At 59.3% G+C, this 41,865-nt stretch carries 34 protein-coding genes and 2 pseudogenes; 19 read left to right on the forward strand and 17 right to left on the reverse strand.

Features of this window, described 5'->3' with window-relative positions; all coding sequences use genetic code 11:
* Positions 1-1,128 precede the first annotated feature (1,128 nt).
* The 6 genes from JQ586_RS36175 to JQ586_RS36200 all read right to left on the reverse strand — a co-directional run bounded on the left by JQ586_RS36175 (position 1,129) and on the right by JQ586_RS36200 (position 6,917).
* A complete protein-coding gene (locus JQ586_RS36175; protein WP_212399425.1) occupies positions 1,129-1,413 on the reverse strand; it encodes a BrnA antitoxin family protein in 285 nt (94 codons plus the stop codon).
* On the reverse strand, positions 1,394-1,654 hold the full coding sequence (locus JQ586_RS36180; RefSeq protein ID WP_212399426.1) for a BrnT family toxin: 261 nt from the start codon (positions 1,652-1,654) through the stop codon (positions 1,394-1,396). The genes JQ586_RS36175 and JQ586_RS36180 overlap by 20 nt, the downstream gene beginning before the upstream one ends.
* Positions 1,587-2,429: a DUF6602 domain-containing protein gene (locus tag JQ586_RS36185; RefSeq protein ID WP_212399427.1), complete on the reverse strand. Its 843-nt coding sequence runs from the start codon at positions 2,427-2,429 to the stop codon at positions 1,587-1,589. The genes JQ586_RS36180 and JQ586_RS36185 overlap by 68 nt, the downstream gene beginning before the upstream one ends.
* A gap of 46 nt (positions 2,430-2,475) precedes the next feature.
* Positions 2,476-2,718 (reverse strand): hypothetical protein, encoded by a 243-nt coding sequence (locus tag JQ586_RS36190; RefSeq protein ID WP_212399428.1) that lies wholly within the window; start codon positions 2,716-2,718, stop codon positions 2,476-2,478.
* A gap of 567 nt (positions 2,719-3,285) precedes the next feature.
* Complete coding sequence (locus JQ586_RS36195) at positions 3,286-6,528, reverse strand: adenylate/guanylate cyclase domain-containing protein (protein ID WP_212399429.1); 3,243 nt, start codon at positions 6,526-6,528, stop codon at positions 3,286-3,288.
* Between the two features lie 101 nt (positions 6,529-6,629).
* Positions 6,630-6,917 (reverse strand): hypothetical protein, encoded by a 288-nt coding sequence (locus tag JQ586_RS36200; protein ID WP_212399430.1) that lies wholly within the window; start codon positions 6,915-6,917, stop codon positions 6,630-6,632.
* Positions 6,918-7,174: 257 nt separating this feature from the next.
* Between JQ586_RS36200 and JQ586_RS36205 the strand changes: the two genes are divergently transcribed.
* Entirely contained in the window at positions 7,175-8,461 is a 1,287-nt protein-coding gene (locus JQ586_RS36205; RefSeq protein ID WP_212399431.1) for a TAXI family TRAP transporter solute-binding subunit, read from the forward strand.
* A gap of 1,152 nt (positions 8,462-9,613) precedes the next feature.
* On the opposite strand, the gene JQ586_RS36210 is transcribed toward JQ586_RS36205, so the two are convergent.
* Positions 9,614-9,847 (reverse strand): hypothetical protein, encoded by a 234-nt coding sequence (locus JQ586_RS36210; RefSeq protein WP_212399432.1) that lies wholly within the window; start codon positions 9,845-9,847, stop codon positions 9,614-9,616.
* Positions 9,848-10,118: 271 nt separating this feature from the next.
* Between JQ586_RS36210 and JQ586_RS36215 the strand changes: the two genes are divergently transcribed.
* Both JQ586_RS36215 and JQ586_RS36220 read left to right on the forward strand, forming a co-directional pair.
* Positions 10,119-10,274, forward strand: coding sequence for a hypothetical protein (locus JQ586_RS36215; protein ID WP_212399433.1), 156 nt, complete (start codon positions 10,119-10,121; stop codon positions 10,272-10,274).
* A gap of 1,680 nt (positions 10,275-11,954) precedes the next feature.
* Positions 11,955-12,773: pseudogene (locus JQ586_RS36220) on the forward strand (Crp/Fnr family transcriptional regulator).
* A gap of 281 nt (positions 12,774-13,054) precedes the next feature.
* On the opposite strand, the gene JQ586_RS36225 reads toward JQ586_RS36220, so the two are convergent.
* The 4 genes and pseudogenes from JQ586_RS36225 to JQ586_RS36240 all read right to left on the reverse strand — a co-directional run bounded on the left by JQ586_RS36225 (position 13,055) and on the right by JQ586_RS36240 (position 17,361).
* On the reverse strand, positions 13,055-14,263 hold the full coding sequence (locus tag JQ586_RS36225) for a mandelate racemase/muconate lactonizing enzyme family protein (protein ID WP_212399434.1): 1,209 nt from the start codon (positions 14,261-14,263) through the stop codon (positions 13,055-13,057).
* Positions 14,264-14,484: 221 nt separating this feature from the next.
* A pseudogene (locus JQ586_RS36230) lies at positions 14,485-14,826 on the reverse strand (chromate transporter); the annotation flags it as partial.
* Positions 14,827-14,839: 13 nt separating this feature from the next.
* On the reverse strand, positions 14,840-15,877 hold the full coding sequence (locus JQ586_RS36235; protein ID WP_212399435.1) for a hypothetical protein: 1,038 nt from the start codon (positions 15,875-15,877) through the stop codon (positions 14,840-14,842).
* A 29-nt stretch (positions 15,878-15,906) separates the two neighbouring features.
* Positions 15,907-17,361: a multicopper oxidase family protein gene (locus JQ586_RS36240; RefSeq protein ID WP_212399436.1), complete on the reverse strand. Its 1,455-nt coding sequence runs from the start codon at positions 17,359-17,361 to the stop codon at positions 15,907-15,909.
* A 383-nt stretch (positions 17,362-17,744) separates the two neighbouring features.
* Between JQ586_RS36240 and JQ586_RS36245 the strand changes: the two genes are divergently transcribed.
* Positions 17,745-17,894: a hypothetical protein gene (locus JQ586_RS36245; protein ID WP_212399437.1), complete on the forward strand. Its 150-nt coding sequence runs from the start codon at positions 17,745-17,747 to the stop codon at positions 17,892-17,894.
* Positions 17,895-18,613: 719 nt separating this feature from the next.
* Here the strand turns inward: JQ586_RS36245 and JQ586_RS36250 are convergent.
* The gene (locus JQ586_RS36250) at positions 18,614-18,754 is read right to left on the reverse strand and encodes a hypothetical protein (protein WP_212399438.1); all 141 of its coding nucleotides are present in this window, start codon (positions 18,752-18,754) and stop codon (positions 18,614-18,616) included.
* Between the two features lie 888 nt (positions 18,755-19,642).
* Here JQ586_RS36250 and JQ586_RS36255 point away from each other — a divergent pair.
* Positions 19,643-20,782, forward strand: coding sequence for a GSU2403 family nucleotidyltransferase fold protein (locus tag JQ586_RS36255; protein ID WP_212399439.1), 1,140 nt, complete (start codon positions 19,643-19,645; stop codon positions 20,780-20,782).
* A 477-nt stretch (positions 20,783-21,259) separates the two neighbouring features.
* Here the strand turns inward: JQ586_RS36255 and JQ586_RS40880 are convergent, their stop codons facing one another.
* Positions 21,260-21,700, reverse strand: coding sequence for a hypothetical protein (locus JQ586_RS40880; protein ID WP_249148589.1), 441 nt, complete (start codon positions 21,698-21,700; stop codon positions 21,260-21,262).
* Between the two features lie 214 nt (positions 21,701-21,914).
* On the opposite strand from JQ586_RS40880, the gene JQ586_RS36265 reads away from it, so the two are divergent.
* From JQ586_RS36265 to JQ586_RS36320, 12 genes are all read left to right on the forward strand, one after another.
* A complete protein-coding gene (locus JQ586_RS36265; protein WP_212399440.1) occupies positions 21,915-23,426 on the forward strand; it encodes a glucan biosynthesis protein G in 1,512 nt (503 codons plus the stop codon).
* The gene (mdoH, locus tag JQ586_RS36270) at positions 23,414-25,555 is read left to right on the forward strand and encodes a glucans biosynthesis glucosyltransferase MdoH (protein WP_212399441.1); all 2,142 of its coding nucleotides are present in this window, start codon (positions 23,414-23,416) and stop codon (positions 25,553-25,555) included. The genes JQ586_RS36265 and mdoH overlap by 13 nt, the downstream gene beginning before the upstream one ends.
* Positions 25,556-25,703: 148 nt before the next feature.
* Entirely contained in the window at positions 25,704-25,844 is a 141-nt protein-coding gene (locus JQ586_RS36275) for a hypothetical protein (RefSeq protein WP_212399442.1), read from the forward strand.
* Positions 25,845-26,101: 257 nt separating this feature from the next.
* The gene (locus tag JQ586_RS36280; protein ID WP_212399443.1) at positions 26,102-26,338 is read left to right on the forward strand and encodes a hypothetical protein; all 237 of its coding nucleotides are present in this window, start codon (positions 26,102-26,104) and stop codon (positions 26,336-26,338) included.
* 15 nt (positions 26,339-26,353) lie between these two features.
* Positions 26,354-26,599: a hypothetical protein gene (locus tag JQ586_RS36285; protein WP_212399444.1), complete on the forward strand. Its 246-nt coding sequence runs from the start codon at positions 26,354-26,356 to the stop codon at positions 26,597-26,599.
* A 588-nt stretch (positions 26,600-27,187) separates the two neighbouring features.
* Positions 27,188-29,089: an ABC transporter ATP-binding protein/permease gene (locus JQ586_RS36290; RefSeq protein WP_249148597.1), complete on the forward strand. Its 1,902-nt coding sequence runs from the start codon at positions 27,188-27,190 to the stop codon at positions 29,087-29,089.
* Between the two features lie 208 nt (positions 29,090-29,297).
* Positions 29,298-30,302, forward strand: a complete 1,005-nt coding sequence (locus tag JQ586_RS36295; protein ID WP_249148590.1) for an STAS domain-containing protein — start codon at positions 29,298-29,300, stop codon at positions 30,300-30,302.
* Positions 30,303-30,304: 2 nt separating this feature from the next.
* Positions 30,305-30,697, forward strand: coding sequence for an STAS domain-containing protein (locus JQ586_RS36300; protein WP_212399446.1), 393 nt, complete (start codon positions 30,305-30,307; stop codon positions 30,695-30,697).
* The gene (locus JQ586_RS36305; protein WP_249148591.1) at positions 30,687-31,082 is read left to right on the forward strand and encodes an anti-sigma regulatory factor; all 396 of its coding nucleotides are present in this window, start codon (positions 30,687-30,689) and stop codon (positions 31,080-31,082) included. The genes JQ586_RS36300 and JQ586_RS36305 overlap by 11 nt, the downstream gene beginning before the upstream one ends.
* Before the next feature lie 3 nt (positions 31,083-31,085).
* Positions 31,086-32,072: an ATP-binding SpoIIE family protein phosphatase gene (locus JQ586_RS36310; RefSeq protein WP_212399447.1), complete on the forward strand. Its 987-nt coding sequence runs from the start codon at positions 31,086-31,088 to the stop codon at positions 32,070-32,072.
* A 5-nt stretch (positions 32,073-32,077) separates the two neighbouring features.
* Positions 32,078-33,844, forward strand: a complete 1,767-nt coding sequence (locus JQ586_RS36315) for an ATP-binding protein (RefSeq protein WP_249148593.1) — start codon at positions 32,078-32,080, stop codon at positions 33,842-33,844.
* Positions 33,841-35,439 carry a response regulator gene (locus JQ586_RS36320; RefSeq protein WP_212399449.1) on the forward strand — a complete coding sequence of 533 codons (1,599 nt, stop codon included), beginning with the start codon at positions 33,841-33,843 and terminating at the stop codon, positions 35,437-35,439. The genes JQ586_RS36315 and JQ586_RS36320 overlap by 4 nt, the downstream gene beginning before the upstream one ends.
* Positions 35,440-35,849: 410 nt before the next feature.
* Here the strand turns inward: JQ586_RS36320 and JQ586_RS36325 are convergent, their stop codons facing one another.
* From JQ586_RS36325 to JQ586_RS36335, 3 genes are all read right to left on the reverse strand, one after another.
* A complete protein-coding gene (locus JQ586_RS36325; protein ID WP_212399450.1) occupies positions 35,850-36,509 on the reverse strand; it encodes a cupin domain-containing protein in 660 nt (219 codons plus the stop codon).
* Between the two features lie 581 nt (positions 36,510-37,090).
* Positions 37,091-37,615: a Cache 3/Cache 2 fusion domain-containing protein gene (locus JQ586_RS36330; RefSeq protein ID WP_212399451.1), complete on the reverse strand. Its 525-nt coding sequence runs from the start codon at positions 37,613-37,615 to the stop codon at positions 37,091-37,093.
* Positions 37,616-37,893: 278 nt separating this feature from the next.
* Positions 37,894-38,922: an ABC transporter substrate-binding protein gene (locus JQ586_RS36335; RefSeq protein ID WP_212399397.1), complete on the reverse strand. Its 1,029-nt coding sequence runs from the start codon at positions 38,920-38,922 to the stop codon at positions 37,894-37,896.
* Positions 38,923-39,307: 385 nt separating this feature from the next.
* Here JQ586_RS36335 and JQ586_RS36340 point away from each other — a divergent pair, with 385 nt between their 5' ends.
* Entirely contained in the window at positions 39,308-39,661 is a 354-nt protein-coding gene (locus JQ586_RS36340) for a hypothetical protein (protein ID WP_249148594.1), read from the forward strand.
* Between the two features lie 1,091 nt (positions 39,662-40,752).
* Here the strand turns inward: JQ586_RS36340 and JQ586_RS36345 are convergent.
* Positions 40,753-40,974: a hypothetical protein gene (locus tag JQ586_RS36345; protein ID WP_212399452.1), complete on the reverse strand. Its 222-nt coding sequence runs from the start codon at positions 40,972-40,974 to the stop codon at positions 40,753-40,755.
* 570 nt (positions 40,975-41,544) lie between these two features.
* Between JQ586_RS36345 and JQ586_RS36350 the strand changes: the two genes are divergently transcribed.
* Positions 41,545-41,727 (forward strand): hypothetical protein, encoded by a 183-nt coding sequence (locus JQ586_RS36350; protein ID WP_212399453.1) that lies wholly within the window; start codon positions 41,545-41,547, stop codon positions 41,725-41,727.
* The last annotated feature ends 138 nt before the right edge of the window (positions 41,728-41,865 follow it).

Raw genomic sequence — 41,865 nt, forward strand, 5'->3', positions numbered from 1 at the left:
GAAAAATCAGAGACGGTGAGGATGACGTGGGCCATTCCGTTGATTTGGATCATCATTCAAAATCCTTTGCCTGGCAGAAAGACCGTCTAGTAGGTTGGCGCTCGGGAACCTTTTGAGTGCACCTCGGTGATCAAATCAAGACCTTGTCTCAGTCCAGGAGTGTGCGGCAAGGTCCGCCTTGGGTCAAAACGCGACCTCGTTGGATGCTAATGCTTGTCCGCGACGCAATCGAAAGCGGAAATCTGGATGACGAGTGAAGATGTCGATTTGGGGCCGTAAGGCGACATGACGCTAGTGAATGCGATCAAGGCGCGCTTCTGCGGCTGAACGCTTTCATCTCTCTCGTGCTCAACGCGTGAAGAGCGAGGAGCTTGGCCCGATTGAACCGGATCTATGGAGACTCACTGCCGAAGAGTTTCTTGCCCGCAGCAGTGCAGGACATCGCATCCCTGCAGGGATCGCTCACCTCCGCCATGTGTGACTTTATGCAGGCCCTGATACCGCCGCTGCTCGGTACAACGCCGGCACACAGCTTCGTAACATCGGTCTTGCACACTTTTCCTGTCACACCTACCCCAGGCACGCGGGCCTCGCAGGTCTCCGATAGCTCGGTCAAATGGGATTTGATGCAGGCCGTGATCCGGCCTTCGCCGGGCTGAACGCCGGGGCACAGTTTCTTGAGATCGCTGCCGCAGGGGTCGCCCGCCGGTTGTGCCATCGAGACGATTGATACTGGCGCACGTTCCCATCCCTGGCGCTGGGAACTACGGCGGCGGAGCAGGCCGATGGGCGTGCAAATTGGCTCAGGTGGTTATCAATCACAGGCAGCAGCAGAGTTCGCTGGCCAACGCGCACTTGATGAATTTTTGGAGGAGCTCGCCAGAGTTGAGAGACGGAAGTGAGTTCAAGCGTTCTACGAGTTAAGCTCCTGCTGGAGCGTCCGGTCTATCGCTTCAATGGTGAACGGCTTCCGAAGCGGTCCGCTTTTTGCTAGCTGCAAATGGACCCGGTGAGTCTCCCCCAAGGAACGGGTCTGCGTCCTGGCTCGGCGCGCCATCTCCCGGCGGTGCCCCGGCCTTTTTTGGGCGCGCACTTAGCGCGCGCAGTAGTATGTGATTGGAGAGCTTTTTAGCCGGCCTTTCGCTTCTTGATGGCCTTGGCGAGCGTTTCATCGATTCTGCTCTGCCAGCCAGGTCCCCCCGCTCTGAAGTGCTTGATCACGTATGGGCTAAGCCGCAGCGTCACCTGTTCCTTTGTCGGGGCCTTGTTGGGTCCCCGACCTCTGCGTATTTTCGGAAATACTTCATCGAACGGCTTGGCCTCGGCGAAGTCCTCTTTGGTCCAGATCGGGCTGTCGCTGACGTCGCGCATGTCCTTCGCGGTGTAGGGCTTTTTAGCGGCGGGTTTCTTCATAGAGTTCCCTTTCGTCTTTGCGGGCCGGACGCATGTTGATCACGCTCACGGCCTCTTGGCCGTAGACGGCGAAGACGACTGCAATCACGCCCCGGATGTTGATGCCAATCGCCATCCAGCGATTCCCTTTGGCCTTGCGGACCAACGCAGTATCGAAGAACCGCTCGTTGAGATCAGCAAAATCCATCCCATGCTTGTCGAGATTGGCGAGGCGTTTGCGTTCGTCCCAGATGATCTTCACGAATTATTCCGTAACTACAAAATAATCGAAAGTCAAGGTTTGCGCGCGGTATTGTTGCACCGTCGTCGTCAGGCAGGTAGGCGTTCAGGTCGATGGGATGGATCGTGTAGTTGCGCTGCCCCTTGAGCAGAGACGTGTAAAAGCGCATCAGCCCGTCCTTGCCCCAGCCATAGAGCTCAGATGCCGGTTTGTGGGCGACCCGTCCGGCAAACCAATCATCCTTTAGAATGCAGACGCCGTGGATGAAGGTTTCGGGGTTCCCGAGAATCGCTGAGAGGCGCTGCTTGAAGTCGGCAAAGGTCTTTCCGAAGCCATCCTGTGCAAAGGCTAGGACATAGTTGCGCGGAGGGACGTCGCGCGTCTTTGGAACAGGCTCCTTGGGGACGACCCGGTCACCCTCTACGACAAGGTTGGGAACGATGTAGTGTCGCTGCTCTCCAAGCTTGCGAATTGTTCGGATCGCTGCCAGCGATTTTTCAAACTCAGCTTTGTTGAGGAGCGACTTCACCTCGATTGTCGCATAGACGGTCTCAACGGGAAAAAGACATGCCCCGAACTCGGACAGGAGGGGAGCGTTGTGGAAAATGTCATAGATCACAATGTCGATCTGTGGGCTGGCCTCGCCGTTGGCAGCGATGATAACCCCTGTTCCGATCGAGAAGCGCTTCGGAAGGATGCGCGTCAAAATGCCTTTGATGATTTCCTCGGCGATCCGGCCGCGCTCGCCCATGTGCGGCATCGAGGTCGCGAGTTCGTCCCGCGATTGGCGCGCCATCAGTTGGAGCATCCGCAAGTACGTGAGGTGTTGGCTCGGGGGCAACTCACACGGCCTTTTTGGAACGCCGAGAAGTGGACGTTCCCGGCGCTGGCACCGGCAGCAGATCCGCCCGTCCCGCCTCGGTGCTCGCCATCGTGTGCTTGTAGCGATCGGCCGAGTCCGGGTCTTTCCAACGGCCGGTGCGCGTGAGGTCGTTGGTACCGCCGAAACCAGAAGAGGCTTTATCGCAATCGCTGTTGATCATGCTGGCTTGATAACCCTGACGTGAGACAGATTCAGCCAACATTCGCTACGTTCACTGTAGGGATCGTTGTCGCCTTACTGCTTCGTCGTCAAGCGCGGCACGAGACATGGACGTCAAGGAGCCGCCGGCCAGCACCTCCATCGGAGCGGGATCGCTCCTCGGCTTCGGCACCTGCGTGGAGATCGAAGTGGTGGCGTTCGTGCCGTCGCGCTGACGCGCCGAGCCACCTAGGGGCCTGCCACGGGAGCTGAAAGGCCCCTATCGGGGCGATAGCCATCTTTCGATCCGCGTTATTGAGATAAGCCGTTGAAATCGCGTTAAATGCGACCGCGGTCCGAGCGCGCCATAAACCCACGTTTGGCCTTGAAGTCGCTGGCCAACTCGGGCCGCGTCGGGGGATGGAAATGGCCGCGAGCGAGCGGCGGCCCTGAATGACCAGCCGTCGTCTCCGCAACGTTCATCGTGCTGATACCACGATCAGTAGTCGGATGAAGCGCGACTGAAATTCGGGCTCGACGTTCAGCAGCGTTCCCCTTAGCTCGTCGATCCGCTGCTCAGCGACCCCGCGCCGCCAAAGGCCGCGGTGCACCATTATGTTGCGGTAAAGGTTCAGCTCGCTTTGGCTACCCGTTCGCGATCAGCCTTGACGCGGCGCTCGACCAGCGCCGAACCTTGCTGAGCGGCGATCCGCTGCGCTTCCGCTAGGTCCTCGAGGCCACCCGGGCTATCGCCGGATTGCAGTCGTAATAGACCGCGTAACCGGTGAAACTCGCCAGCTGTCCAGCGCTCGCCCGTATCGATCTCCTCGGCTATCCCTGCCAGCGTCGCGAGCCCTTCCTCGGGGCGGTGTGCCCTGACGCAGCCGGCGGCAAACACCACGCACCACGCAGACAGCGAGGGCAGGCGCTCGGCGATCATGCGTCCCATGCCGTGCTGCGCCAGACGGAAGCCTTTTTCAACAAATCCCCGATGAATGTCAGCCATGCCTGCAAGCAGATCGGCGTGCGGCCGCCAGTAGGGCAGGTCCTGCTGCAGCGTGAGGTCCCGCAACCGCGCGGCATGGAAGGCAAGCTCGTTGGCATCTTCCATCAAGGCGGCGAGCAGGCCGCCTGCGAAAGCGGTGGCATGGCAAATCGTCTGGTAGTGGCCGCTCGCGTTGGCATCGTCGAGCGCAGCCTTGCGCCAGACGCCGGCTCGTTTGGTGTCGCCGAGCATGGTCCAGGCTTCGGCAAGCCCAACCTTGACGGTGACGGCATGGACGGTGGCGCCGACCTTGTTCAGCGCCTCGTTGTGTCGTTCAGGAACAAACAAATTCTGGAATAGCTCAAACTGAGCGATCGCCGCGTCGAACTCACCACGGAACAGCAAAGTCGTGCCCATGCAGCGATGCGCGATCAGTTTGTCGAGGGTACTGCCATGCGCCGCCACCTGCATGATTTGGCGTGCCATTTCGAACCGAACATCGGTCTCGTTGAAGCGGGCGATCCAGTTCAGGAACAGCGCCGGAACGATGCGTTCGCCGCCGCCGATGCGCGCCGAAAGCTCGACAGCTTGCGCTATCTGCCGCTCGACTTCGCCCGCGCCATAGCCACGTGCTGCGATCAGTGGCCCCAGAATGGCAAGGCGCAAGTCGAATTCTCGGACGTCACGTTCGCCTCCCGGTGGAAGGCGTGAGGTCTGCTCCAGCGCCGCGGTGAAATGTGCGACCGCCTCCATGGCCGCCGACCGACGCGCGGCGTCGCGTCCTGCCTTCTCCAGATAGACGATGGCGGCGGAATGGTCCCCGGCTTCCGCGAACTGGTGCGCCAGCACGTGCGGCATGCTGTCGACGATTGCGGGAAATCTCGCCTCGATGGTGTTGGCAATCAGTTTGTGGACGCGCACTCGGTCGCGCCGCAGCAGCAGGTGATAGGCGGCGTCGCGCAGCAGCGCGTGGCGGAAATCGACGACATCACCGAAGCCACTGGGACGGGTGACGAAGATGCCGCTTTCGACCAACCCCTCGATGCTCTCCCGCATAGCGGCCTCGCCGAAGGGCGATACCGCTATCATCAGATCGAGCGGGATGTCGCGCCCGATAGCCGCCGCAAGCTGCGCCGTCTCACGGCCATTTTCGAGCAGGTCGAGCCGCGCCAGCAGAATTTCGTTCAGGGTCACCGGGATCGCCGTCGCATCCGTCGCGCCGGGAGAGACGTCCCCTATCGCCTGCAGGCTGCGGGCCAATTCCTCAGCAAAGATCGGAATGCCGTCCGAGCGCACCACAATCGCATCGATCATACTGATCGGCATCTTGCGCTCGGTGGCGATGGTATTTACGAGCCGTCTGATCTCGTCGGGCTGCAGCCGCGCCAGCTGAAGAATGCTCGCGCCAGAACGCCGCGCCCATTGCGGCATCTCCTCCGGGCGCATAGTCGCAACCAGCAATACCGGAAGGCCGCGGATCATTTCGGCCAGCTGCTCCAGCCATTCGTTGGTCGAGGGATCCGCCCAGTGCACGTCCTCGATGACGATGATTGGACTCTCGCGCGAGATCGCCTCGACTATGTCGAGCAGTGCCGCGATAGTGCGTGCCCTGACTTCTGTGGGCGCAAGCCGTAGCAATAGCCTGCGGTCGCTGCTCTCGCGCCGCAACAGCTCGGCGATTAGTGCCAGCCGTTCGGGGCTTGCCTGGCCGAGCCCGCGCAGCATTGCGTCGAGCTTGTCGAGCTGGCGCACGTCAGCATCCGGCGCTTCTACGCCCGTCATGTAGTCGAGATAGTGGGTGATCGGGTGGAACGGGCGGTTGGCGTGGATCGGTGAACATTGCAACACCACACGCTGTTCCGGTCTGATCTCGAGCCTGCGGTGCATCTCCTCGATCAGGCGCGACTTTCCAATTCCGGCCTCGCCGGTGATCACGACGATCTGGCCTTGGCCGAGCAGGGCCGCGGCGGCACGGTCGACCAGTCGGGAGATCTCGTGCTCGCGACTGATCATGGGCAAGCTGACGGCGCCGTGCACGGCGTCGAAGCGGGTCGCTCCCCGCTGTTCCCCGATCACACGATAGGCCATGACTGGCGCGTCGAAGCCCTTCAGGCTTCGCATGCCGAGATTGACCAGGCGGAAGTGTCCGCCGATTATTTTTGCAGTCGTTTCCGCGATGAGCACCTCGCCGCCCCCGGCTTCGCCTTGCAGCCGTGCGGCAAGGTTGGGGGCTTCGCCAACCAGCGAATCCCGCTCGATGGCGGCATGGCCGACCAAGTCGCCGACCACGACCGGCCCCGTCGCGATGCCAATCCGTACCCGGAGTTTTTCTCCGCTTGGTGTGACGAGCTTGCTGATTTCCTCGGCGAGCATCAGCCCGGTAGCAACCGCGCGTGCCGCGTCGTCCTCGCGCGCGCGCGGATATCCGTAGGTCGCGAGCACGCCATCCCCGACATAGCGCAGCACGTATCCGCCATAGCGATCGATTAGCGTGGCGCAGGCATCTTTGTAGCTGGTGAGGAGCTCCAGCACGATCTCGGGGTCGAAATCGGAGGAAATTCTGGTGTAGCCGACGAGGTCGCAGAACATGGTCGTGACCTGCCGCCGCTCGGCTTTGGCAAGCGGCCGCTGCGCAGGCGCCCGAGGGGCGGATTTCTCTTTCGGCTCGGGCCGCTGCACTTCCACGGCAAGCTTTGCGATCGCATCGAGTAGCCGGCGGCGATGTCCGACTGACGTGACGCCCAGTTCGACGAGATCGGTCGAGGTCAGATGCGCCAAGTTGCCAGCGTCGATGTCGTTGTCGACGAACGCCTGTAGGTAGCCGGACAGCCCTAGCTGTTCCAGCCATCGCTTGACAAAACCCGCGTTCGGTCCGTTCGGCTTGGGCATGCGGTCTGCTGTGCCTCACCGTATCCGTTTGCGAACGCAATCGCAATACGACGGAGCATCGCCATTTCAGAAAACCCGCTGCTTCGCACGGAAGTCGCGTCTCAGCCGATGATCTCGTCGGCGGCCGCCAGCATCGACGGCGGAAACTCCAATCCTTGATCAGACTTCCGGAGGCTCATTTGGGCAATGGGGGATCGACGCCCAAGTTTAAGAGCGCGTTCATCGAGCATTTCGTGGCCAGCTTCGTCGGCTTCGCGATCATGACTGCCGCCGCATGGCTGTTGGATCGGGCGGAACGGGTACCAAATCTCTTCGTGGATGTGGCGCAGGCTCCCGGGACGAAGCCGAGCGCGGCGTGATGCGATCCGGTCACCGACGATCGTAAGCACTCTGATCCTGATCCCGACCGGAGTGGCGAATAACGGGGCGGAGCATGCTAAACCTTCATAACTATGTATGCTTCTTTTTCTACCTCCTTGATCTGGATCAAGATCACGGAAGGCATAAGGCCAAGGAAGGCAGTACGTGCCCATTGACCCTTGAATCCCGCCTGGAGTTTCAGCGAAGGTGGGTAAACATGATGCACGCAATGCAATTGGCTGGGACCGGTCGGTGAGTTCGCGACGGCACTGAGGATTGACGCGCGATGATTGTTGGAGATTATGCCTACAGAATCTGGCGCTATGCTGCATTTGCCGGGGCGGCGGCGATATTTTTCGGCGCGAGCTGGTTCATCGTGACAACGTTGCCGCCGCGTGAGTTGGTGATGGCGACTGGCGCCGAAGGCGGGGCCAATTACGAACTGGGGATCCGTTACCGTGACATCCTGGCGAAAGATGGTGTCAAGCTGCAGCTGCGGCCGACTGCCGGCAGCCTGGACAATCTGAGATATCTGATCGATCCGACGTCGCAGGTCAGTGTTGGATTCATACAGGGCGGAACCGCAACCAGGAAGAAAGCCCCGGAGTTGGAGTCGCTCGGCACTGTGTTTTATGAACCATTATGGCTTTTTCGCCGAGCTGGAATCGGGGAAGGCGCACAGGGATTGCGCGGCCGCCGACTTTCGATAGGTCCCGAGGGAAGCGGTGGGCGTGCCTTGGCGAAGCAAGTCCTCGAAAGGACCAGACTTGACAGTGTTGTCAGCGAGTTGTCGGGATTTCCCCCGCAGGCTGCCGCTGAAAAGCTGATCGCCGGCGACATCGACGCGGCGTTTATTGTGACTGCCTGGGAGTCTCCAGTGGTCCAGTCTCTTCTCCACGCCACAGGCATCGAGCTTTCGACCGCTCAGCGCGCGGATGCTTTCGTGGCAATTTATCCTTACTTGCACAAATTGATGCTACCAGCCGGGGTCATCGATCTCTTGGCGAACCGCCCGCCGAACGACGTTGTGCTGTTGGCGCCGAAAGCCAGCCTTGCCGTGCGCGCCGATCTGCATCCTGCATTGCAGTATCTGTTGCTCAATGCAGCCGTCGAGATTCATTCTCCGCCGGGGATTTTCCAGAAGGCGGGCGAGTTTCCAGCTGCCGAAGCAATCGACATTCCGCTCAGCCAAGAAGCGCAGCGCTTTTACAAGGCGGGGCGGCCTTTCTTGCAAGGCTACCTTCCATTCTGGGCTGCGACGCTGGTCGAGAAGCTCCTGGTCGTGTTTGTTCCATTGGTCGCGCTGCTCTTCCCCGCATTCAAGTTGCTGCCGCAGTCGTACGACTGGATGATGCAGCTCCGGATCAGGCGCCTCTATGACGAGATCAGGTTGATCGAGAGCGAGATGCAGGCGCAAGGAGTGAAGATTGACCTCGGCGCGCTGAACACGAAACTGGATCTGATTGATCAACGCGCGAACCATCTGCAATTGCCGAATGTTTATGCAAGCAGTTTATATACACTGCGAAGCCACATTGATCTCGTGCGCACGCGTCTTGCCGCGTTGACCTGACGCTATTGCTGATGGGAGAGGAGCAGCGCAAACTGTCAATGCGGGCTATGGTGGAGCCGACATGGGCCGAGTGCCGCGCGCTTCAGACAAATTCTTGAAAGGCAGGAATCGACAAGCCTGCGGTCGAATGGAAGGAGGGTCGTCGACGCTACGGAGTCCGCGCAGCAAGTTGTGTGTACTCGCGTCGAAAGGGCTTTGGATAGACGCGGAAGAGCGGATGCGCCGGAGCGGGAGCAGGGAGGCCGTGGGTTACGATCTCTATGGCTTCTCAGTCCCGTCGAAGGGATTCGCCGCGGTGGAAGCGTGGCGCGTGTCGCTCCATCTCACCGTCGTGCGAAGCGGCACTCCTTCGCCGTATGGCGCTACAGAAAGAGAAACGCTGCGAGCGCGACCGCGCCTGCCACGATTGAGGCGTATCCGACGATCATAATCCAGTCGATAAGTCTGCTCGTCATGCTGGGACGGTTGTCCCAGACGCCAGCACGAGAATTCAAGTCAAGGCACGCACCGCCCGCCTCCGCAAGACTGCAGGCTGGGCGCCTTCGCCAATGGCCTCTAGAGGCCCAATTGGGCCACGCGCGGCTGGCACAAACTGCATTTCGCTGGAACTCAAGTAACTTATGTTAGTTAGATGAGCATGATCATCGGAGATCATGCCATGTTGCAAAACGACGAATCCGTTCGCTGCAAGTGCGGCCGTCAGATGAACAATCTCCGACTATTCTGCGACAGCCAGACACAAACGGAATTCCTAACCGAGCGGTGTCGCGATTGCGGCGTGATCCGGGCGGATCAGGTCCGGTCACCCAGTCATGTGTGAGAGGTGCCTCCAGAATGACGAGCATATAGCTCGCATCAGGCGGCTATTGGAGCGAATGACCGATCAGGAAATCATAGATCGGTTCGCTGTGATGATCGAAGAATACGAGGCTGAGAAGCGCGGATTGCATCCGCCGGAGCCCAAGGAGTAAGGCCGCCTCAGTGAAGGCGCTTAACTTACTGTAAGGCCCGCGCAAGCGGCGCGGCATACAATCCCGCTCCATGGACCGGGATCAGCTTTATTTCCGTCTGTCGCTTATCGGGGTGGCGATCGCAGCCGCCTTCGCGATCTACGTGGTGGTCGCATAAGGCTGACCGACCATTTGGGCCGCATCACCAGTCAAGAAGCAAACACAGCGATCCGACTACGAGACAAGCGATGACGAAGAAGACAAGGCAGAAAAGAAAGGTCCGCCGCCGTGAAGGCTCGCGCTGTGACGACGGCTCCAGCTTTCCCGGGAAAACATGAAAGCGGAGTTGGTCCTTGGGGAGGTTTTCCCGCTCAAGCATTTCGCGAACCCGCATTCGCCGCTCGTCAGTCCAGAATTCGTCGTTGTCGTCTTCCATCAGGCACCGATAAGCGCCGGTTGGTCCGACAACTTCAGCCCCCGGTGTCGGCTAGAGCGTTTCGTGTTCGGATTACCAGAAATGAAAAGGACTGCTCGCGTTGCAGCCCCTCGACAAAAAATTGGTCGGCTGAGAACCATCATCACTGCAGTGCGTACTGTTTGCCGCAAGATCGTTCGGATGTGGATTCCGTAATTGCCCGGATCGCAACTTTAACGTTAAGGCCAGAAGCGATAACTGCAACGGCACCGCGCCGTGTATGTTTGGCGGTATGAACGATTATCTTGCAAAGCGCGAAGACCTCGAAGCTCTCAGGCTTTTACGCGCCTTCTCGAAACTCAGCGATCCAGACAAGCGGCGGGCCGTCTTGGAATTCGTCGAAGCGATGTTGCCTGCTGAGAAGCCGCAGAGGCTGTCGCACGAATAGGCCTTGCGACACGCACCGCCAGTTGCTGTGCGTGGCCGCCGATCCGTCCGAAGAGGGGGAGTGTGCGCCCTCTTCTGGTCCGAGGTTTACGTCAAGGAAGGCGGCCAGTGCGAAATCCGCTTGCTGACAGCGGCCATCAAGCCGCAACCCCTCGGCGTCCCTGCTTCGCCTTCAGCTTGGTTTTCTGGACGCGACTGAAAGCGTGGAGCGTCCGGCTTTTCACCTTGAGCGTCGCCATCTGGGGGCGATGGCACGTGCGCCGCTGATCTTCTCCTGGAAGATCTTCTCAGCACCAGCGGCTATCAGGGCCTCGAGCTGACCCGACAGATGATGGCCTTCTGCCGAATCGGCTGATCGAACCAATCGTTCTACGTAGCACGCCAAGCGCACAGGTACGAAGCGGACGTTAGTGAGCGATTGACTCGATAGTGGGCAGCTTCATACCTGTTTTAACTTTAGTCGGTCCAAGTGCGGTCTCCGCACCGTTCGCATTCAAACGTATGAATGACGACTCCACTTTCAGATTCCAGGATAGTTCTGACGAGGGTGAGCTTTGCTCCGCAAACACGGCAGTCATGATGTGATCGATCTGGGACAGTGGCGATCTTCTCAGCTCGAAATAGATCCACGGCGGCCGCGCAATCGATTCTGGAACAGGTAAATGCTCTCGCATTCGCTATACTGGCATGCGTGGCGTTCGCAATTGTCTGGCGGATGCCCCATCAGCGCCGGCCGCCCATGTAAGCCATCGAAGGAAGCCTGCTGTTCGCGATGGGTGCAGGGCTGGAGAGTAACGGGCGTGAAGCTTACGGCGATTCACGACCAAGCGGTGTGGCCAAATCCACACTGTGGACAACAATGCAGTCTCCTCGGAACGCACGCTTACGTCGCTTCGATTTCGGAATGCGATCCAGATTAGACTAGTGCTTGGTGCTGGCTCGATTAAATTGGAAAGAAGGTGCCGCTGTCGCTTCAAGGCTCTCTCTAACCCGAACGAGTTTCTCAGCATCCGGATCGTCAGTGCCGGGTAAATCGAAGACCGCCCCCTGTGCGAGTAATATGGCGCCAACTACGATCCCGCCCTCGGCAGGGACACATTGGTCGAGCCTAAGTCAAAGCGTGACATTCGGTCCGGAAGCCATGCCTGACGAAACCCCTCAAACAACTGCTTTATGTGATCGATCCGAGCGCTCCAAGTATTCAGCCATCTTGCTGGCCGTCACCATCCGAAATCTAAAATTGTTCCGCGCGCCAGATCTCTACGTCGGTCCCGGGCCAGGCCCGCCTCGCGCTTCGGGACGGCGAGGGGGGCACCCCACTTGGACGGGCCACCCCCGTCGCGCGCGCTTTCACGTGGTCCAGAATTATCTAGGACCCCGCCACCGAATTTATAGACGAAGCCGCAAGGTAGCTGACACGCGGGTTGATTTCGGGCCGCAGGATCTGGCGCCGTGCCGAGCGGGTTCAGGTCCGGGGCTCGACGACGCTGCGGTGATTAGTTTCGGATCCCGTTCGCTTCTCCCCCAACAGCGGTATGACACCAGACTTCCTGGGAGGTCAGAGTTGGGCCAATTTCGGACCCATGCGCCGCAACAAAGAGCGCCTTCAATACCGCCCCTCGATCATCAATATCCGGGATATATTCGGGGGGGTACTGACCGCTTTGTGAGGGATGATCCAATGGAGCCCATCAGTGCAGATCCTTCCACGATACTAAACCGCATCCTTGATACGGCCGCGGATAATCTCAGGGTCGCAAAGGTTCTGGTCCAGATGGGACTTGATCCCAACAACATCACCTACGACGCACTTTTTAATCGGCTGCTTGAAATTGTGTTGGCCAATATCACGCTCGCCAACATGTTCGCCTTGGTTGGCGCCATTTTCTTTGTCGCTACCTTGCTGATGCAGAGAATGGTTCCGCTGCGGGTCGCGAACATGATCGCATGTACATTCTTCACAATCTCCGGCGCGCTTTCCGGAAGCATCGCGACCTTTCTGCTTTATCTACTGTTGCTGCCGGTCAATGCCGTTCGCCTCCGCCAACTGCTCAAGCTCGTTAAGAAGGCACGCGATGCGATGCAGGGTGACATGTCGATGGAATGGCTCAAACCGTTCATGAGCGACCGCAGATATAACCGGGGCGACCGATTGTTCAGGAAGGGTGATGCGGCTGCCGAAATGTTTCTCACCGTCACAGGAAAGTTCCAGGTCAAGGAAATCGGCGTCGAGCTTCCGCCAGGACGTTTCATGGGAGAACTTGGCTTTCTTGCGCCCAATAATCGACGAACCGGAACGGTCGAATGCATCGAAGACGGCCAAGTCTTGACCATAACTTATGAACGGCTGCTTGAAATCTACTTTCAAAATCCGCAATTTGCCTATTAAGTGCTCATCCTGACCAGCCATCGGCTCCTCGAAAACATCGCGCGGCTGGAAGCAACTCTCGCACAGGAGAAAGCGGCGCGACAGACCTCAGCCGAGGATGGCATAGCTTGAAACCTTGGCGCTTGATTGCTCCACCATTGGTGACAGAACTGTCCTGGCGCAGTGCGGGTCTCGCCAGCGTCCGCTCGGGGGCACGAGCGTCGGTTTGATCGCTAACGGCTGACTTCCGGTCTTACCTCAACTTCGGACGCTTAGCGTGCGTGCAAACGGTCGCGAAGCGCCAGAACGGGAAGTCAAAGGCGTACGCTTAGTTTTTACTCGTCCCGAATAGACAGTTGTTCGCGCTGCTTCGTCTCGACCGCGGGCGATGTCAACTGAAGTCGATCCCGATCCTATTCGGCTCGATGCTCACTGTGATGAATCAGGAAGGCATTCGCCGCCCGGAGATCAGGCGTCACACCTAGACCGGCTCGATCTGCTAACGCGAAGCGCCCATCGACGAGTGGTGGGAACGGTTGGGCGAGGACCGATTGAAGAGGATTTTCCATCGCGTCGTGCTCCAGGAGACCTTCACCCCCAACGGCGGCCAGCACATGTGCGGCAGCGTGCAGACCGAGCCCTGAGTTAAGCCAGTGCGGGCAATATTTCAGTCCCTTCGCGACCGCTCGCCGCGCTACGGCAAAGCAGCCAGAGATTCCGCCCCATTTACAGATATCTGGCTGTATCACCCCTAGGTGGCCCTCGTTGATCGTCGCATCGAAGGCTGCGAATCCAATGATGTTCTCGCCGCCGGCCAATGGCACGCGTGACAACATGGCGAGCTCCGCCCAGTACTCGGGCGGGTCGTCGGCCGGAATCGCCTCCTCGATCCAATCGAGTGGGAACTGGCTGAAGGCTTCGACCGCAGGGCGCGCGGTTACCAAATCCCACCCCTGGTTCGCATCGATCATGAAGCGCTCGCCCGATTTCAGGCCAGCGGTGATCTCGCGCACGTTCGCGAGGTCACTCTTCAAATCGAACGCCACCTTGAGTTTGAAGGCACGATAGCCGCGCTCGCGACACATCGCGACGTACTCTGCCGCACCCTTTGGATTGAGATTGCTCGCGTAGGCGAGCAAGGGCTCGGGCGCATTTTTGCGGCCAAGCGCCTTCCACAACGGTAGTCCGGCTTTTCGAGCGACCAGGTCCGACAAAGCGACGTCGATGCCAGCGATACAGGATGCGAAGGGGCCGGGCTCGCCGCTTTGAATGGCGTTCCGACGCATGCGTTGCGTGAGATCAATCAGGGCCGCTGCGGGCGTCGTCCAAGATCGTCCCAACGTCGCCGGAATCAGGATTGTCTCCAACAATCGAACCTTGCTCTCAGCTCCCGCTGGCGGGAAATTCGCCCAAACCTCGCCCCAACCGAAGGCACCATCCTTGTCTTCGATCCTGACCAGTAGTGCGTTTCGAGCGGGAATCGATCCGAACGAAGTGATGATCGGTTCGGTGATCGGAGCTTTAAAGTGATAGATTTCGACCCGCGTTGGTTCTAACTGCACTGCAATCCCCATTGTAGCTAGCCTTCTATCGCTCTTGTCGAGAAGAGCGAGTGCAAGCATAACTCGTTCTGAACTTGGTGTCTGCCTGGGGTCAGTCGGTACAGTTTGTCCCGGTCTCAGCAAGGTCCGGTAGGCACCTCGCAGCGGACAGGTGGGCGCGGGTGCGTTGGTCGCGATGGGCCATTTTGCGGGGTTGCGCGATCCGCGGCAGCCAAGTCTGCTGAACGCTCGGGCAGCCGAAACCTTGCCTTCATGAGCACACGACGCAGCATGCCGGCTCAGACCGGTCCGCTCAGCGCGCCGGCGCCGTAGGCGAACAGGACGAGGATCGCGGCCGACGGCAGCGTGAAGCCGGTCCAGGCGACGAGGGCGCCCAGATAACCGGCCCGCATCAGCCCGATCGAGAAGCCGACCTGACTGCTGGCGGGGCCCGGCAGGAATTGGCACAGCCCGACCAGGTCGGCGAAAGCGTGCTCGTCGATCCACTTTCGTCGCAGGATGAACTCGTCCCGGAAATAGCCAATGTGCGCGATCGGACCGCCGAAGCAGGTCAGCCCGAGCTTGAAGAAGATCAGCAGCACCTCCGCCGCTGAATTAGTGCCAATGGTTTGGTCACCGGGCACGGATTTAGCCTCGCTAACGTTCAAGGGGGGCACCACGACAAATGGACTCCCATGCGCGAGCAACGCGCTCCGTGGGAAACCAATCTGTGAGGCGATTTGGATCAGGCTTGCCGGTTGGGGGCTCGATGCTGCCCCCAGTAAGTTCGCCGATAATGCCGGAACGCTCATCGAGCTTCAGTAAAGAAGGTGCACTCGCCGCCCCAACGCGTAACGAGAGTATGGCATCGAAGAAAATTGCAGCCATTTCCTGGGATCGCCCGACCGCATGCCCGACTCCGGGTTCTTCCACAAGAGCCCACAGTGCGTCCTCTCGACGATTTAGCGCAAAGAGGCCCGTGATGATGCGCTTTCGCCACTCCAAATCCTTCTCGCCGACAAACAAAAGCCCTGGGACACGGCGCGCAGCCGGTGGCAAAAGGGCAGAGAAATAAACACCTCCTTTGTTTACAACGAACGCGGCCACTCGTTCGGGTTTCCAAGCCGTGAATTCGTAATTGAACTCCCCGCCTGCCGAAAATCCCCACAACAGGAGTGGAGCGTTTGCCAATTCCGGATGATCAGACTGAGTTGAAAGGGAAGCGAGCGCCTCGACCAACGCTTGCCCACTGCCCTGCGCAACGTTTGCATAATTCTCGACAGAGCCGTCATGCGGTTTATCTGCAAAATGACAACCGATCAGCGCGACATCATGGCGGCTGGCAAATTCTTGCCAAAATCTGTCGTTGACGTCTGAACGACCATCCTCATTCGATCCGGGTACAAGAACAAGGATTGCTCGAAATGATTTCACTTGCACCGGGTACCACAGCCTGAACTCAGCCGTCTCAAAGTTGGTACCAGGGCCTGCAGCCTGATCGAATGACTTTCCGGGCAACACCTGTGCACAGGCGACGCAACCAAGTGACAGCAATATGAAACAAAACCAGATAGCCCCCCGGATGCCTCGGGATAATCTTCGAGTTGGAAGCAATTTTACCTCCGGTCGATGTCCGATGCGCAATCGGTTCGCCGAACCTGCAGAACCTAACTCTTGAGAAGTGCGGAGGAACATCCAGCGCGAGTCTCGGTCGTAGCCGCGAGTCAAGCGTACTCAAATAGCGCCATGAAACCAAAGTCCATATGCAGTTGCTGATGGCAGTGGAAGAGCGTCATCCCGGGATTGTCGGCGACGAAGTCAAACTCGATCTGCTGGAAGCCAGCGAGCATGACGACGTCCTTGAGGACGCCGGCGGTCGGCTTGCCACCGATCCGCACCAGTTCGAAGCTGTGACGGTGGAGATGCAGTGGGTGGATGTCGTCGCTCGCATTGTGGAACTTCAGGCGATAGCGCTGTCCCTCCCGCACCTTGTACATCGGCTTCATCGTCTCCATCGAGAACGCCTCGCCGTTGAGCGTCCATTGGTTGAAGCCGTTCACCGCCCCGTTCCGCTTGAGAATCGTGAACTCCATCACCTCGTCCGGCTTGGCGGGCGACGCGCCGGTCCTGCCGAACAGCGTGTAATCCCACTTGTAGGGCTTCGGCTTCGTCCACTGGGGCTTGCCCTTGGCGCCGGCGTACTCGACAACGACGCCCATGCCTCGCTTGCGGTCGTCGTCAGCGAGGTCGCCCATGATCCAGACGCCCGGATGGTTCATCTCGACGATGGCCGAGATGCGCTCGGCCGTCCCGATCCAGAGCACCGGCACATCCTTCGGCGCCGGCACTGGGTTGCCGTCGAGCGCCACGACATTGAACGAGTGTCCTGGCAGTGCGAGGCTCCGGATCTCGCCGGCGCTGCCGTTCAGGACGTGGAACAGCACGCGTTCGCCCTGCTTGACGCGGACAGGCTCGCCGTGTCCCAGCATCTTGCCGTTGATCGAGAAGAGGTCGTAGCCGACCTCGAAGCCCTTCGTCTTTTGGTCGGCCTCGTCGTCGGACTTCTTGCCGAGGTCCTTCAGGTCCTTGACCTCCCCGCCGGCGAGGAAGTCCATTGCCATGTCGCCGCCGCGGCTGAAGGACGGAGCGAACTCCTTGAGCACCAGAAACACCTCGCGGTCGTAGGCACCGAGCTCGTTCTTCGGCTCGATGTACACCGGTCCGACCTGGCCCGTGTAGGTGCCGCGGTTGAGGTCGCCGCCCGCCACGACATGCGTGTGGTAGAAACGGAAACCGGCGGGCTTCGGCACGAACGAGATGCGCCGCATGCCGCGCGGCGCGATGAAGGGCGTCCCTTCCTCGGCGGAGCCGTCGACGTCGCTAGGAATCATCTGGCCGTGCCAGTGAACAAGTTCGGGTACGTCGGTATCGTTGTGGACGTCGACGATGGTGCGCTGCCCTTCCTTAAAGCGTAGCAGGGGTCCCGGAAACTGGCCATTGTAGAGCGTCGTCGACACAATGTGGTCCGGAGCCAATTCTGTCAGGCCGCTCGCGATCCGCAAGGTGTAGTCGGCTTTCTCCTGGTCACCTTGGGCGGAGGCGGGCGCGATGCGAGTCTGAAGCCCCACCAGAGGGACGAGCGCCCCGCCGGCGAGCAGGGAACGGCGGTCAATCGGCATGTCGAGAATCCTTCCACCAGGCTGCACCCCAGCTCGCGGCAGTCTGTATCGGATTCCGATGTCGATAGGCCATGCACGGGCGAAGGCAAGTAACTTCCGGGTGCAACGGCCGTTCCTGTCCTTCATGGCCTCGCCAGTGAACTCCTTGACGCGGACCTTGGCCAGAGCAAGCCCATTCTTGCGCAAAGACATTATCGACATCAACTCGGGGCCTTTCCGTGTCAGGAGGCAGGTGCCGGGCCGCAGCCTGATCGGGGGGACAACCGCGCGGTAGGCGAGGTGAATGGTGCGCGCGCTGGGGTTTCCCGCATTTGCATGTGTGTATCGGTTACGTCAGACGAACAGGACCCTACCTGCACCATCCTGACGATGGTGCCACTCTCGTGGACTGGATCGAGCTAACCTTGCTCGATCGAATAGGCTTACATGTCGGCAACGAACGCGCGCGCGACGGCGAGCGGCAAATCAGGCGGTTGGCTATGTATGGGCATATCGACGATGTGGTGATCCACCTCGTCGATTGCGAATCTTAGCCACCAGAAACCGCGCCGGCCGCATTGGAAATATGCTGCGTAGCGGCCAAACGGCGTCGGCCAACCCGCGCTACTGCCGACAAGCTAATATTGAGAACGGCCCCGGCAGTTGCGATATCGAGCTAGCCCCAACGGGCACATCGGTTCAGATTTGATACCCATGTGACCGATCGGTCCGTATTCCAATTGAAGTTTAGCCTGACGTCAGCACCGCGCTTGCTACTCATAACGGCGACCGATCGGCTTGAGTACTATCCGGTTCAAAGACCGTTTCAGGGAAAGGCAGGGGTGAGGGCACGAGGTCACCTGGAGTCTTCCTCCGCGCTCGTACAATCACGAACTCGAGGAGCAGCGTGATCACGGGTGCAATGATCAGCGCGATGAGGAGCCATCCTGTGTCATTGCTGCCCCGCAAGTGAGCCGCAATGCTACCGACAATCGGCAGTCCGACCAAAAGGATTTCCAATGGCAGCGCCTCCATCCGGAAGCCCCTATTGCCCAGCCATTCACGCTATCTGGATCGGGTGATTTCGCCATAACCTATGACAAGACCTTTCATGGAACTCCGTTCACTTCGGGTGCCGGGAGAACAGAGTTCGCATCGCGGTTAGACTCCGCCCGCCCATCGAACGCATGTGCATAGGAGCCAACTCACTGAAAGGTTGGTGTCAGCTTGCGGGGATATGCTGGCTCGCATGAACCGGGATCCCTTCCGTCTCTCACCTGTCTGGGTTGCCGTTGGCGCCCTCTTGGTAGGCCACCGCTAGTTTTTCAGCGTCGTGCTTCGCGTCCTGCGCGCGGGCTGGCGTCGCCAGCGCCAAGGCCGCGAGCGACGCGGAGGCGAACAATGCTTTCAACATAAATTTCCCCTCATTGTCGGTTGGAGCGGAGTTGCTCCAGTGTACGCCCGCTAGCAAGGCGCACCGTTGGAACAATCTTTCGAGAGGGAAACGAGGTCGCAATTACTCCGAGTTCACGATGGCCAACGCAGCGTCATAGGCTGCAAATGTCGACCAAGAGAAAATGAATAGTGAAATGAGGACGCATGAAACTAACACCGGTGCTTTTGAAAAACTGGCGAAGCGATGCTTATGGAGCCCGCTTCTACGGGATTGTCTGGCTGTACTGCCGCCCGCGCGTCAACTGCGGCAATGAACCCATCGGAGAGTCCCCGGCCTATTATCGTTCTCGTTTCAATCAGGCATGGACATAGCTCGGCAGGCCGCCGCGTCTGCCAGGCCCGAGGCCCATTTTCCAGCCTTCCTCCCTGCATCGCTCGACTCTAGCAGCGCCGGCAGGAGTGCTCTCAATACAAGCGATCTTAGCTTTTCCGGTCTGTTCGCGACACTTCTGCGCAACCGCGTTCGTTGAGAGCACGACGATGGCGATCAATGCGAGAAAGAGCGGCCTCATTTTTTTGCCTTCGGCCCGATCTCAACCAGCCGACGGATGGCCTCCGAGCGGCCGAGCTTGTCGCCTTGAGCCGCAGCCCAGCGGTCGACCTCAGCCCTCATCTGTTGCGGGAGACGAATTGCGGTCACAGAATCTTGGTCGGTCGCCGGCCGACCGGGCCTTTTCCGTAGTACGTTTTTCTTTGACGCCTTCATGGATGTTGCCCGGGATCTTACGGCAAGCAACCGGTTTTTGCCTCTACGATATTTCTCGGTGCGATCCTCATCCTTGTTAGACTATTAACATTATTATATATTATACTGTTTTAGCGAAAGTAGTATAGCTTTGGTTCCGCCATGCCGTCCGGCCGCCTCGATATCACCTATCAAGCGCTTTATTCCGAACTCGTCCAGCGCTGCCTCGACGAGAGCTTCACCTCTGAATTCTCCGCGAATGGAAGATTCGTGGCCGTCGCAGTCAAGGACAAGAAATACTGGTACTTCGACACACCCAAACTCGAAGGCGGCGGTCAGAATCGCCGCTATGTTGGTCCGGTGGACGATTCCGAAATCACCAAAAGGGTTGAGGCATTCAAAGATCTGAAGGCCGGCCTTAAGGGACGTCGCCGTCTCGTTTCGACGCTCATACGCGAAGCCTACTTGCCGCGCCCCTTGCCGATGGCTGGCCAGGTCGTGGAGCAGCTAGCCAAGGCTGGCTTCTTTCGCATGAGGGGAGTGCTTGTCGGCACCGTCGCATACCAATGCTACTCCGCCGTCCTTGGCCGACGCCTTGAAGCAGTCGCCATGCGGACCGGCGACGCTGACTTTGCGCAATACCATGCAATCTCGGTGGCCATCAAGGATTCCATGCCACCTATCCTGGAAGTGCTTCGGGAGGTCGATCACACCTTTCGTGAGATTTCGAGCCAGGCCGACGGCAGAGCTTCCACCCAATTCGTATCGAGGGATAACTTCAAGGTAGAATTCCTGACGCCAAACCAGTGGTCCGATGATCAGGCAGGCAAGCCAGTGCCGATACCGGCGCTCGGTGGCGCATCGGCATTTCCGCCGCGCTTCCTCGACTATCTGATCTACGAACCCGTTTGCGCGGTGCTGCTGCAAGGTGCAGGCGTGCCAGTTCTCGTCCCATCTCCAGAGAGGTATGCCATCCACAAGCTCATCGTTGGATCCCACCGCAAGCTAGATCGTGATGGGACCGCCAAGAGCGCTAAGGATCGGCTTCAGGCAAGATCGATCATCGAGGCAATGATCGAGAACCGGCAGCAAGCTGACGTTGCTTCCGCGTTCATGGAGGCATGGGATCGCGGCGATCAGTGGAAAGCCGCGATCCGCACAGGCATCGCGACCTACGATGATGGATTCCGGAAGTCGCTCCGAACCGAACTTGGCAAGGGCGTAACGGAGCTAGGTTCCGATCGCGCCAAATACGATCTCGCCGACAAGCCCAAGGACGAGTCGACACCTCGCCCTAAATGATACCGGACACCAATTGGCCCCACTTCCAGGCGTTAGAACGCTCGGATGCCAACCCCTTCAGTCGTCTATTGGGTCGAGGCTGAAGCGACCGAAGCCCGCCGATTTAATCTCCCAACTGAATGGTTTGCGTGAGAGTTGCAAGAGCGCGGGCTGTATTGGGGTTGGCGCTGCGCTAGGCCGATCCGGGCCGACGAGGTTCGGCACCCAATCATGCGTGAGCAGTACTTCCAGAAATGACAGGCAGCAGCGGCTGGATTGTGCAGGTAGGGAAGGCGGCCATTCGCCTGACCAAAGAGGCCGCCAACTGCAGGTCGCCTTACTTCCTCTGACCTTGCACGTCGAGTTCGGCTATTTGCTCTTCGATGTCCTCGATTATTTCTTGAAGCAAGAACCGGATGGCATCGTCAGTGGCTCCCTGAGTGATCTCGCGATACGCAAGCCACTTCCGTTGAAGTTCTTGCCTCGCCTGCTCTCGCTTCATGTCGACTCGGAGCGCAGCCACTCGGTCATGCTCGCGCCGGCTTCCGATTGCCGAGCCAGCTTCAGCAGCGCTTCTTTCTCGATACCTGGGGTCAGCGTCGCAGCCTGATCGCGCAGTTCTCTAGCTCGCTCGATAAGACGCGTTTTAAGCGAATTGGTTTGGATAACCCTACGGCGTATCTGTCCCATGCATTCCTTTTTCCGGCTAGGTTCCGCCCGTGGAATCGGAAATGTAAGTTCCGTGTAAGCTAAAGGTTCCAGATCATTTGGCTGTGAACCCTTCCTCGGCCGCTCCACCTCATCTGCGAGCGTCCAGTGACGCGACGCCAGCTTGGCGAATAGGGCTTTATTGTCCTTTTCAGTCGCCAATTTGCCGACTAGCTCGCACTCTTCCGCTTCGACACTAAGCTCCTCTAAGTGCGCTTGCTTGTCTCTCACTTTGAGCTCCCCAATGCGGCGAACTATGTGGAAGACGCTCCTCCAGCACGTCAATGATGTGCGCTATTCGCGATAGACACTTCTCTCACCCACCGGGTCGACCGGAGAACCACGTAGCCAACGACCTGCAGTTTGTGCCGGGCATGTCGCATTAAGGAACTCCTTCGAACCCTGACCGTTTCCTTTCATTTTCGAACCGGAGAAAGGAAATTCCTTGAATCGTCGACAACTTCTTCGCGGCTCGTTTGTGGTGTCGGCAGCCGCTGCACTACCGCGGGTCGGCGCGGCGGACTCGCCACTGGAGGTCACCTTCGGTCCGTCGTCGGTCCGCGAATTGGCCCGCAGCCTTGCCGCGAAGTCGTTCGAACCACCAGACGAAACGTTGCCTGGCGCGCTGAAAGACCTGAATTACGACCAGTACCGATCGATCCGCTTCCGACCAGAGCGTGCGCTATGGCGAGACGAGAACCTGCCATTCCAGGTACAGTTCTTCCACCGGGGCTTCTTTTACAAGAACAGGGTCGACCTTTTCGAAGCAAGCAACGGCCGTGCCAAACCGATAAAATATCGGCGCGATGACTTTTCTTTCGGCGAGGGCCTAGGGGAGTGGCCCGACGTCGATCTTGGTTTCGCTGGCTTCCGCATTCACGCTCCGTTCAACAGGCCCGACTATTACGACGAGGTGTGCGTCTTCCTTGGCGCAAGCTACTTCCGAGCGGTCGCCAAGGGCGAGACTTATGGCTTGTCCGCCCGCGGGCTCTCGATCGATACCGGCGAGACGAAAGGCGAAGAATTTCCAGTGTTCAAGGCGTTTTGGCTGGAGAAGCCAGCGCCGAAGGCAACCTCCGTAGTTGTCCACGCCCTGCTCGACAGCAAAAGCGCCGTCGCAAGCTATCGCTTAACAATTCGTCCCGGCGATAGCACCGTCTTTGACGTCGAGGCATCGCTCTATCCGAGAGTGGATGTCGCACATGGCGGTCTCGCGCCCATGACAAGCATGTTCTTCTTTGGACCAAATGACCGCAAGGATTACGATGATTTTCGACCTGCGGTGCACGATTCGGATGGTCTTGCGATCACCAATGGCAAGGGTGAGCAGCTCTGGCGGCCCCTCAACAATCCGCGCGATCTTCAGGTGAGCACTTTCGCCGATCTCAATCCACGTGGCTTCGGACTGATGCAGCGCGAGAAGAAGTATTTCGCTTATCAGGATCTCGAATCACGGTTTGAACGCCGTCCCAGTCTGTGGGTCGAGCCAATCGGAGATTGGGGCGATGGAGCTATTGTTCTGTTCGAGATCCCGACCAAGGAGGAGATCCACGACAACATCGCAGCATTTTGGCGGCCTACGCAATCGCTCGCGGCGAAGAACGAGCACAACTTTACTTATCGCCTGCATTGGGGGCCGGACGTCCCTAGGTCCGACGCGTTGGCGCGATTTGCGCGAACCGGAATCGGTAGCCGCGGTGACGAGAGCAAGCTGTTTGTGCTGGAGCTTATGGGTGACAAGCTCAAAGGTGTCGATCCAAAGAGCATCAAGGGGGTCGTGACTGCCGAAAAATCAGAGATTACCAACATTGTCACTGAACCCAACTCGGAGACGGGCGGATGGCGCATGAGCTTTCAATGCTCGGTCAAGAGCCAGAAGCCAATCGAACTGCGAGCTGTCCTGGTCCAGAATGAGACGCCGATCTCGGAGGTGTGGGTCTATCGATGGACACCCTGAAGACAACGCACACTCCGGTACGGAGCGATGTTATCGACCGGTTTCTGCCTCCTGAATGCCAGCTTTCGATGGAGCCCAGCCGTCTCGATCGGCAAGCCGCCGGAAAGCCATCGTCAGCGCCGGTCAAGGCTACGCTGCTATTTCGCCGTTCGCTGATCCTCGTCGGGACGGCTTTGCTTACGATTGCGGGCGGCTATGAAATGTACGACGTTGTGAAGGTCGGTGGCGTAACGCTTCTCGAAGCCATGTTGCTCGCTCTCTTCTTCGCTCTGTTGGCTTGGATTGCCTTTTCGTTCATGTCGGCCGCGGTAGGATTTTTCGTGTTGCTCACGCGGCAACAAAGCGGCCTAGCCATAGATCGCACGGCTGCCATCCCTAAGCTGTCGTCGCGCACGGCGATGCTGTTGCCAACATACAACGAAGACCCGCATGATCTGATGGCGCGGCTCCGAGCGATGTACGAATCGGTCGCCGCCACGGGGCATGACACCCAATTCGACTGGTTTCTGCTCAGCGATACGACCGACCCGGATATCTGGGCCCATGAAGAAGTGACCTTCATCGCTCTGCGTCGCGCGTGCGGTGGCCACCGGCTGTTCTATCGACATCGACCCGACAACGCTGCTCGGAAATCCGGCAATATCGCAGAGTGGATCGGACGATTTGGAGCGGGCTACGAACATATGATCGTGCTTGACGCGGACAGTCTGATGTCGGGCGACACAATCGTCCGCTTGGTCCACGCGATGGAAGTCAACCCCGCCGTCGCGCTGATTCAAACCCAACCCGTCATCGTGAACGCACGCAGTCTCTTCGGCCAATTGCAGCAATTCGCCGGTCGCGTCTACGGGCCGATTATCGCGTCTGGCAATGCATGGTGGCATGGCTCGGAAGGCAACTACTGGGGTCACAACGCTATCATCCGCGTACGCGCATTTGCGGAGGAGGCGGGCCTGCCTGAGCTACCCGGCCGCAAGCCGTTCGGCGGGCATATCCTCAGTCACGACTTCGTGGAGGCCGCTCTGATGCGCCGCGGCGGCTGGTCAATCTACATGGCGCCCGCGCTCGGCGGCAGCTTCGAAGAAGTGCCGCCGTCGATCCTGGACTTTGCCGCACGGGATCGGCGATGGTGCCAAGGAAACCTTCAGCACCTCGCGGTGCTGCCGGCAAGCGGTCTGCACTGGGTGTCTCGCCTGCATCTTCTCACCGGAATCGGCTCCTACATTACTGCGCCGATGTGGCTCATCTTCCTAATTCTTGGTCTCTTGATTTCGCTCCAGGCCCACTTCATCCGGCCAGAATACTTCCCGAAGGGCTTTTCGTTGTTTCCGACCTGGCCGCAACAGGACCCCGTGTTGGCAGCATGGGTGTTTGCTGCCACAATGGGACTGCTGGTAGTACCCAAGCTGCTGGCGTATTTGGCGCTGGTCAGCCGACGCGAAGAGCGCGTCTCCTTTGCCAGTAGTATACGCGTACTCGGAGGCATCCTTTCCGAGACACTCCTTGCCGCGCTCATTGCCCCGTCGATGATGATTCTTCAGTCCAGGGCGGTCGCTGAAATTCTCCTTGGCCGTGATTCCGGCTGGCAAGTGCAGCGCCGGAGCGGCGGCGAGGTTACCCACAGCGAGATCTATCGCAAGCTCGCGGCGCCCACGTTTTGCGGGCTCTTGATGGGGTTAAGCGCGTTTGCCGTATCGCTCCCTCTGCTGCTCTGGATGTCACCCGTGATCACTGGTCTCGTGCTCGCAGTTCCGCTGGGGCTGCTGACGTCATGGCGGTCGAACCCGGCCAGACTGTTTGCAACGCCGGAAGACAAGCATCCGCCTCCGGTAGTGCTTCGCGCAAACGAGCTTGCGGGATCCGCACGAATTGAAGCGACCGGCGCTCTGCAACAATTTCGCCGAGATGCCGAGTTGCTCAGATGTCACTTGGAGTCTTTGCCTCGGATCAGCAGGCGCAAGTTTGGAAGGGTCGACGTGCCGCTTGCCACGGCGCGCATGAAGATCGAACAATGTGATACATTCGACGAAGCGGTCGGCTGGCTGGACGGATCGGAAATCCGTGCTGTGCTCAACAATGCCACAGTTCTGCAACATGTTGTGGGGTTGCGTGGCGGGGTCGCAAAGTAGACATTGCGCGCCAGCGAAGTCCGCGGACCGGCCGCGCTTCAAGGCACGCACGGCCCCATCCGCTTACGTGATCCGGATTCGAAGAGAGGCGGTTGTCCCTGCGCCATGAGGACGCCTCCTAGTACCGGAGGCGATACGAACCGTCGCAATGGTGGAGAATTCGGCGCCTGCGGCGGCGGAGGCAGGAAACGTATTCCTCAGCCATGCCAGCGCGCGCGCCATCGAGGCTGTGTGCCTCCTGATGGCCGACCTTTTTGGTCTTGAAACGCTCATGCTGAATATCCCTTGAAGCTGCTTCGTCCGCATGCGCGACGGCTTCCTTCGCGATACGTGCGCGAATGAATTATCAAGAGTCTCGCTTTCAGAATTGAACGGGGGACGGAATTGCGTCACGTTTTCGTACTACGCCGATAACAGCCCACCTGGCGTTTTGGTTCCTCGCCAGGTGCGGTCCTCGCGTCCGTCTTGAGGTTGGCGGGTTATACGCGGAACGCATCGAGGCCGATCTGCGTTGTTGCGACGATCAGTATGCAAAGGACGAACGTTATGAAATCGATCCTCATCGCTGGATGCGCGGCCGCACTTTCTTTAATTATCGTCGGCAACGCCGACGCTAAAGGCTGCATCAAGGGCGCCGTCGTAGGCGGCGTCGCTGGGCACATGGCCGGTCATGGCAAGCTGGGAGCCGCAGCGGGCTGCGCTATTGGCCACCACGAAGCCAACAAGCCTGACCCGAAGAACTCCAATGCTCAGGCGCCGGACAAGCCGGACAAGAACAAATAGGCGCTCACGTTCGCTATGAAGATCCGATCGCACTCGGACAGTCATGTCGTCGAACTCGAGGACGGCTCGCGTTGGCAAATCTTCCCGGGCGATGTCGATGTCACCCTCGACTGGATGCCGTATACCGATCTCACGCTCGTGCCGGTCGGCGACGACGTGTGCTCGCACGTGCTGGTGAGCGACGGCGGACCGGTCCGGGTCATACGGGACGGCGAACGCTGGCCGGAGTCTGAAGTTAAGTCAATGCTCAAAGGCGGTTGAACGGCATGTCACCGCGATCCTCTGGCGACGGTCGCGGCCCATTTTCTGGAGTTTCTCAGGCCCTTTGATGAGCAAGCGGTTGCGGCTAGCTTGATCATCCAAACTGGTTGAGAAGTCAGGTCGCCTTATCGATTGCGCTGCTCGCCAATTCGCGGGCGCTGCCTCAGCCCCTCATGGTTTAGAACGGCGGAAGCCGCGGCGCACAAGGCCGGCCTCGTTGACCTGGCCGAGGCTGGTGGAGCGACGGCTCACACAATTTCACTCGGCACATCGGAAGACGCTGGCCAACGAGACCACGTCGTTCGACGATCGTTGAAGAGTCCAAGCCGGATTTCGTGATGTTGGAGACCTTGCGAAAACGGAAGGTCGACGCTGCCGATGCCGTCGGCGACACGCTTTGCGACGCAGAGGCCGCCGCGGGGAAGGCAGGTGCGTCGTCGCGTCGCGGACAGCACGTGCCGGCAGTTACGTTGTTCCTGAGGTGGAACTTTCGGATTTTCCTCGTGTTGTCAATGCATGACGACTGTTGGTTCCAAAGTGGCGGAGCGAGATAGCATCCCGCCGCAACAAGGTGACGAGCCGGATGAAATGGCTCCGATTATCGCGGTCGTCGCCGAGGGGGGCGATCAGATCGAACCGCCCCCGCCCGAAATTCTAGAACCCGACCCTGAACTGACATCAGAAGAAGCGGAAGAGGCGCGTAAGGGATATTTGCTGACACGGTTCTGGATTAGCGCCCGCGGGTACTGGGGACGCAAAGGTGACCGGCTTGCGCTTCCATTTTCAGCTGGGCTGCTTGCTCTTATCGTTGGCACGGTGGGCTTTCAATACGGCATCAACGTGTGGAATCGCTCGATCTTCGATGCGATCGAGAAGCGCGACGCCACCACCGTGTATTACCTCACCGGTGTCTTCGTCCCTCTCGCTATCGGCAGCGTCGCTCTCGGCATAGCGCAAGTGTTCGTTCGGATGAGCATTCAACGCCGATGGCGGACCTGGATGACCACATCGGTGATCTCGCGTTGGTTGGCCAATGGTCGCTACTATCAACTGAACCTGGTGGGCGGCGATCACAAAAATCCCGAATATCGCATTGCCGAGGATCTACGGGTTGCGACCGATTCACCGGTCGATTTTGTCGCGGGCGTTACGTCCGCCTTTCTCTCGGCCTCGACGTTCATCGTCGTTCTGTGGACAATCGGCGGTGCGCTCACAGTAACGATGAGTGAGTCAACGCTCACCATTCCGGGCTTTCTTGTGATCGCGGCGATCGTTTATGCAGTCGTTGCCTCTGGCTCGATCATGACCATCGGCCGTGGCTTTGTTCAGATATCGGAGGAAAAGAACCAGGCCGAAGCCGAATTCCGCTACACCCTTACCCGCGTGCGCGAAAACGGCGAAAGCATAGCCCTGCTTGGCGGCGAAGATGAAGAGCGTGATGGCATCGACCGGACTTTTGCGAATGTCTTGCGCCAATGGGCTAGACTAACTGGGCAGCATATGCGCACGACGCTTGTCTCTCAGGGATCTAGCCTGGTGGCTCCGGTGGTTCCGCTTTTGCTCTGCGCGCCAAAATTTCTCGATGGAAGCATGACGCTTGGTCAGGTCATGCAGGCAGCCTCCGCTTTCACGATCGTGCAGAGCGCGTTCGGGTGGTTAGTTGATAACTATCCGCGTCTGGCCGACTGGAACGCATGCGCTAGGCGGATTGCCTCGTTGATGATGTCTCTCGACGGCCTGGAGCGTGCCGAACAAACAGATGGTTTTGGCCGGATCAAGCATGGAGAAACGACCGGCGAAGCCGTGCTGAGCTTAGAGGATCTTTCGGTCTCGCTGGACGACGGCACGGCGGTAGTAGACGAAACTGAAGTTGTCATTGAAGCGGGCGAACGACTGCTCGTGGCGGGCGAGTCCGGTTCGGGCAAAAGTACATTGGTGCGTGCAATCGCCGGGCTCTGGCCATGGGGTAGCGGCAACGTGAACTTCCATCCGGACCGACGCTTGTTCATGTTGCCGCAGCGCCCCTATGTACCGTCGGGAACGTTGCGCCGCGCGGTTGCCTATCCCGGTTCGGCAGACAACTGGAATGACGAAGAGATTGCCGCGGCGCTCCACAAAGTCGGGCTGGACCACCTCAACGAAAGGGTCGAGGAGGAGGCGCCGTGGGATCAAACGCTGTCTGGGGGCGAGAAGCAGCGTCTCGCTTTTGCGCGACTGCTTTTGCATAGCCCGGATATCGTGGTCCTCGACGAGGCAACGTCTGCGCTCGACGAGAAGAGCCAGGATAAGATGATGGAAATACTGATGAAGGAATTGCCCACGGCAACGATTGTCAGTGTTGCCCATCGCGTCGAACTGGAGGCCTACCACAGCCGGAAGATCACGCTGGAACGGCGAAAGGGCGGAGCAAAACTCGTCAGCGACATCGATCTGATCCCACGCAAGGGCAGGCGCCGATTGCTGGGTCGCCTTCTTCAAAGACACCGGTAGATTAGTTGCCCCCACAATTCGTGACGTCTAGCCTCGGTAAAGTCCAAGAAGAAGTGCCCTGCCGAAGAGGCTTTGTTCAAATGTTACAGGTCTTAATCCGGGGCGGCTGGGCACCTTGGGGTCCAGACGCCCCGTGCTCGGCGCTGATCTGACCCAATGGCTCAATTCGTCAGGCAGTCCACCGAGTTAACATAGGTTAGGTCCGACCTTGGCGGAGGGAATAGATCGCAACCTTTTCTCCCTGCGGGCCAATTGCCATCGGTTCCAGCGCCGGATAAGCCTTGAAAATCAACTCTTGGGAGCGTGCGCAATGGCCGCAAATACGGGCACAGTCGTCGAACTTGTCGGTAGCAACGAACAGACCATTCTGCCCGAATGGGTCGATCTGCAGAAGAAGGCCGGCAGCCTGCAAACCGGCCGCATCAGCGAGGGCGAACTTCTTTCGCAGTCGCGGGAGTTTTTGCATTTGCTGCGGGATGGCCTTGCCAGGGGTGGCACCGACGCTTCCAATCCGGCCTATGGGCCAGCCAAGCAGCTCCTCGCCGATATCTCGCGCTCGCGTGCCCTTCAGGGCTTTTCGCCGGGCGAGACCGCGACTTTCATTTTCTCGCTCAAGCAGCCCCTGTTCAACACGCTCAACCGCAACACCGCGCTATCGCCGGCTCAGGCCTCCGAGCTGACCTGGTCGGTGACTCTGCTGCTCGATGAGCTTGGCATCTTCACGCTCGAAGTCTTCCAGAAAAGCCGAGAGGAGGTCATCGTTCGCCAGCAACGCGAAATCGCCGAGCTGTCGACCCCTGTCGTCAAGCTTTGGGATGGTGTTCTCGCTTTGCCCCTCATCGGTACGCTGGACAGCCAGCGGACACAGGTTGTGATGGAGAACCTGCTTCAGACCATCGTCGAGACCGAAGCACAGATCGCCATCATCGACATCACGGGTGTGCCGACGGTCGACACGCTGACGGCGCAACACCTGCTCAAGACCGTTGCGGCCGCGCGGTTGATGGGCGCCGATTGCATCATCAGCGGCATCCGGCCGCAGATCGCCCAGACCATGGTCCATCTGGGGGTCGAGCTGAACGTCGTCTCGAAGGCGACGCTGGCGGACGCGTTTGCGGTTGCGCTCGATCGAACCGGCCGCGCAGTGATCAAGCTGAGAAAGACCGCCGCCGGATCGGATAAGAACCTGAAGCCCGTCGAAAAGGGCCTGTAACGATGGACCGAATTCCGATCCTCAAATTCGGAAATGCGCTGCTGGTCACCATCCAGGTCGACATGCACGATCGCCTGGCGACCGCGCTGGAAGAGGATTTGACCAGCAAGATCGTCGAACATAACGCCAAGGGCGTTCTCATCGACATCTCCGCGCTCGAAATCGTCGACAGCTTCATTGGACGGATGCTCGATAATATTGCAGCCGTGTCGCGCATCTTGGATGCCGACACTGTCGTGGTCGGCATGCGGCCGGCAGTGGCGATCACGCTGGTTGAGCTCGGTTTGTCCCTGACGGGCGTCAAGACCGCATTGAACGTCGAGCGCGGCATGGAGCTGATCAAGGCCCGGCTCAGGACGTCGGATACCGACGAAGAGGACGACGTTGAAGAGTGAGCGGCTCGACATCCGGTCTTCAGATGATGTGGTGCGTGTCCGTCAGTTGACGCGCACACTCGCGATCGAGGCTGGCCTGAGCTTGGTCGATCAAACCAAGATCATCACGGCGGCAAGCGAATTGGCGCGCAACACGCTGGATTACGGCGGCGGCGGCGTCTTGCTTGCCGAACTCGTCGAAGCCCTCGGCCGGCGTGGCGTGCGACTGACGTTCGAGGATCATGGCCCGGGCATTTCTGATGTCGAGGCCGCCTTGAAGGATGGCTTTACGTCCGGCAAAGGCATGGGCCTTGGGCTGGGCGGCGCCCGGCGGCTCTCCAACGAATTTTCCATTCAATCCAAGCCGGGTGAAGGCACCAAAGTTGCCATAGCGCGTTGGAAATAGCCCATGATAGCTCTCGCCGTGCAGGACCAAAGCCAGGTATCGGAGACGCGGCGAAGAGCAACAGAGATGGCTCAGCGCCAGGGGTTTGGCGATTCTGATGCCGGCAGGGTGGCTCTCGTGGCGACCGAGCTCGCGACCAATATTCTCAAGCACGGCAGGGCCGGGGAAATCCTCGTCGGGGCGTATGGCGAAGGGCCGGACGGGGGCCTTGAGTTGATTGCGCTCGACAAGGGGCCCGGGATCTCGAACGTGGCTGCAAGCCTCGCCGACGGATATTCCACGGCTGGTACGCCTGGAAAAGGCCTTGGCGCGGTAGTGCGCCAATCCCATTTCGTCGATGTCGCCTCATGGCCGGGCATAGGCACGGCCGTCCTGGCACGCCTCAAGCCGGGCCAGCCTGCGGAAGGATCGAGCGATACGAGCCGGATCGGCGCGGTCTCCATCCCCAAGCTCGGTGAGGACGTCTGCGGTGATTCCTGGGGCGTCTCGGTCGGAGGTGAGGAAACGACCTTGCTGGTCGCCGATGGGCTTGGGCACGGGCCGGACGCGGCCGAAGCGGCGGTCGAAGCCGTGCGCCTGTTTCACCGTTTCATCGGGCATCGGCCCCCTGTATTGCTCGATTATATCCATGGCGGATTGCGAGCGACCCGTGGCGCGGCGGTCTCAGTGGTGCGGTATCAGCCTGCGTCCGGCAAGCTTATCTATGCTGGCGTCGGTAACGTCGCCGGCGTTATTGCCGGCAATGGCGACCTGCGCCGTATGGTGTCGATGCCGGGCACCGCCGGTCATAACGCCCGCAAGATTCAGGCCTTCGAATACCCCTTCACGACTGGACTCGTGATCCTTCACTCCGACGGGATCGCCTCGACTTGGACGCTGGAGAGGTATCCCAATCTTGCCGCGCGGCATCCTACCCTGATCGCGGCCGTACTCTACCGCGACCTGACTAGGCGTCGCGACGATGCTACCGTCCTAGTAGCGAAATGGTGACGGTCATGGCCGCGAGCAGCAAAGTATGGCCAATCGTTACGGTCCCGATCGAAGGCGAGGCTGACGTCGTTACCGTTCGCCAGCGCGCCCATCGGCTGGCCGAATTTCTGGGTTTTGACCGCCAGGACCAGACCCGGATAGCCACCGCAGTATCCGAGCTGGCCCGAAATGCGTTTAGCTATGCCGGCGGCGGACGTGCTGAGTTCATCCTCGATCCGACGCCGGCGCCTCAGGTTTTCTACGTCAGGATTTCGGACAAGGGACCGGGTATCGCCGATATCCAGACCATCCTTGACGGGCAGTACCGATCGAAAAGCGGTATGGGACTCGGCATTCTCGGCGCTCGCCGATTGATGGATCACTTCAAGATCGACTCCAAGGCCGGGAAGGGAACGACAGTCGAAATCGGCCATGATTTGCCGCGGCGCGCCGCTCCCGTGACGCGCGTCAATCTCGCCGAAGTGTCCACGATCTTGCAAAAGGACAGATCGTCCGATCCTCTGGAAGCGTTGCGTCAGCAAAACCGCGAGCTGATGCAGAGTCTGGACGAAATCCGCCGCAAGGAGGAGGAGAGCAAACAACTCGACCAGGAGCTGAGCGACACCAACCGGGGCGTGGTCGCACTCTATGCTGAGCTGGACGAGCGCGCCGAGCAGCTTCGGCGAGCCAGCGAGCTCAAGACGAAATTCCTCTCAAACATGAGCCACGAGTTTCGCACGCCGCTCAACTCCGTGCTGGCACTGTCGCGGCTACTGCTCGACCGCATCGACGGCGATCTGACGCCGGAGCAGGAGCGACAGGTCGGTTACATCCGCCGCTCCGCGGAAAGTTTGCTCGAACTCGTCAACGATCTGCTCGATCTTGCCAAGGTCGAGGCGGGAAAGGTCGACGTCAAGCCATCGGCCTTCACGGTCGGGGAGCTGTTCGGCGGTCTGCGTGGCGCCCTAAGGCCTCTTTTGACAAGCCAGGCGGTCGAGCTGACCTTCGACATCCCCGACAAAGTTCCCAATCTCTTCACAGACGAGGCTAAGGTTACGCAAATTCTGCGCAATCTCATCTCCAACGCGTTGAAATTCACCGAGCAGGGCGAGGTGAGGGTGACCGCTTCCTTCGATGCCGGGAAAGGGCGCGTTAACTTGTCGGTTCGCGACACCGGTATCGGCATCGCCCCGCAGGACCATGTTCGAATTTTCGAGGAGTTCTCCCAAGTCGACACGAAGATCCAAAAGCGAGTCAAAGGCACGGGCCTTGGCCTGCCGCTTTCTCGATCGCTGGCGGAATTGCTTGGCGGTGAACTGCTCCTCGAAAGCGTGCTCGGCCAAGGTTCGGTTTTTACACTCTCGATACCTCCCGAGCGCGGTGATCCGTCGCGGGCCCAACGTTCTGCCGATAACACTCGCAGGCGCGTTCTTCTGATTGATGACGATGAGACGTTCCGGTACGTGATGCGCCAGATTATCAGCAACGAGCCACGCTATGAGTTCATCGAAGCCGTCGACGGCGACGACGGGCTCAAGGTCGCGCGCGAGCAGAGGCCCGATGTCATCATCCTTGATCTGCAGATGCCGACCATGGACGGCTTTACTGTTCTGCAGGAGCTTAACGCTGACAGCCGTACCAGCGTAACGCCGGTCATCATCTCCACGTCCCTGAACGTCAACGCCGAGCTTAAGGCACGACTTCCGGCCGGCACGCGCGTCATTTCGAAGAACACTATCTCTCGCGAGAACGTTTCGCTCTTTCTTCGCGATGCAACCTTGGGGGCATCGTGACCGACTACGAAAACATCATCATTCTGAATGTCGACGACCAGGACGCGCCCCGTTACGTTAAGACGCGCGATCTCCAGGAGCAGGGATTTACTGTCATCGAGGCACGAACCGGCGCAGAAGCGCTCCGGTTGATCGAGACCGAGCGGCCGCCAATTGTTCTCCTGGACGTCGAGCTGCCCGACATTACCGGCTACGACGTGTGCTCGTTCATCAAGAAGAAATGGCCGGGCGTGATGGTCTTGATGACGTCATCAACGTTCACGACATCGATCCACCGCACGCGTGGTCTGGATTCCGGCGCGGATTCCTATCTGGTCCAGCCAGCCGAGCCCCTCGAACTGGCGGCCGCGGTCAATGCGATGATTCGGATTCGGCAGGCCGAAGATTCAATGCGCGCGCTGAATGCTTCGCTGGAACAACGTATCAAAGACCGTGTTGCCGATCTCGAGGCAGCCAATCTCAAATTGACACACGAAATGGAGCAGCGAGAACGTGCCGAGACTGCGCTTGTCCAATCCCAGAAGATGGAGGCGATCGGTCAATTGACAGGGGGACTGGCGCACGACTTCAACAATCTTCTGACGGCTGTTGTCGGCAACCTGGACATGATCCGCATGCGCGCGACCGATCCGCGCATCGCTCGTCAGGCTGAGCACGCGTTCAGGGCGGCTGAACGCGGGTCGAAGCTCACTGCCCAATTGCTGGCATTTTCTCGGACGCAAAAACTTGCAACTGCACCGGTCGATTTAAATGGCCTGATCTCCGGTATGGGCGAGCTTGTAAATCAGACCTTGGGCGCAGAAATCACGGTAGTCACCGAATTGCAGGACGGGCTGCCTCACGCCCTGGCGGATGCCAACCAGCTCGAGCTGGCCATCCTTAACTTGTCGATCAATGCGCGTGATGCCATGTCCGGCGCAGGTACGCTAACAATTTCGACGCGATTGGATTCGAGCAACAGGCAACGCCTGGTCGTGTGCGTGGCCGACACCGGAAGCGGGATGCCGCCGGAGGTTGTCGCACGCGCTTTCGATCCCTTCTTCACGACCAAGCCGCCTGGCAAAGGGACGGGGCTAGGATTATCGCAGGTTTATGGCATCGTCCGGCAGCTTGGCGGAGACGTCACGATTGATACAGCCGTTGGCAAGGGGACCCGGATCAGCATCGCCTTGCCCATCGCTCACGCGGAAGCGGAAAGCGAGAATGCGGGGCCGAGCGATGTGTCGCGCGGCTCTGAGACAGTGTTGATCGTGGACGACGATCCTGATGTCCGCGAGATTATGTCGGGTGTTCTTTCCGATCTTGGTTATCGCGTGAAGGATGTCGAAAATGGAGAATCGGCGCTGAAGCTCCTGAGCGATTATCGTCCGGATCTGCTGGTGTTGGATTTCGGCATGCCTGGCGCAAATGGTGCCGACGTGGCGACAAGCGCCCGGCAGCTTATTGCGGGACTGCGGATCCTGTTCGTTAGCGGCTATTCCGATACCTCGGCCATCGAAAGGGCCGTCGGAAAGGCGTCGCTGCTGCACAAGCCGTTCCGGCCGGCCGAATTTGCCACGGCGGTGCGCTCCTCGCTTGACGCGCCCCGATACTGAGCTTGGTAACTCATCGACTGCCTTACGCGTTCTAACCATTTTGCCAACCCCGTTTATTTCGTTGTGGACGGCTCCTCCACCTCTGGACTCGACCGCTCTGTTGCTTGCGGCGGAGGGACCCAAGCCAATCGAGTTGAACCGGTTGTCGGCTTCAGCTCGGCCCGCCAATCGGTATGAGAGAAGCCGAGGCGGGTCGAAGCGCGTTAGGCCGACTATTGAGATCAGCTGCTTTGCGCCGCGGCACGTCCCATTCAGCGCATCGGGGAGCGCTTAGGCGACGGCAATTATCCTTCTGCAACGCAAACGGGCTACGCCGATGGTCGACGCGCGCTTCGCCGCAATCAACCAAAGCTTTGACCATATCCGCGGGCGCACCCCGAAGCGATGACCGCGCAGTCACGTGGAAACGCTCAATCGGCCGGATTGCATGTAATCGGCGTGTCGACGAAGACGCGGTACTGTTGCGACTTAGGCTTTGCCTTATCATCCTCGTTGACGTACTGGATCGAGCTCTTTCCCAGGAGCGTGCGCGGCAGGATCAACACGCGGATGAAGCGGCTCGGCCGGTCGGCCGCCGCCTGGGCGAATACCGGGGCCGGGCCGGGCTCATACCAGGCGCCGCCCGGCCCATACGATGTCGATCGGCCCTCGGTGTCGATGCGGATCCCGCCATCGATCAGGCAGCGGATCCCGGGTCCTTGGTGGCAGTGCAGGTAGGCGCAGCCACCGGGCGGGAAGCGGACGCTGTCGCCGCGCATTAACAGCTCACCTTCCCGCAGGGTATCAAGCCGCGCCGCGAGCTTGAGTTGCGAGCGGATGCCAACAGCGAACAGCGGGGCATCGCCGGTGCTCTCCGTTGCGAGCTCGAAGCGCCAGGCGGTGACGCCACCGACTCCCGGCGCGAGCACGGCTTTGGTCTCGCCATGCCATACCTCGCCGTCGCTCACCACGCTGCCGCCGATGGTCGCCGCGCCGTGCACAACGAAGATAATGCGTTGTACCGGTGGCAGTCCCACCGGATCGGCCAAATTGGACAGTGTATCCTCGTAGAGCCGCAGCATCGGGGCCATGACCGTCTCCAATTTCTTTGAAGCACGATGGTACTTTCACTGCAGAGGAGGCACGAAGCAAACTAGCAAATTCAGCCCGAGTTATATCTGTGCGGCGACTGGCGAACGGCGCGTTCGGAAGTGTTTTGGCGTGACCAATCTTAAGCCGAAATTACGCGCACGTAGAAAATTCGGGGCTCCTGACCTTCAATTCGCAGGGCCTGCATCACGCCCTAGAAAGAATGTCGCCCGTGGCTCCTGCACCGGCACTAGAGTGCCAAGGAGTGGGTGCCGTTTTAAGGCTCCCACGAATCGGAGGAGCAACCTATGCAATCAACCTTCGGCACGGTAACCGCCGCATCGGTCATCCTTCTCGTGTTCGAAGCGACTATGGTCTCCTGGCAGGTTTCCAAAAGACCTTACAGTTTGCGGCCGCAACGGCATTTGTTGCAGCTGCATTGTCCTTGCTTTCACTCCGGTGGCTACGCTATCCGTCCTGAACCGCCATGCATCCGTCAAGCCGTGGTGACAGCTCTCCAGCGCGAGGACGCCGCGCGCCGCCGAAGTCGATGACGGCCACCGTGCCGACTGGTCGAGAATTCCTATTTTTCGTAGCCGACGTACCAGATGCCGATTACCTTGCCCGATGCGTCCTTGATCGGGTCGTAACCGGTCACGTACGGTTTGCCGAGGATGTCGACTTCGCCGTAGAAAGCCTCACCTTTGTTGACATTCACTATTGCTTTTCCCTTAGGGTCCAGGATGGTCCCCTGCGCCCGGCCTTGTACGCTGCCCGGCACATTGGTGGATACGCGGACATATTCATCACCAGACTTTACGAAAAGCGAAGCCGTGCCGCCGGCCTCAGCCTTGACTTTGTCGACAATCGTGAAGTCGTTGTTCACCTTGGTTGAGCCAAAATACAAGCCTGGGGTCGTCTTGTCGGCTGTCTGAACGGTTCCCTCGACCTTGGGCGCGCCCAATTTCGCCGTTTCGGCCTTCAATATCGCCATGGCCTTCGCGACTTTTGGGTCCGTTTGCGCGTTGCCGGGACTCGTCATGAGCGTGGATGTTGCGATGAAGCAACCAGCGGCCAGGAGACCAACAAGAAAGCTCTTGCGATTCATTTGAGTGGACTCCTCTATGAGAGACGGGCGTTACGAATATCGCAGTCTGCGAAGGGCAATCTTGATCCAAATCAAAGTGGTCGAAGCGACGGGCCAAGCCTGGCGCGACAGCTCACCACAATGCATGGCAGCGATGGAGCCACAGGCAACTTAATGACCGCCCCGGATCATGAGCGTCGGTTTGAGCCATGGCGGGTGACTTCCGATCTCACCTCGACTTCGGACGTTTCCGCGTGCCGCGCAAACGGACGCGAAGGGCCTGCAACGGAAGTCGCGTCTCAGCCGATGATCTCGTCGGCGGCCGCCAGCAATGACGGCGGAAACTCCAATTCGAGCGATCTCGCCGTTGTGCGATTGAGCACCAGTTCGAGCTTGGTTGGCTGGTAGAACGGAATATCACCCGGCTTCGCGCCCTTTAATATTTGATCCGTCATATCCGCGATCCGACGCATGATGGCCACAGTGTCGTAGCCGTAGGACAGCAATCCTCCGATATCGACCCATTCACGAGCGAAATAAATCGCAGGCAGATGATGCCTGGCAGCGGCGTCAACGATTAGCTGACGGTATGTGAAGAACTCAGCCACGGCCCCGACCATGAGACCGTCAACCTTTTCTGCAGCCATTGCGTTGAACTTCCGCTCAAAGTCTTGCCAGTCGAACGGTTCGGCGACCAATGCTGTGCCGAATGCGATACCATCTCGTCGTGCGGCTTCTAGCGCTCTTGCTGGTCCTCCCGCCATTTCCCAAAAGGCAATCAAAGAAGGAGGCATCAGAAACCGCACATTTATTAGCTTGCCCACGGTCTCGCGCAGGAGCTCAAGGCGCTTACCCCAGATTTCCAATCCGACATCAGTAGTTGCTCCTGTGATATTCCTGTCGGGCTTGGCCAAGTTCGTGACCATGCCACCGGCAACCGGATCGCTCGTTATTGCCAGAATAGGAATGGTTGCGGTCAGCGGCTTGAGCACGCGTGTAACCGGGCCGCCGAGCGAGACGATTAGGTCAGGATGACCTGCGACAATGGCGCGAGCGACATCTTCATACCCATTGCTGTGCCCGAATGCCGAATACCGCTCCAGGATCAGGTTTTGGCCTTCGTTGTAGCCGAGCTTACTTAGCTCCCCGAAAAATGCCTGGTACGCTGGGCGACCATTGATGGAGAGCCCCTCGGGTGGTTCGGACGGGTGAACCATCGCGATGCGCTTGATGGCTGGCAACCGGGTTTCAGTTTGGGCGAATGTCGGCTGGGCAAGGCCCATCGCGGCCGTGGCCGCCGTCCCCGTGATGAACTCACGCCGTCGCATGCCCCTCCCTCCATGGATCACGCCTGTGGGAGCAGGAGCCTGAATCTTAAACGCCGCCCGGCTGCGTTCCACCTCTCTTTCGGAGTAACTCCGCTAGCTGGCACAAACTGTACTGCTCGCCGAGTTTCGAAGGTTGTAGCATTTTCGGTTAGGTCCGAGCGAAGTTGTCTTTCCTTACAGCGCTCGGCTAGGCCGTAGCGTAATTACGGAACGCTGCGGGCCGCCGATTGATGGCCCGAAGGCGGCTGCGCGCACCGCTTGAATCCGCGGTTCTCGCCGGATGTGCGGAGGCTTCGCGCATCCGGGCAAGTACGGATTGTTGCGTGCGCTCGAGGAGTCCTAGGTTCGCGTTATTGGTTTCATCAATTGCATTGCGGTGGCAGCTATGAACCACCTGCTGACCGGAACGAATTTAGTTTGCATCAGCGCCGCCTTGGTTTGGATTTGGCCAGCTAACGCGCACGACCATACCCATCCTGAGCTGGACGACTGGTACAAAAGTTTACGCAGCGAACAAGGTGAGTGGTGCTGCGACGGCGCCGATGTCAATCACCTGACGGATCCCCAATGGACGATCAAAGATGGCCAGTATCAGGTTTTCCTGGAAGGCGAATGGGTCAAGGTACCTCCGGAAAAACTGGTCAAGGGCAACAACAGGGCTGGCTTCGCGCTGGCTTGGCGGATGTATATAGACGGTCATCCAGTTGTGCGCTGCTTTATGCCGGGAGCGAGCGGGTAGCGTAAGATCGCAACTCGCAACGACCGTGTCGCGTCTTGGATCATCGATACCCCATGCCACCGATCGGTCCCTTGGTGTCCCAATTTTAGTTCGGCCTTACGTCGGCGCCGCGAGTGCCGCAGGCGGAGCAGACGAGCCGAGGCTCGACGTCTGACAGCCTCAGATCATCAGCCGGGCGGTCAACAGTCAACGGTGGCCAATCCGCACGAGTTGTTCAGTTGCGTGGTGATCGGGCAACGATGTGCGGCAGCGGCAGAGTTGGCGCTTTCCCGCGAACAGAGCTTGGCTCCAGCCAACACCGTCGCCCGCAACCTCAATTGGGGCACCTGCAATAGTACACAATAGATCAGCTCGCCGGGTTCACGCCGGCTGTTTCTCCCTTGGCGGAAATTCCATTGTTTCAGGTGGTCGACGGCGGCACGCGCCATGTTCGGTCATGGCCTTCACCGCTTCGTTTTCGTCGGCGCAGAAAGCGATGCTAGCCGATCGGCAAACACCGGCCACTGGCGAAGGCCAACTTCCCTGATGACGTAATCAGAATCGCGCCGACCGAAAGGCCCGCGTTCTTTCTAGTCACCGCCAGGAAGCGGCCAACTACCTGATGCTTGCAGTGATTGGCGTGATGGAGCCCGCGCCGATGCTCGCGCTGGCTGCGCTCGGCGCTTCGAAACAGGCTTGCGACACGCTCGCGAAGGTCTCTCGATCCAGCGCCTAATACACACAGCCGAGGTCATCTTGTTTGGGTACCGCCGTCCTCGGCGATGTCACGCGACGGCTGGTACCAGAACCGATCCGACGGCTTGCACCTTCCGAAGGGGCGGGCTGGATATTCAATTCCATCCGTGCGGCATGTCCCGTAGCTCCAGTCAGGAGGCGGCGGCTGCAGAGTGAAGATCTGAGCCATGATGTTCAGGACCAGGACGACGGTGTGGTGCATGGGCAAAATTCGGAAAGAACGGGTCAGCACTGCACGTCCAACCCTTGCGTGCAACGGCTTGTCACCGGTATCCACAGCACCTCGGCGCGAGTTGTCGAGATTCCTTGCGGATGCGCTGAGGGCGAAGGTGAGGGAAACCCTGTCCTACCTAGGCCTAATCCTGAGACCACACCAGCCGCAGAGCAGGTCGCGCAGCTGCCCCGCGCTGCAATGCGGGCACTGATGACTGATCGAAGTGCAGGCTTAGACAACCGCCCGCCAACTCTCGGATACCCACCAAGGCCAGCCAGTCACCGCCGTCGTCATTGTTGGTCTCGCGGGCATGCCGCGCGAGCCGCTCTATGAGACCAAGAGCCTCGATTGCCGTGAGAGCCATTTCTTGCTTCCCCGCTTCTTGCTTCCCCGCTCTTTTGGCTGAAGCTACGACGATCGCTGGGGCGAAAGGAAGGCAAGGACGGATCTGCGCGCACCAGGCGCGCGGAACCTCACCGACGGGGATGCCATAGGCCTAACCCCAAAATAAATTGGCCTGTCCACCGTTATGGTTGGGGGGCCTGGACGGGACCATTTCCGTCAAGCGAATAGGTCTTTCCCCGCTTGCGCCAAGCGCACATGCGCTTGCCGATCGGCCTCATGATGTTCAGGGGTCTTGGCCCTAGGGATGCACTGAGCATCAAGCGGGACTCTTTCAAACAGGGGAAGATTTCAACGCGGCGGTCGAAGACCGGTGAGCCGGTATCTGGCCATGCCCTGCGCCGCTGGCGGACATCATCGCGGCAGGCCGGTTCACGACGCAATCACCATGTGCGCGACGACGCAGGGTAAGCCGTGGACGGTGAGTGGCTTCAACGCCTCGTGGCGCCCGATCAAGCTGCGATTGGAGCGGAAGGGCCTGATAGGTCCGAGCCTGACGCTCTACTGACTGCGCCATACGGTGGCGGTGTTTATGCGACAACTGGGCTTCGATGACCGGACCATCGCCGATGCGCTGGGGCAGGAGACGCTGGCGATGGCGCAGCACTACGCCAAGCGCGCCAACATCGAACCGAAGATGGGGAAGGTGGTGCGCCGTCTAGAGCGGCGCTGGCAGCACAAACAGAAAACAAGAACTGTCAAACCTGCTTCGTGAAGCTGTCAAACTTGCTTTAAAATGAAACTCGAAGAGATGAAAACATGAGAGCAAACAGCCGTGAGCGGCCCGATACATAGGTGACATTTCGTACCGGACACATGGGTTACACTTTCCGCTTTTGTTCTGCGGGAGGTG

The sequence above is a fragment of the Bradyrhizobium jicamae genome (assembly GCF_018130215.1).
GTDB classification, from domain to species: domain Bacteria; phylum Pseudomonadota; class Alphaproteobacteria; order Rhizobiales; family Xanthobacteraceae; genus Bradyrhizobium; species Bradyrhizobium jicamae_A.

What these genes read in the sequence shown, in the direction of transcription:
- JQ586_RS36350 (WP_212399453.1), top strand. Translation starts at nt 41,545, where the DNA reads ATGCGACAACTGGGCTTCGATGACCGGACCATCGCCGATGCGCTGGGG.
- JQ586_RS36215 (WP_212399433.1), top strand. Translation starts at nt 10,119, where the DNA reads ATGAACGATTATCTTGCAAAGCGCGAAGACCTCGAAGCTCTCAGGCTT.
- JQ586_RS36225 (WP_212399434.1), bottom strand. Translation starts at nt 14,263, where the DNA reads ATGCTTGCACTCGCTCTTCTCGACAAGAGCGATAGAAGGCTAGCTACA.
- JQ586_RS36275 (WP_212399442.1), top strand. Translation starts at nt 25,704, where the DNA reads ATGGTGGAGAATTCGGCGCCTGCGGCGGCGGAGGCAGGAAACGTATTC.
- JQ586_RS36315 (WP_249148593.1), top strand. Translation starts at nt 32,078, where the DNA reads ATGGCCGCGAGCAGCAAAGTATGGCCAATCGTTACGGTCCCGATCGAA.
- mdoH (WP_212399441.1), top strand. Translation starts at nt 23,414, where the DNA reads ATGGACACCCTGAAGACAACGCACACTCCGGTACGGAGCGATGTTATC.
- JQ586_RS36345 (WP_212399452.1), bottom strand. Translation starts at nt 40,974, where the DNA reads ATGGCTCTCACGGCAATCGAGGCTCTTGGTCTCATAGAGCGGCTCGCG.
- JQ586_RS36235 (WP_212399435.1), bottom strand. Translation starts at nt 15,877, where the DNA reads ATGTTCCTCCGCACTTCTCAAGAGTTAGGTTCTGCAGGTTCGGCGAAC.
- JQ586_RS36325 (WP_212399450.1), bottom strand. Translation starts at nt 36,509, where the DNA reads ATGGCCCCGATGCTGCGGCTCTACGAGGATACACTGTCCAATTTGGCC.
- JQ586_RS36240 (WP_212399436.1), bottom strand. Translation starts at nt 17,361, where the DNA reads ATGCCGATTGACCGCCGTTCCCTGCTCGCCGGCGGGGCGCTCGTCCCT.
- JQ586_RS36210 (WP_212399432.1), bottom strand. Translation starts at nt 9,847, where the DNA reads ATGGAAGACGACAACGACGAATTCTGGACTGACGAGCGGCGAATGCGG.
- JQ586_RS36280 (WP_212399443.1), top strand. Translation starts at nt 26,102, where the DNA reads ATGAAATCGATCCTCATCGCTGGATGCGCGGCCGCACTTTCTTTAATT.
- JQ586_RS36290 (WP_249148597.1), top strand. Translation starts at nt 27,188, where the DNA reads ATGGCTCCGATTATCGCGGTCGTCGCCGAGGGGGGCGATCAGATCGAA.
- JQ586_RS36300 (WP_212399446.1), top strand. Translation starts at nt 30,305, where the DNA reads ATGGACCGAATTCCGATCCTCAAATTCGGAAATGCGCTGCTGGTCACC.
- JQ586_RS36310 (WP_212399447.1), top strand. Translation starts at nt 31,086, where the DNA reads ATGATAGCTCTCGCCGTGCAGGACCAAAGCCAGGTATCGGAGACGCGG.
- JQ586_RS36285 (WP_212399444.1), top strand. Translation starts at nt 26,354, where the DNA reads ATGAAGATCCGATCGCACTCGGACAGTCATGTCGTCGAACTCGAGGAC.
- JQ586_RS36195 (WP_212399429.1), bottom strand. Translation starts at nt 6,528, where the DNA reads ATGCCCAAGCCGAACGGACCGAACGCGGGTTTTGTCAAGCGATGGCTG.
- JQ586_RS36190 (WP_212399428.1), bottom strand. Translation starts at nt 2,718, where the DNA reads ATGTTGGCTGAATCTGTCTCACGTCAGGGTTATCAAGCCAGCATGATC.
- JQ586_RS36205 (WP_212399431.1), top strand. Translation starts at nt 7,175, where the DNA reads ATGATTGTTGGAGATTATGCCTACAGAATCTGGCGCTATGCTGCATTT.
- JQ586_RS36335 (WP_212399397.1), bottom strand. Translation starts at nt 38,922, where the DNA reads ATGCGACGGCGTGAGTTCATCACGGGGACGGCGGCCACGGCCGCGATG.
- JQ586_RS36175 (WP_212399425.1), bottom strand. Translation starts at nt 1,413, where the DNA reads ATGAAGAAACCCGCCGCTAAAAAGCCCTACACCGCGAAGGACATGCGC.
- JQ586_RS36340 (WP_249148594.1), top strand. Translation starts at nt 39,308, where the DNA reads ATGAACCACCTGCTGACCGGAACGAATTTAGTTTGCATCAGCGCCGCC.
- JQ586_RS36255 (WP_212399439.1), top strand. Translation starts at nt 19,643, where the DNA reads ATGCCGTCCGGCCGCCTCGATATCACCTATCAAGCGCTTTATTCCGAA.
- JQ586_RS36330 (WP_212399451.1), bottom strand. Translation starts at nt 37,615, where the DNA reads ATGAATCGCAAGAGCTTTCTTGTTGGTCTCCTGGCCGCTGGTTGCTTC.
- JQ586_RS36250 (WP_212399438.1), bottom strand. Translation starts at nt 18,754, where the DNA reads ATGTTGAAAGCATTGTTCGCCTCCGCGTCGCTCGCGGCCTTGGCGCTG.
- JQ586_RS36185 (WP_212399427.1), bottom strand. Translation starts at nt 2,429, where the DNA reads ATGGCGCGCCAATCGCGGGACGAACTCGCGACCTCGATGCCGCACATG.